Source organism: Solirubrobacter phytolaccae (assembly GCF_027587195.1).
Lineage (GTDB): Bacteria > Actinomycetota > Thermoleophilia > Solirubrobacterales > Solirubrobacteraceae > Solirubrobacter > Solirubrobacter phytolaccae.
This window is the reverse complement of sequence record NZ_JAPDDP010000011.1, coordinates 1-55,077: the sequence shown is the minus strand read 5'-3', so window position 1 is coordinate 55,077 and position 55,077 is coordinate 1. Positions and strand designations below refer to the sequence as shown.

The following is a 55,077-nucleotide window of genomic DNA, read 5'->3' as shown; positions in this document are numbered from 1 at the left end:
CGCGGCGCCGGCAACCCCGCGCCCAAGCAGGTCGCGATCACCAACCTCGGTGACGGCTCGCTGGCCTACAGCGCGACCGAGAACGGCAGCTGGCTGACGATCGCCGGCGCCACGGGCAACACGCCCGGCACGATCACCGCCTCGATCAACACGACCGGCCTCGCCGCCGGCACCTACAACGCCACGATCACGGTCACCGCGCCGGGCGCCGACCCGCGCGCGATCCCGGTCACGCTCACGATCAACGACAAGCCCGCGACCAACAACCTCGTCGGCGCGTGGGCGTTCGAGGAGAACAGCGGCGACACCGTGCTCGACGCGAGCCCGCAGAAGAACTCCGGCGCCATCCAGGGCGCGACGCGCACGAGCAGCGGCCGCTACGGCCGTGGCGTGAGCTTCGACGGCCAGGACGACTGGATCACCGTCGCCGACGACTCCTCGCTCGATCTCACCAACGGCATGACGCTCGAGGCGTGGGTCAAGCCGGACACGCTCGCCAACTCCTGGCGCACGATCCTGATCAAGGAGCAGACGCAGAACCTCGCGTACGCGATGTACGCGGGCACGGACGCCGGCCTGCCGAGCGGTCACGTGTACACGGACTCCGACAAGGGCCTCTCGGGCCCGACCGCGCTGCCGCTGAACCAGTGGTCGCACGTCGCCACGACGTTCGACGGCTCGACGCTGCGGCTGTACGTCGACGGCGCCCAGGTCTCCACGATGGCCGTCACGGGGCCGGTCACGGTCTCCAACGGCGCGCTGCGGATGGGCGGCAACGCCGTCTGGGCCGAGTGGTTCGACGGCACGCTCGACGAGGTCCGCGTCTACAACCGCGCGCTCTCGGCGAACGAGATCCTGGCCGACCGCGACACGCCGATCGCCAACGGCTCCGGCAGCGAGCTCTCGCCGCTCGAGAAGCTCAAGGCGCTGCTGCTCAAGCTCCTCGCGAAGTGGAAGAAGCACTTCGGCGAGTGGACCTGGCACGGCCACCGCGGGTACTTCCACGGCGGACGGTAGTTGCTCCATCCAGATTCATAGTTATGATCCCGGCCGGCTCCTAGGAGTCGGCCGGTTTCGTCTTAGGAGGGCGGACCCCGGTCCAGTGGCGCTTGGTCGGCGTTGACAGAGGGGATTCGTGGGTCGCAGTCTGCGGACAACCGCATACGTGCTCGTAGCCATGGCTGGGTTCGCCCCGGCCGCGCCGGCGCAGGTACCGGCACCGACACCGGTGCCCACCCCGGCGGCGCAGTCCGCGCCCGCCACCACCGTGATGGCTTCCTCCCCGGCCGCCGTCGCCAAGGTCGACTGCGTCCAGGCCTGCGGCATCGCCGGCGCCTCTCGCACCGGGTCCCTGCTGCGGGTGCGCGGCAAGGCGCTCACGCAGGCCGACGAGGTCGTGTTCATGGGCGGCGTCGGTGACGCCGACGACGTCATCGCCGAGGCGCTCGTGCGCCGGAAGACGTCCACGGACGTGCGGGTGCCGATGGGCGCCGTGTCCGGCCCGGTCGCGGTCGTGGACCGCTCGGGCGCGCTCACCGCGCCGTCCGTCGTCCCGCTGACGGTCGAGGCGGCGCCCCCGACGGGCATCGTCGAGTTCGGCCTGCGCGCCCCCACGTTCTTCTACGACGCCGCCAAGCCCGCGACGCTCGGCTACGTCGTGCACGGGGCCGCTCCGGTGCCGATCACGGTCGATCTCGCCCGGGTGAGCGACGGCGTGGTCATCGCGCACTGGGACCTCGGCGCGGTCGCGCCCGAGGTGCCGCAGCAGCTCACCTGGAACGGGCTCGCGAACAACAAGGTGCAGTCCACGGGGCGCTACGAGTTCCGCGTGGTCGCGGGCGGCGTCGCGCAGCCGCCGGTGGCCTTCGCCTTCGCGCGGGACCGGTTCCCGATCCTCGGCAAGTTCACGTTCGGGACGGGCGCCGCGGCGTTCGGCGGCGGCCGTGGGCACGAGGGCCAGGACGTCTTCGCCAGCTGCGGCACGCCGCTGGTGGCCGCGCACGGTGGCGTCGTCAAGTTCGCCGGCTGGCACGCTCGCGGCGGCAACTACCTCGTGATCGACAACGAGGGCACGGGCACCGACTACGTGTACATGCACCTGCGCGACGTCCCGCTCGTGGCCAAGGGCGCGCGCGTGTTCACCGGCCAGCCGATCGGCTTCGTGGGCGCTACGGGCCGCGCCAACGGCTGCCACCTGCACTTCGAGTCGTGGACGGCGCCGGGCTGGTACTCCGGCGGGGCGCCGGTCGACCCGCTCGCGACGCTCAAGTCCTGGGCGGCGACGAGCTAGTGTCGCGAGTCGGAAGTTCGGGCGCAGATAGCGGGCCCGATCGTCGTGGCTGGGCCCGCCGGTGATTCCAGCGCATACCGGGTGTACGTGCGGGATCGCCGGCGGCCGCCAGGCGCGGCGAGACGCCCGGTAGCGGCTCGCGAACTTCTGAATCGGGACATTAGTAGCCGCGTGGGTGCGCCTGGTGCCAGCGCCAGGCGTCGCCGACCATGTCCTCGAGTGAGCGTTCGGGCGTCCAGCCCAGGCCGCCGTGGGCCTTGCCCGTCGCGGCCACGAGGCGCGGTGGATCGCCCGGGCGGCGCGCGGCCTCCTGGACGGGGATGTCCACGCCGGTGACCGTCCGCGCCGCCTCGATCACCTGACGGACCGAGAAGCCGGTCCCGCTGCCGAGGTTGAAGATCTCGTGGCCGCCCGGCTCGGTCTGGTCGAGCGCGAGCAGGTGGGCGCGCGCGAGGTCCTCGACGTGCACGTAGTCGCGGACCGCGGTCCCGTCCTTGGTCGGATAGTCGGTGCCGTAGACCGAGACGTGCGGGGTGCGACCGGCGGCGGCGCGGAGCACCAGCGGGATCAGGTGCGTCTCCGGCTCGTGGTCCTCGCCGAGCGGGCCGCTCGCGCCCGCGACGTTGAAGTAGCGCAGGGAGATCGCGCCGAGGCCGTGCGCGCGGCACTCGTCGGCGATCATCCGGTCCACCGCGAGCTTGGAGTTGCCGTACGCGTTCACGGGCGACGGCGGCTCGTCCTCGGAGATCGGCACGTGCTCGGGCTCGCCGTAGGTCGCGCACGTCGACGAGCACACGAGCCGCTGGACGCCGGCGGCGCGCATCGCGTCGAGCAGGTTCATCGAGGCGACCACGTTGCCGCGGTAGTACCACTCGGGGCGGGCGACGGACTCACCGACCAGGGCGAGGGCGGCGAAGTGCAGGACGCCGTCGAAGCCCTGCTCGAGCACGCGCCGGGTCGCATCCGAATCGAGCAGGTCGACGTGCTCGAACGTCGCGCCCTCCGGGACGGCCTGGCGATGGCCACGGTAGAGCGAGTCGAGCACGGTCACGTCGTCCCCGCGGGCCAGCAGCCGGCGAGCGACGATGGACCCGATGTATCCGGCTCCGCCGGTGACGAGGAGCCGCATGAAGAGGGGGCGATCGTAGCGACGTGGCAAGCTCTCTCGGTGCGCGTATTGACAGTCGTGGGCAACCGCCCGCAGTTCGTGAAGGCGGCGGCGGTGTCCTCGCGGCTGCGGGCCGTCGGTGAGGAGGTGCTGGTCCACACGGGCCAGCACTACGACGACGCGCTCTCGCGCGTGTTCTTCGACGAGCTCGCCCTGCCGCGCCCGGAGCATCGCTTCGAGCTGGGCGGCGGGTCCAACACCGAGCAGACCGCGCGGATGCTGTCGGCGATCGCGCCGCTGCTCGAGGGCGTGGACGTGGTGCTGGTCTACGGAGACACGAACTCGACGCTGGCCGGCGCGCTGGCCGCGGCCCAGGCGGGCGTGCCGGTCGCGCACGTCGAGGCCGGGATGCGCTCGTACGACCGCTCGATGCCGGAAGAGCTCAACCGCGTGCTCACCGACCATGCCTCCTCCCTGCTGCTGTGCTCGTCGGCGGCCGCCGCGGACACGCTGCGGGCCGAGCAGGTGGTCGGCGCGGTCGAGGTGGTCGGCGACGTGATGGTCGACGTGTTCGAGCTGCTCGCGCCGCGGGCCGATCCGGCGGTGCTGGAGAACCTCGGCGTGACGTCGGGCGAGTACCTGCTCGCGACGGCGCACCGCGCGGGCAACGTCGACGACCCGGCGCGGCTGCGCGCGCTGGTCGACGTCTTGACCGGGATGCCGCTGCCGGTCGTGCTGCCGCTGCATCCCCGCACGCGCGCGCGCCTGGACGAGGCCGGGTTGCTCTCGGCGCTGGACGGTGTGATCGTCGCCCCGCCGCTCGGCTACCTGGAGTTCACGGCGCTCGTGCTGGGTGCGAAGGCCGTGCTGACCGACAGCGGCGGCGTGCAGAAGGAGGCGTACCTCGCCGGCGTGCCGTGCATCACGCTGCGCTCGACGACCGAGTGGCGCGAGACGATCGACGCCGGCTGGAACGTGCTCGTGGACCTGGACGCCGATGCGGCGCGGCTCGCGTTGTCCCGGGACGTGCCGAGCGAGCGGCCGCCGCTCTACGGCGACGGTCACGCGGGCGCGCGTGTCGTCGACGCGCTCGTCAGGATGGTGGGCGCATGATCGACTCCACCGCCGTCATCGCCGACGACGTCGTCCTGGGCGAGGACGTCCGCGTCGGCGCGTTCGTCGTCATCAAGCCCGGCACGGTGATCGGCGCCGGCGTCGAGATCCAGGACGGCGCCGTCCTCGGAAAGTCGCCGTCGCTTGCGCGTTCCTCCACCGCGCCGCGGGCGGCCCTGGACGGGCTCGTGATCGGCGACGGCGCCGTGATCTGCTGCGGCGCGATCGTCTTCGCAGGCGCCTCGATCGGAGCCGGCGCGATCGTCGGCGACCAGGCCTACGTCCGCGAGCGCGCCGTGATCGGCGAGCGCACCGTGATCGGCCGCGGCTCCTGCGTCGACAACGACGTCCGCGTGGGCGCGCGCGTGAAGGTCCAGACCGACGTCTACTTGACCGCGTACTCGGTCGTCGAGGACGACGTCTTCGTCGGCCCGGGCGTGTGCACGACGAACGACGACACGATGTCGCGCCACGATCGTGAGTACCAGCTGCGCGGAGCGGTCATCCGGCGTGCCGCCCGCGTGGGCGGGGGCTCCGTGCTCACGCCGGGCGTCGAGGTCGGCGAGGAGGCGTTCGTCGCGGCGGGCGCGGTGGTCACGAAGGACGTGCCACCACGCACGGTCGTGATGGGCGTGCCGGCCCGCGTCGTGCGTGAAGTACCCGACGCGGACCTGCTCGAGAACTGGCGCTAGGCCGGAGCCAACGCGGCGGCCGCGGCGACGACTTCGTCCGCCTCGGCACGGCTGAGCACCGGGCTCACCGGGATCGCCAGGTTCGTCCGCGCCGCCTCGTCGGTGCCGGGCAGTGTGAGCCCCGCGCCCCACTCGTGCATCGCGGGCTGCAGGTGTGCCGGGGTGCGGTAGTAGGCCCGGGCGCCGATGCCGGCGTCGTTCAAGACCGTGCGCAGCTCGTCCGCGCGCTCGGACCGCACGACGTACAGGTGCCACGCGGGCCGCGAGCCCGAAGCCGCGACCGGCAGCGAGACGAGCTCGCCGAGCCCCGCCTCCTCGTAGTGGCGACCGGCGGCGCGGCGGCCGTCCGCCCAGGTGTCCAGGTGCGGCAGCTGCACGCGCAGGATGCCGGCCTGCAGCTCGTCCAGGCGCGAGTTGTGGCCGACCATCTCGAAGGTCTGCTTGTCGCGCGAGCCGTGGAAGCGAAGCGTGCGGACGGTCTCGGCGAGGATGTCGTCGTTCGTGGTGATCGCGCCACCGTCGCCGAACGCGCCGAGGTTCTTGGAGGGGTAGAACGACCAGGTCGCGATCGTGCCGAGCGCGCCCGGGCGGCGACCGTCCTCCAGCACGGTGCCGGCGGCCTGGGCGGCGTCCTCGAGCACCGGGACGCCGAGCGCCTCGATCTCCTCGACGGGCGCGACGTTGCCGAACAGGTGCACGGCGATCACGGCCTTGGTGTTCGCCGTCATGACGGCCTTCACCGTGTCCGGCGTGATCAGCATCGTCTCCGGGTCCACGTCGCAGAAGACGGGGCGCGCGCCCGTGTGCGGGATCGCCTCCGCCGACGCGTAGAACGTGAACGACGGCACGATCACCTCATCACCGGGGCCGACGCCGAGCGCGCGCAGCGCGAGCACCAGCGCGTCGGTGCCGTTGGCCACGCCGACCGCGTGATCCGTGCCGGTGTACGCGGCGAACTCGGACTCGAACGCCCGCACCTCGGGGCCGAGCACGTAGACGCCGGCGTCGAGGATCGCGGAGACCTTCGCGCGGATCTCGGAGTCGATGGCAGCGAGCGGCGCGGACGTGTTGAAGAGCGAGACGGCCATGCGTCTCACCCTAGCGAGGCCTACTTCCGGTGCTTGCGGCGCACGGGCGGCGGCACGTTCTTCTGCGCGCGCAGCTTCCTCCGGCGACGCTCGTCGACCTCCTTGAGCAGCAGGAAGACGACGGCACCGCCGAGCACGCCGCTGAGGACCCCCGGAACCCAACCGGTCCGGGGGCCGAACGTGCTGATGTACAGCGCGGCGAAGATCGCGCCCATGAGCAGGCGCGAGCGGAACCCGAGGAGGTGCTCCTCGATGCTCCGCTCCTTGTCTTCCTGTTCCTCTACTCCCACTCGATGGTGCCGGGAGGCTTGCTCGTGATGTCGAGCACGACGCGGTTGACCTCGCGGATCTCGTTGATCATCCGCGACGCGATCTGCTCGAGCAGGTCGTACGGGAGCCGTGCCCAGTCGGCCGTCATCGCGTCGTCCGACGTCACCGCGCGGATCGCCACGACGTAGCCGTAGGTGCGCTCGTCGCCCTGCACGCCGACCGTCCGGATGTCCGGCAGCACGCAGAACGACTGCCACAGCTCGCGGTACAGGCCGGCCTTGCGGATCTCGTCCTGGAGGATGAAGTCCGCCGCGCGCAGCGTGTCCAAGCGCTCCTTGGTGGCCTCGCCGCCGACGATGCGGATCGCGAGCCCAGGCCCCGGGAACGGCTGACGCCAGACGAACTTCTCCGGCAGGCCGAGCTCCGCGCCGACGGCGCGCACCTCGTCCTTGAACAGCGCCCGGAGCGGCTCGACGAGCGCGAACTCCATGTCCTCCGGCAGCCCGCCCACGTTGTGGTGCGACTTGATCGTCGCCGCGCCGGTGCCGCCGCCGGACTCGATCACGTCCGAGTACAGCGTGCCCTGGACGAGGAACTTGGCGTCGCCGAGCTTGGCGGCCTCCTCCTCGAAGACGCGGATGAACTCGGCGCCGATCGCCTTGCGCTTGGCCTCGGGCTCCGACACGCCCTTCAGCCGATCCAGGAAGCGCTTCTCCGCGTCCACGGCCACGAGCGGCACGTGGAACTGGTCGCGGAACGCGGCGATGACCTGCTCGCCCTCGTCCTGGCGCATCATCCCGTGGTCCACGAACACGCACGTCAGCTGATCGCCGACCGCCTTGTGGACCAGCAGCGCCGCGACACTCGAGTCCACGCCGCCGGAGAGCCCGCAGATGACCTTGCCGTCACCGACCTGCTTGCGGATCGCCTCGACCTGCTCGTCGATGATGTTCGCCGCCGACCACGTGCGCGACGCGCCCGCGATGTCCTCGAGGAACGTCGTCAGCACCTGCTGCCCGTAGGGCGTGTGCACGACCTCCGGGTGGAACTGGATGCCGTACAGCCCGCGCTCGACATCCTCCAGCGCCGCGACCGGCGACTCCGTCGAGGACGCGAGCGGCGTGAAGCCCTCAGGCGCCTCGTACACGGTGTCGCGGTGCGACATCCAGCACTGCTGGGAATCCGGCGTGCCCGCGAGCAGGCGGCCGTGCTCGGCCACCGTCAGCTGCGAGCGGCCGAACTCACCGACCTCCGCGCCCTCGACCTTGCCGCCGAGCGTGAGGACCAGCGCCTGCATGCCGTAGCAAATGCCGAGCACGGGGATCCCGAGCTCGAGCAGCTCCGGGTCCAGCTTCGGCGCGCCCGGCGCGTACACCGACGCGGGCCCGCCGCTGAGGATCAGGCCCTTCGGCTTGCGCCGGCGCACCTCGTCCACACCCACGTGATGCGGGAGCAGCTCGGAGAACACGCCGAGCTCACGCACGCGACGCGCGATCAGCTGGGAGTACTGTCCGCCGTAGTCGAGGACGACGACTTCATCGGTGGCCACCTCGCGCTCGAGCGCCAGCTCCTCGACCGGCTGATCAGCCGGAAGCGAGGAGCCGTGCCCGAGCGACGTGGCCTCAGTCGGCGACAAGCGCGACCGCTCCGCCGCGGGCGCCCATGCCGATGGCCTGGTCGCGCTGAAGGAGCTTGCCCTCGGTCTGCAGCGCGGGGGCGACCATCAGCTCGGCCCGGTTGAACTCGGCGATGTCCTGGTAGCCGCAGGTCGCCATCGAGGTGCGCAGGCCGCCCATGATGTTGAACGTGCCGTCGTTCTCACGCGCGGGGCCCTGGATGATCTCCTCCAGCGAGCCGTTCTGCGTCGTCTTCACGCGCGCGCCACGGGGGAGCGTCGGGTGGAACGTCGCCATGCCCCAGTGGAAGCCGTGGCCCGGCGCCTCGTAGGCGCGGGCGAGCGGCGAGCCGATCATCACGGCGTCGGCGCCGCAGGCGACGGCCTTCGCGACGTCGCCACCGGTGCGCATGCCGCCGTCGGCGATCACGCGGCAGTACTCGCCGGTCTCCAGCATGTGCTGGGAGCGGGCGGCGGCCACGTCGGCGATCGCCGTGGCCTGCGGGACGCCGATGCCGAGCACGCCGCGCGTGGTGCAGGCGGCGCCCGGGCCGACGCCGACGAGCACGCCCGCCGCGCCGGTGCGCATGAGGTGCAGGCCGGTCGAGTAGGAGGCGCAGCCGCCGAGGACGACCGGGATCGGCACCTCGCGGACGAACTCCTTCAGGTTCAGGGCGTGGCCCTGCGAGGAGACGTGCTCGGCCGAGATGACCGTGCCCTGGACGACCAGGATGTCCAGGCCGGCGTCAAGACACAGCTCGTAGTACTGCTCGACGCGCTGAGGAGTGAGCGAAGCGGCGGCGACGACGCCGTGCTCCTTGATCGCCTTGATGGAGCGGACGATCAGCTCTTCCTTGATCGGCTCCTGGTAGATCTCCTGCATCTCGCGCGTGGCTTCGTCCTTCGGAAGCCCGGCGATGCGCTCCAGGATGTCGTCGGCGTCCTCGTAGCGGGCCCAGATGCCCTCGAGGTTCAGGACGGCGAGACCGCCGAGCTTGCCGATGATGCCGGCGCTGTCGGGCGATACGACGCCGTCCATCGCGGACGCGAGCAGAGGAAGCTCGAAGCGGTACGGACCCAGCGTCCACGTGATGTCCACGTCGTCGGGGTCACGCGTCCTACGCGAAGGGACAATGGCGACGTCATCGAAGCCGTAGGCGCGACGCGCCTTCTTGCCTCGGCCGATCTCGATTTCCATGGCGAAATCCTAGGGTGGGGAGCGGACGTAGACCCCGGGCGGGTGCTCTTACGTTAGAGCGTCGTTATGAGTCGCCGACATCCGCTCTACGTCCACCTCTCCGAGGAGCCGCTGGACGCGGTCCGGATCCACGAGGCCGGCTCCCAGATGCTGGGTCGATTCGGCACCGCAGGCGACCGCGAAGGCGAGGGCCTCGTCGACCGGCTTGCTCTGGTAGCGGGCGGCCACGTAGCCGGCCAGGAAGGCGTCGCCGGAGCCGACGGTGGCGCGCGGCTCGATCGCTCCCCCACGCACGCGGACGCGGTAGATCTGCGGCTCGGCCTCGTGTGGCGGGTGCATGCGCGCGAAGCAGCCGTCCGGCAGCGTCATGAGCGCCTCACGGGCGCCCATGTCGCACACCTCCTTGACGGCGTACGTGCGGTCCTCGTCGTCGTTGAACTCGTGGCCGACGAGCTCCTCCGCCTCGAGCATGTTCGGCGAGACGACGTCCGGCTCGGCGCGCACGGCGCGGCGCAGCGGGTCGCCGTCGGTGTCGACCACGGTCGTGACGTTGAGCTTGCGCAGCTCGCGGATCAGGAAGGCGTAGATGTCCGTGTCGACCTCGCGCGGGAGCGAGCCGGCGAACACGCACAGGCTCGCGCCCTTGGCCAGGTACAGGAGCTTGTCGACGAACAGCTCGACCTCCTGCGGCGTGACCTTCGGGCCCTTCTCGTTGATCTCGGTCTGCTCGCCGGTCGTCGGGTCGATCACGGCGGTGTTCGTGCGCGACTCCTCGCCGATGCGGACGAAGTCGCTGAGCACGGACAGCTGCGTGAGCTGGTCGACGATGCGCGTGCCGGTCGCGCCGCCCGCGAGCCCCGTGGCGATCACGGGCGCGCCGAGGGTCTTGAGCACGCGGGCGACGTTGACGCCCTTGCCGCCCGGCATCGTGGTCTGCTCGACCGTCCGGTGGCGGCGGCCGAGCCGAAAGTTGGGCACCGACAGGGTCTTGTCGATGGCCGTGTTGAGCGTGACGGTGACGATCATGATGCGGCGCGGGCCTCGCGGCGAGACGGTCGCCGGCGGCTGGTTCGGGCGCGGCGGGTCACAAGCAGGACCGTAGCGACTAGGGCCGCTCCGATGCCGCCGATCACCCACGGGCGCGCCGCCCAGGTTTTGGCCTTTTGCGCTGGAGTGGGCGCGGGGACCGCGGATTTGGCCACCAGGGCGACCGTCGCCACGAGCGTGCCGTCCTGTCGCACCTCGACCCGACCAAGCCGTTGGCCGCTGCGGATCGGGCCCTCGACGACGTCCGGGGCGTCCACCGTCACCTTGACCTCGTCGCGCTTGCCACGCTCGATGATCCGGCGGACGGTGCGGTCGGGCGCGAGGTTGAGCGTCGCGCCCGGACGGTCGCGGATGTCCGCGGTGGCCAGCGTCTTGCCCTCGACCACCGCGCGGATGCGCTGGAACTTCGGGATCGCCCAGTTCAGCAGTGCCATCGTGTCGCTGTCGCGGGCCGCCTCGCTGGAGGTGCCGAGGACCGCGGAGATGAGCTGGATGCCGTTGCGGCTGCCCGAGCCGACGAGCACGTAGCCCGCGCCGCGCGTGTGGCCCGTCTTGACGCCGTTGACCCACGCGTAGCGGCTCACGAGCCGGTTGCGGTTGCGGAACGTGCGCGGGTGGCTGCCGGTCTTGAGCGTGCCGGACGGCGAGTCCACGATCTTGCTGAAGAACTTGTTCTCGCGCAGGACCGCCGCGAGCTTGACGAGGTCGTGGGCCGACGAGTAGTTGTTCTCGTCGTCGAGCCCGATCGGGTTCGCGAAGCGCGTGTTCTCGAGGTCCAACTGGCGTGCGCGGCGGTTCATCTGGCGCACGAACGCCTTCCGTGAGCCCGAGACGCCCTCGGCGAGCGTGACCGCGGCGTCGTTGCCCGACTCGAGCAGCAGGCCGCGCATGAGGTCTGAGACCTTCATCCGCTCGCCGGGCTGGAGCCCGATCTGCGACTCGATCGGCAGCGGGCGGTAGTCCGAGGCGGTGAACGTGTCGGAGAGCTTCGCGTTCTCGAGCGTGACGAGCGCGGTCATCAGCTTCGTCGTCGAGCCGATCGCGAGCCGCTTGTCCGCCTGGCGCTCGCAGGCGACGATGCCGGTCGAGACCTCGATCACGATCGCGGCCTGCGCGCCGACGCTGTCCGGGCAGGCACGGGCCTGCGCCTGGTTCGGGGTGAGGAGGAGCGTCGCTGCCGCAGCGAGCGCCGCCGCAGCGGGCCACTTCACTCTTCGAGCCTGATCTTCTGACCCGGCGAGAGCGCCCCCAGATCGAGGTCCTGGTTGAGCTCCGCCAGCGTCTCGAGGTCGATGCCGTTCGCCTCCGCGATGCCGGACGCGGTGTCGCCCGACTTGACCGTGTAGGTCTTGCGCTTCTTGGAGGTGGACGCCTCTTCCTTCTCCGGCGTCTCGGTCGCCGTCGGCGTCGCCTCCTGGCTCGTGCGGTTGCCCGAGTCCTCGCCCGCCGGCGGGTTCTCGCCGCTGAGGACGGAGTAGAGCGCGAAGGCGAACGCGATCAGCGCGATGGGCGCCAGAAAGCGCGCGGGGTTGCGGCCGACCATCGAGGTTCAGTCTAGAGGGACCACGCCTGCTCACGGAGGCGCTCCGCTTCGGCACGGGCCGCTTCCGCGGGGCTGCGGTTGCCGGTCTCGTGCGCATTGGCGATCGAGCGTGAGGCCGTCACGAGCCCTCCCGCCTTGCCGGGCGCGAAGGCGGGCGCGATCGCCGCGACGTCGCCGCCCTGAGCGCCGATGCCGGGCAGCAGGAACGGTGTGTTCGGCATGAGCTCTCGCAGCCGCGCCAGGTGCTCGGGTTCGGTCGCCCCGGTGACGGCGCCGATGTCCTTCAGGCCCGCCGGACCGGCCTGGCCGAGATCGTCGACGAGCCGCGCGAGGTGCTCCCACAGGCGCTCGCCGTTGTGCATGCGGGCGTCGAGGATGTCCGCCGCGCCCGTGTTCGAGGTGCGGACGAGCACGAACACGCCCGCCTGGTGCTCGCGCGCGGTCTGCACGAGCGGCTCGAGGCTGTCGCGGCCGAGCAGCGGGTTGGCCGTGAAGGCGTCGGCGCCGAGGCCGGCGACCGTGCCGAACGGCGACGGCGTGCTGGCGACCAGCGCCTGGCCATAGGCGGCGGCGGTGACGGGGACGTCCCCGCGTTTGCCGTCCGCGAGCACGAGCAGGCCCTGCTCGTGCGCATAAGTGGTGACGTGCTCCAGCGCGAGCCACCCCGGAGCGCCGAGGCGCTCGAAGCAGGCGAGCTGGGGTTTGACGGCGATCACGGCGGGCGCGACCGCGTCGATGAGCGCGCGGCAGTGCGCGAGCACGGCCGCGGCGGTCTCGAGGCGCGCGACGACGCCCGCGCTTGGCGGGGATTCGCCGGCTGCCTCTTCCGCGTCCGAGAAGGTGAGCGCGAGCCGAGCTCGCGCCTCACTCGCCCGGTCGATCGCGGCCGGCCACAACTTCGCCGGATCCGGATCGATGCCGAGCACGATCTGGGACTCACGTTCGGCGACGGCCTGAGACAGCCGGTCGCCGAACGTCGGACTGGGGCTCGGCCGGCCGTTACCCGAATGAGAAACGGTCATGGCAGATCAGGGCCCAGCCGGGCGCCGGCGTTAGCTCCGGCGCCCCTCGTGGTCGCGACTTACTTGACGGCCTTCTTGAGGCCCGAGCCGGCCGTGAAGCGCGGCACCCGGCTGGCGGAGATGGTCATCGTCTCGCCGGTGCGGGGGTTGCGACCTTCGCGCGCGCCGCGTTCAGCGACATGGAACTTGCCGAAGCCGGTGAAGTTGACTTCTTCGCCCGAACCGAGAGCGCTCTCGATGGAGCGAAGCACGGAATCGACCGCTGCGCCGGCGTCCTTCTTGCTCAGACCGGTGTCGGCCGCGACACGGTCGACGAACTCGTTCTTCGTCATGCGTCCTCCTGTAATTCCCCTGTGAGGGCTGGTGGAGGCCCGAAGCTAACAGTGCCTTCGGACGGGGTCGGCGCACCATAGCGAAAAAACCCGCAATTTGCGAAGATCCGACGGGGTTATTCGGACCGTGAAACGGCTCTGTGACGCCGAAAAGCGTCAGCGGACGCTGTCACGACCGCCTTCACAAGTGCCCCTTCCGGACGTTCGAACGGCGTTTCTTGAGCCTGCGCGCCGCCCAATCCGGAAAGCGCGGTCCGGATATCCCGGCGCATCACGGCGGGCAGCGCATGCGGTCCCGTGACGACCACGATCGCGTGCGTCGCGGTCCGCGCCGCGAACACCTCACCCGCCCGCAGCTCGCACGCGCGCGCGTGCGCCTCGAGCAAGGCCCGGGCCGGCGCGGCCAGCTCCAGGTCTCCCGCGAGCGGCTCGAGCGCCTCGTCGAGCACGATCCCGGCCCGAAAATCGGTGGACAGCTCACGGACGAACGCGAGCGCGATCGCGGGCGGAAGGCATGACGTCATCGGCGTCCGCGACAATAGGGCCTCGTGCCTCAGCTCAACCGCCTCGCCTGGATCGTCACCGTCGGCATCTGCGTGATCACCGCACTGATCATGCTCATCTCGGGATACACCGGCTACGCCGGCGTCACGCTCGCCGTCGCGGTCGCGGCGGTCATCAACTTGTTCTGAGCGCCACGCGCGAACGGCGCCGGCCGGAACGAGCTCTGGCCTCCGGCCTTTGGAACGCCATGCGTTCCCCCGTTCGCACGGCTCGGGCCGGCTTCGCGAGGGGGTGCCGCAACCGACCTCCGAGGGGTGGCGCCGGATTGCGGCACCCCCCGAATCCGTGTCACCGGCAGGGGGTGACGCATTCTCGTCACACCTGTCGTGACGAGAATGCCGCACCCCTCCCCCGCCCGACGCGCCGCGGGACCCGTCCCGACGGCGCGGCTCGTCCCGGCCGCGCGGCCCGTCCCGGCCGCGCGGCCCGTCCCGACGGCGCGGCCCCGCCCTTGCCCAGGCCGGCCGGGAGGGGTGCCGCGCGCAAGTTCCGCTCAGCGAAAGCTCAGAGCGGCGCCCCCTCGTCCATGCCGCCCAGGGGATGCCGCCGAACGAACGCGCTCGATCCCTCGTAGTCGCGAGCGGTGAACGCACGAGCGTTCACGCAGTCCGGGAACCGGACCTCACTGGCCCAAGAGCGCACCGGCCGCGCCGGGTCAAGAAATTCGTGACGACGGCCGCACAACTCGCCATCGCCGGCGCACGAGTTTCTTGACGCGGCGCCAGACGGGGTGCTCGCCGTTCGCGCGACTTCAGCCCTGCACGCGGCTCGGCCGTGCGCGCCGCCCCCGACAGCGCGCCCCAGGCCCGACCCGCGCCCGCTACGCCAGGCTCGCGAGCCAGGCCGACAACTCGCGCGCGGCCTTGCCCCGGTGCGAGATCTCGTCCTTCTGGTCGTCCGTGAGCTCGGCCATCGTGCGGTCCGGGAACTCGACCGGCACGAACAGCGGGTCGTAGCCGAACCCGCCGCCGCCCGCGGGCTCGTCGGCCAGCGTGCCCTCGCAACGGCCTTCGAAGAGCTGCTCGTCGCCTTCGGGCGTGACGTGCGCGATTACGCACACGTATCGCGCGCGGCTGCCGGCCGGCGCCTCGCGGTGGAGCTTCGCCAGGTTCTCACCGTCGCTCGCGTCGGGGCCGGCGAAGCGGGCGGTGTAGACGCCCGGACGCCAGTCGAGTGCCTCGGCCTCGATCCCGGAGTCGTCGGCGAACGCCGCCTTGCCCGTCGCCTGGGCCGCGCTGCGGGCCTTGATCAGCGCGTTCTCGGCGTAGGTCGTGCCGGTCTCCTCGGGCGTCGGCGCGCTGGCGGGCAGCGGCTCGATCGTCAGGCCGGGCAGCAGGCGCTCGAACTCGCGGACCTTGTGGTCGTTGCGGGTCGCCAGGACAAGGCTCATCGCAGCACGGCCTCCTGCGCCTCGCGCAGACCCTGGATGCCGGCCTCCGCGAGCGCCAGCAGCTCGTCCAGGTGCGCGCGGCTGAGCGGCGTGCGCTCGGCCGTGGCCTGCACCTCGACGAGGCCACCTTCGCCCGTCATGACCACGTTGGCGTCGACCTCCGCCGTGCTGTCCTCGGGGTAGTCCAGGTCCAGCATCGGCACGCCGTCCACCACGCCGCAGGACACCGCGGCGATCGTGCCGGTGAGCGGGGACTTCGTCAGCAGCCCTTCGGCCTGCAGCCGCTGGCACGCGAGCGCCAGGGCCACGAAGCCACCCGTGATCGACGCGCAACGCGTGCCGCCGTCGGCCTCGAGGACGTCGCAGTCCACGTAGATCGTGCGCTCGCCGAGCGCCTCGAGGTCCGCGACCCCGCGCAGGCTGCGACCGATCAGCCGCTGGATCTCCACGGTGCGTCCGTCGGCACGGCCCTTCGTGATGTCGCGCTGCTTGCGGTCGCCCGTCGACGCCGGGAGCATCCCGTACTCGGCCGTCATCCAGCCCCGGCCCTTGCCCACGAGCCAGCGCGGCACGGACTCCTGCACCGACGCCGTGCAGATCACGCGCGTCCCCCCGCAGGAGATGAGCGCGCTGCCCGTCGCCGTCCGCACGAAGCCGGGTTCGATGGTCACGGGACGGAGCTCGTTCGGCGCGCGGCCGCCACTTCTCTCGCGGGACATTCGTGCGCCTCCTCAGGTGCGGTTCAGGGCGCCGCGCTCGCGCGCGGACGTGGGGAACGGGACCACGCGGCCAGTCTGGCACGGCCCCCACCCGGATCTCCGTTCCCCGTGCCGCCACGACTAGCTGCCCGTCTTCGGTGCGTCCCCGACGCCGCCGATCGCGTCCTTGAGCTCGTTGACGATCGTGCTGGGGATATTGCCGGTGAGGCCCTTGCCGCCCGCCACGACCGCCGCCATGATCCCCGCAAGCAGCAGGATCAGCCCGACGTACTCGACCGTCCCCTGCCCGCGTTCCTGCGCCAGCCACGCGTGTGCGCGGCCCATCCACTCGTACATCTCACGACCTCCAAAAGGCTCTCCGGCCCGCCCTGTGCGGACCGTGCCGGAAGTCTCGGGGCGACCCCTGTGACGCCTCTACGCGCAATTGCAACGTTTCTGTGCCGTCTTCGTGAAAAAAGACGCGCCGATAGCGTTGCGGGCCGTGCGCGCCCTGATCGTGTCCAACATGTACCCCACCGCACAGCGTCCGGCGCTCGGTCCGTTCGTGCGCGATCAGGTCGAGGCGCTGCGCCGACGCGTCGACGTCGAGATCGAGCTGTTCGCGTTTGGCCCAGGCCCGCGCGCCCTCGTGAACGCGGCCCGGACGCTGCGCTCGCGCTACCGCGGGCAGCGCTTCGACATCGTGCACGCGCACTTCGGGCTCACGGCCTGGCCGGCGGTGCTCGCGCGGCTCGGCCCGGTGGTCGTGACGCTGCACGGCAACGACCTGCTGGTGCGCCGCTCGTATCTCGCCACGCGGGCGATCCTGCCGTTCACCGCGCTCACCGCCGCGGTGTCGCGTGACTTCAGCGCCAACCTGCCCGGCGCGGGCACGAAGCGCCGGGTCGCGGTGCTGCCCGTGGGCATCGACGTGCACCGCTTCCGCCCGATCCCGCGCGCGCAGGCCCGCGCGCGCTTGGGCCTTGCCCCGGATGGGCCGTACCTGCTGTTCCCGCACGACCCGTCGCGCCCACTCAAGCGCTACGACCGCGCGGTCGAGGCCGCGGGTGACGTGCCGCTGCTCACGCTCGGCGGCGTCCCGCCGGACGAGGTCCCGTACTGGATCAACGCCGCCAACGCCGTGCTGGTGCCGTCGCAGACCGAGGGGTTCGGGCTCGCGGTGATCGAGGCGCTCGCGTGCGGCGTGCCCGCGCTCGGAACGCCCGTGGGCATCCATCCGGTCGTGCTCGAGGGCATCGACGGCGCGTACTGCGGGCCGTGGGATCCGGATGCCTGGCGCGCCGCGCTCGCCCCGCACCTGGCCGCGGCGGACCCGCGGGTCGACGGCCGGGCGCGCGCCGAGCTCTTCTCCGCCGACGCGATGGCCGCGCGCGTGGTCGAGGCGTGGCGTGACCTGCTGGCGGAGCACAAGGCCTGAGCAATGCTTACGTTGAACTTAGTCGTGGCGGCGGACCTCGACCCTATACTCGACCGCTCGGAGTCCCCCGCGGCTCCCGACGACCCATGAGCGGCCTATTTCGACGCTTGTCCAGCCGACGCCCCGAGGGTCCCGAAGGCACCGATCCACAGACGGCCGCCGAACCGGGAACCGTGGACGCGCAGGCCACCACGCCCGCCGATGAGCAGGGCCGTCCGTCCCTGCTCACGGACCCCGCCGCCCAACCGGGTGCCGACGATCCGCCCACGGGCTACCTCCCCGAGGGAAGCGGCGCCGCGTCCGAGGGACAGCCCGCGCAGACGCCACATACCGCTGGACCGGCGGACGCGACCCAGGTGATCCCCGGATCGGGCGGCCTCGTCTCCGGGGACCCGCTGTCGTCGCCCGCGCCGAGCGCCGCGGCCACGCCGCAGCAGCACGGTGCCCCGCAGGACCACGCCAGCGCGCCCGAGTACGGCGCCGGGCAGCCGCAGCCGCAGCCGGACGCCCCGCACGGCCACCCCGTCCCCGCACAGCCGCAGCCGCAGCCGGACGGCTACCCCGGCCCCGAGCACGGCGCCGCACAGCCGCAGCCGGACGGCTACCCCGGCACCGAGTACGGCGCCGCACAGCCGCAGCCAGACGCCCACGGCTACCCCGGCCCCGAATACGGCGCCGGGCAGCCCCAGCCGGGCGCGCCGTACGGCTACCCCGGGCCCGAGTACGGTGCTGGGCAGCCCCAGCCGGGCGCTCCGTATGGCTACCCCGGCCCCGACCAGGGCGCCGCGCCGCACCAAGCGCAAGCCCCATACGGGTATCCCGGTCCCGCGCCCGAGTACGGCGCCGCGCAGCACCAGCCGGAAGCGCCGTACGGGTATCCCGGGTACGGCGCCCCGCAGCCGCAGCCCGGCGCTCCGTACGGGTATCCCGGGCCCGCCCCCGACTACGCCGCCGGACCGCACCAGCCGGGCTACGCCGGCTACGACCCGCAGGCCCAGCCGGACGCCCCGTACGGCTATCCCGCGCCTGGCATGCCGCAGGGCGTCGCTCCTGGCTACGCCGCGCCGGCCCCCGGATATCAGCCGCCCCCGCCGATCGCGGACCTCCCCGCGGGGTTGGACCCGGACGAGCTCAACGCGTCGATGCCGACGAGTGCCCGTCGCGGCAAGCTCCGCCGTCGCGCCGCGTTCCTGCGCGCCGCGCGCGAGGTACTGCTGCGCGACCTCGGCGGCTTCGTCTACGAGCTGCACCGAACTGCGCACGACATGGAGCACGAGGCGCACCGTCGCCTCCGGGAGACCAAGCTCATCCGCCTCGCACGCGTCGACGCCGAGCTGCACGAGATCGAGGTGCGCCTGGACGACGTCCGCCGCCAGGTGCTCGTGCGCGAACCCGGCATCGGCGGCGATTGCCCCCAGTGCGGCGAGCTCTTCAGCAGCTGGGCCGAGTTCTGCTCCCACTGCGGTCTTCCGCTCACGGAAGCCGCCCGCCGAACCGCCGCCCGCGCCGCGGAGCCGCAGCCGGCCCCTGTCGCCCCGGACCCCGTGGTCGGGCCCGCGATCCCCATCGTGTCGCCGATCGAGCAGCCCACCCAGGAGCTCTCACCGCTGGACCCGGACCACCCGTCCGCCGGCGGCGCCGACTTCCAGTGGCCGAGCCGCACAACTGACGCCGTCGCGACGTCGCACGCCGACACCGCACCGGGCGAGACCCCGGCGAACGGCGTCGCGCAGCCCGACGCGCCGGCGGAGACCGCTCACACCGACGCCGTAGGCAACGAGGCACCCGCGCCCGACGCCCGGGCCGACTCCGCGCACGCCGACGCGCCGAGCAGCGAGACCGACGCGGCCGGTGAGCCGGGACTCCCCGACGCCCCGAGCGGCGAGGTCGCGGCCGAGCCCGCGCACGCCGAGGCGCCGAGCGGCGAGGCGCCCGCGGAGTACGCGCATGGCGATGCGCCGAGCGGCGAGGTGCCCGCGCCCGACGCACAGGCCGAGCCCGGGGACGCCCCGAGTGGCGAGGCGGCCGCGGACGCCCCTGCGGAGTTCGCGCACACCGACGCCCCGAGCAGCGAGGCGCCGATCGAGCCCGTGCACGCGGACGAGACCTCCGCGGCCGACGCGCCGGACGCCGAAGTGCCGACCGACGCCGACGTCACCGCGGGGCCCGCCGACGAGACGACGCCGGGGGCTGACGAGGCCGCCCCGGCCACGCCCGGCGACGCCACCGCCCGGCCCGCCGACGAGACGACGCCAGAAGCTGACGAGGCCGCCGCGGCCACGCCCGGCGACGCCACCGCCGGGCCCGCCGACGAGACGACGCCAGAAGCTGACGAGGCCGCCGCGGCCACGCCCGGCGACGTCACCGACGGGCCTGCCGTCACGAGCGCCGACGAGACGACATCGGTCGCTGCGGGCGACGCGGACACGGCGCCGGGCGAGGACGGTCCGGCCGACGAGCGCGTCGCGAACGTGAGCGAAGCTTCGGAGGGCGAGGCCGCCGGGAACGAGTCGGGCGAAGCCGCCGGCGAGCCTGCCGCGGACGCCGGGGAGCCGGGCGACGCACCTACCGGTGCCGACGGCACGTCCGCGCAGACGGATGCGCAAAGCTCCGATGACGACGATTCGACGCGCAATGGATCTATCTTCAGTCCTGTGGAGCGACGCCCGTGAGCACGATGGAGACCCCGCCGCCACCTGACGCGATGGTCCCCCCGCCCGGTCCGCCCGACCGGCGGTGTCCGCGCTGCGGGAGCACGCTCGCGCCCGATCAGGAGTGGTGCCTGGCGTGCGGTGCCGCGGCCGGGACCGAAGTGGTCGAAGCGCGGGGTTGGCGGGTGCCGATCTATCTGGGCGGTGGCCTGGTCGCGCTCGCGATTCTCGGCGTGATCCTGGCGATCGCCGCGATGTCGGACCGTGAGGAGACGGCGGCGACGCCGACGCCCACGCCTTCGGCCGGTGTGCCGCCGCAGGAGACGCCGTCCGCGTTGCCGACGATCACGGCGGTGCCCACGGAGACCGTCGACCCGAGCCTGACGCCGACGCCCGACCCGGCTGACCCGAACGCGACGACCACGCCCGAGGAACCGACCGCCGAGCCGACCGCGGAACCGACGGCCGAGGCGACCGAAGACCCGACGACGACGGGTGGCTTCAGCGGCAACGACGGCGACTGGACGATCATCCTCGCGTCGGAGGACTCCCAGTCGGCCGCGGACAAGGTCGCCGAGGAGGCCGCGGGCAAGAGCATCACGGCCGAAGTGCTCAACTCCGACGACTACAGCACGCTCAACGGCGGCTTCTGGGTCGTCTACTCAGGTGCGTACGCCACCAAGAAGGAAGCGCAGGACGCGTTGGGCGCGGTCAAGGCCGAGTACTCGGACGCGTACGTCAAGAAGATCCAGGCCTAAGCCCCGGCCACCACGGGGCGAGGCGAACCGCACCCTCCCGCGCGAGCGGATGCACGGCGACCTCGCCCACGTCCGGAGCGACGCCGTCGACCAGCACCGGCATCACCGCCGCCATCGAGCGCGACAACGCGCCCAGGTCGTAGCCGCCCTCGAGCACCACGCCCAGCGGCGCACCCACGCCGTCGGCAGCGGCACGCAAGGAAGCGGCCATCCCCGCGAAGCCCGCCTCGGTCACGCGGCAGGTCGCGAGCGGATCGTCGCGGTGCGCGTCGAACCCAGCTGAGATCAGCACGAGCTGCGGCTCCCACTGCCGGATCAACCCGCACGCCACGTGCTCGACCAGTGAGCGGTACGCCGCGTCGCCGCTCCCGCTCGGCACCGGCAGGTTCACGGTGAAGCCCTCCCCCGCGCCGGACCCGAGATCCGACGCCGGACCCGTCCCGGGATACAGCGGCCACTCGTGCACGGACACGAACAGGACGTCGGAATCCGCGTGGAAGATGTCGTTGGTGCCGTTGCCGTGGTGGACGTCCCAGTCGACGATCATCACCCGCTCGAGCCCGTGCGCGTCCGTCGCCCGGCGCGCCGCGACCGCGACGTTGCCGAAGAAGCAGAACCCCATCGCGCGCGCCGCCTCCGCGTGATGCCCAGGCGGACGCAGCGCGCTCACGCCGACGTCCGCCTCGCCACCCAACAGGGCGTCGACGAGCTGCACCGCGCCACCCGCGGCCCGCAGCGCCGCCCCGAACGTGCCCGGCACCGCGTAGGTGTCGTGGTCGATCGGCCCGCCGCCGCCGGAGCACAGCGCCTCGATCAACGCCACGTGCTCCTCCGGGTGCACCGCGTGCAGCGACGCGCGCGAGGCCTCCACCGCCTGGACACGCGCCGCCCCGAACCAGCCGTGCGCGCTCATCTCGGCCTCCAGTGCGCGAATTCGCGCCGGCCGCTCGGGGTGGCGCGGCACGTCGTGGGCCATGAAGTCGTCGTCGCGCACCCAGATCGCGCGCCGGGAAGTCTCCTCCATCGCCCACACCGTAATAGGCTGCTGCCGCGTGCGATCCGACCTCGTCGTCGTCGGCGCCGGCGCGGCCGGGCTGTTCGCGGCCCTGACCGCGGCCCGCGCGGGCGCTCGCGTGACCCTCGTCAGCGCCCGCCCACTCGCGGAGACCGCCTCCTACTGGGCGCAGGGCGGCGCGGCCGCGGCGCTCGCCGTGGACGACTCACCCGCCATCCACCTCGAGGACACGCTCGAAGCCGGCCGCGGCCTCACCAAGCGCTCCGCCGCCGAGGTGCTCACGAACGAAGCCGCCGCGCGCGTGCGCGAGCTGCAGGACCTGGGCTGCCAGTTCGACGCCGACCGCCACGGTGACCTCGCGCTCGGCCTGGAAGGCGGCCACCGTCGCCGGCGCATCATCCACGCCGGCGGCAGCGCGACCGGCCGACGGATCCTGCGCACGCTGTCCGCCGCGGCCGCCGAGCACCGCAACATCACGATCCTCGAAGGCGAACGGGTCGCCGGCCTGCTCGAAGGCGGCGGCGTGCTCCTCCGCGACGACCACCGCCAGATCCAGGCCCGCGCGACCATCCTCGCCACCGGCGGCGCCGCCGCGCTGTGGTCACGGACCACGAACCCGCCCGGCTCGTTCGGCTCGGGCCTCATCCTCGGCCGGGCCGCGGGCGCGCAGCTCGCCGACCTGGAGTTCACGCAGTTCCATCCCACCGCGGTGGTCGGCCTGCCCGGCCGCGAGGGCTTCCTGATCTCCGAGGCCGTCCGCGGGGAGGGCGCCACGCTCCACGACGCCGACGGCGAGCGCTTCGTGGACGAGCTCAAGCCACGCGATCACGTCGCCCGCTCGATCTTCAACCTGCCCGGTCAGAAGGCCGAGCTGGACATGACGATGGTCGATCCGAAGCGCTTCCCGAACATCGTCGAGGCGCTTCAGCAGGCCGGACTGGACCCGACGCGGCAGCGCATCCCCGTCGCCCCCGCGAGCCACTACGTGATGGGCGGCATCGTCACCGACCTCGACGGCCGCGCGACCGGCGCCCCGCGCCTGTACGCCGTCGGCGAGTGCGCCTGCACCGGCCTGCACGGCGCGAACCGGCTCGCGTCGAACTCGCTCAGCGAGTGCTTCGTCTTCGGCCGCCGCGCCGCGCTGGCCGCGCTCGACGATCCCGAGCCCACCGACGGCCCGACGATCACCGCGGACGTCAGCGCCCCCAGCCGCGAGACCCGCACCAACGTCTGGCTCCTGGCCGGGCTGGAGCGCACGCAGGCCAACCTCGAGCGCCTGAACGAGGACCCGTACCCGCTCGCCCGGCTCGTCGCCGCGAGCGCGCTGCACCGCCACGAGACGCGCGGGGCGCACGGCCGCGCCGAGTACCCGGACACGGACCCGGCGCTCGACGATCACCACACGATCATCGACCCGGACACGGAGACCCCGCGCCTGGAGGCATGGACGGCCTCCTGATCGACTGGGGCGGCGTGCTGACGACGAGCGTGCTGGCCGCGTTCGACGCCTTCAGCGTCCGCCAGGGCTGGCCCGAGCACGCGCTCCGCAGCGCGTTCCGCGACGGCCCGGCGCGCACGCATCTCGTCGAGCTCGAGGAAGGAACGATCGAGCTGCCCGAGTTCGAGCGCCGCCTCGCCACGACCCTGGACCTCGCCCCCGAAGGTCTCGCGCAGCGCCTGCTCGCGGACGTCCGACCGGACACGGAGATGCGCGCCGCGGTCCGGCGCTACCACGACGCCGGCATCCGCACCGCGCTCGTCTCGAACTCGTGGAACGCCGACGACTACGACGCCGAGCTGCGCGCGATGTTCGACGCCGTGATCCTCTCGCAGACCCTCGGAACGCGGAAACCGGCGCGTTCGATCTACGAATGTGCCCTGGACCGGCTGGGCCTCCCTGCGGCCCGATGCGTGTTCGTCGACGATCTAGGCGGGAACTTGAAGCCCGCCAAGCAGCTCGGAATGACCACGATCAAACACGAGCGAACAGCGGACACGATCCGAGCATTGGACGAAGTTCTGCTCCCCGGACGCTCTTAACGCGAAGTCAACAAAGTCGACGTTTGGAGTCTTCGTATCAGCGGCAAACACCCATCCACCGGGCCACGGAGGGGACCGCCGCCGCAAGGGCAGTCCCGGGGAGACAGCGATGTACCACTTCAGCCGTTCCATCTATCGAGAGCTTGCTTCCGACATCGTCGAGGAGCACGACGGCGACACGACGAATCATGAGCGCGTGCTGCGCTCGTGTGAGACGTGCGTCGAACGCCTTGCCACGGACTGGCATTACTTCGCCAAGCCGACCAAGACGCTCTTCAACGACATCCGGATCTACTTCCCGATGTCCGCGCAGCTGCGCGTCTACAAGGTCTGCGACCGCTACATGTGCTTCGCACGCGAGTACTTCGCGTCGAACCCGGTCGCCGAGCGGCTCGAATGCCGCGCCACCACGCGCCGCGGGACCCCGTGCCAGCGCACGCCGCTGCCGCACAACGGGTACTGCCCGTCGCACCAGCACCTCGCCGAGACCGAGGACGTCGCCCTCCAGGCCGCATAGCCGCGGCCTCCGGCGCTAGCGTCCACGCCCGATGCTCCTGGGCGTGGACGTGGGCGGGACCTTCACCGACGCCGTCTTGGCGGTCGACGGCCGACTGTGGACGGCCAAGGCGCCGACCACGCCCGAGGACCAGTCCGAGGGCGTGCTCAACGCCGTCCGGGCGGTGCTGGAACGAGCGAACGAGGACGCGCAAGGCGTCCAGGAGTTCGCCCACGGCACCACGGCGGCGACGAACGCGCTGCTCGAGGGCGAGGGCGCGAAGACTGTGTTCGTGGCGACGAAGGGCTTCGAGGACATCATCGAGCTCGCGCGCCAGGCCCGAGCCGACCTGTACCGCCTCTGCAAGGCCCGTCCGGCCCCGCTGGTGCCACCGGAGCTCCGGGTCGGCGCCACGGAGCGGATGACGCCCGACGGCCCGGAGACGGCGCTGGACGTCGACGCCGCCGTCCAGGCGATCCTCGCCCTCGAGCCTGAGTCGGTCGCGGTCTGCCTCCTGCACGCCTATCGGCACCCCGAGCACGAGCAGCAGCTCGGAGCGGCGCTCGAAGCCCACGACGTCCACGTCTCTCTGAGCCACCAGGTCGTCGGCACCTTCCGCGAGTACGAGCGCGCGGCGACGACCGAGCTCGACGCGGCGCTCTCCCCTCTGCTCGCCGCCTACCTGCGCAACCTCACCACGCGGGCGCAGGAGGCCGGGCTGCCGGAGCCGAGCGTGATGCAGTCCAGCGGCGGCCTCGCCAGCCTCGAGCAGGCCGCCGACCACGCGGTGCTGACCGTGCTCTCCGGGCCGGCCGGCGGCGCGGCGGGGGCAGCGTGGGCCGCGCAGGCCGCGGGCGAGCCCGACACGCTGTGCTTCGACATGGGCGGCACGAGCTGCGACGTCTGCGTCGTGCTCGACGGCGAGGTCCGCGAGGCGAGCGGGCGCGAGGTCGGCGGGCGGCCGGTCGCGCTGCCGATGCTGGACATCCACACCGTCGGCGCCGGCGGCGGCTCGATCGCCTGGCGGGACGCGGGTGGAGCGCTCCGGGTCGGCCCGCGCAGCGCCGGCGCGCGCCCTGGCCCCGCCGCGTACGGGCACGGCGGCGAGGAGCCCACCGTCACCGATGCGAACCTGCTGCTCGGGCTGCTCGGCGGGATCGCGGGCGGCATCGAGCTGGATCGCGAAGCGGCCGAGCGCGCCGTCGACACGCTTGCCGAGCAGCTCGACCTCAGCCGGCAGGAGACCGCCGAAGGGATCATCAAGGTCGCCAACGCCGAGATGGTCCGCGCCCTGCGGGTGATGACGGTCGAGCGCGGCGTCGATCCGCGCTCGCTCGCGCTGATGGCCTTCGGCGGAGCGGGAGGCCTGCACGCGGCCGCGATCGCCGAGGAGCTCGGCATCACGAAGATCCTCTGCCCGCGCGCGTCGGGCGTGCTCGCCGCGCTCGGCCTCGTCGTCTCCGAGCGCCGCCGGGACGCCCAGCGCTCCGTGCTGCTCAAAGCCGGCGAGCTGACGACCGAGGCGGACGAGCTCACAGAGCGCGCACGTGCCGAGCTGGGCGATCCCGAGGCCGACGTGCGCGTCGTCGCCGAGCTGCGCTACCGCGGTCAGGCGTTCGAGCTCAGCGTGCCGCTCTCCGACCATCTGGAGGAGGATTTCCACGCCGCCCACGAGGACGCGTACGGCTACCGTGACCCTGAAGCTGAGGTTGAGCTCGTGACGTTGCGGGCCACTGCGACGACGCCCGGGCCGGAGATCGACCCCGACGCGGTCGGTCGCGCCGCGGAAGGCGCGGAACGCGGCACGCGCACCACGCTCTACGGCGAGACGACGATCATCAAGGGCGAGCCGGAGCCGGGCGAGCGCATCGAAGGGCCGGCCGTGATCGAGCTGCGCGAGTCCACGCTCGCCGTTCCCCCCGGCTGGTCCGGCGAGGTCCTGCCCAGCGGCACCGTGAGGATCGAATGGACCCGGTGACGCTGCGCGTCGCGTCCGGTGCCCTCCGCGCCACCTGCGAGGAGATGGGCGCCGTGCTCATCCGCGCGAGCCACAGCGCGAACATCAAGGAGCGCCGCGACGCCTCGTGCGCGCTGTTCGACCCGTACGGCGAGCTCGTGATGCAGGCCGAGCACATCCCGGTGCACCTGGGCGCGATGCCCGCCGCCGTCGCCGCCGTCGCGGAGCACGACCACGAGCCAAGCGTGAGCTGGGTCCTCAACGACCCCTACTCCGGCGGTACGCACCTGCCGGACATCACGGTGATCACGCCGGCGTTCGCCGACGGCACCCTCATCGGGTTCGCCGCCAACCGCGCGCACCACGCCGACGTCGGCGGCCCCACCCCCGGCTCGATGCCCGCCGACTCGAAGACGCTCGCCGACGAGGGCGTGGTGATCGAGCCGCAGCGCCTGGACGAGGACGCGATCGAGCGGCTCGCCTCCCAGATGCGCCAGCCCGCGCAACGCCGGGCCGACCTGCGCGCGCAGCTCGCCGCGAACCGCACGGGGGTCGCGCGCCTGGAGGAGCTGCACGACCGGATGCCGCTGGCCGAGGCGATGGCGGCGACGATCGACTACGCGGAGCGACGCACCCGCGCGGCGATCGAGGCCCTCGACGACGGCGAGTACACGGCCACCGACGTGCTAGAAGCGGCCGACGAGGATCTCCAGCTCCAGCTCAAGGCGACGATCGCCGGCGACGCGCTGCACCTGGACTTCACCGGCTCCGCCGACCAGCACGAGGGCAACCTCAACTGCCCGCTGGCGGTCACGGTCTCCGCCTGCTGGTTCGCGGTGCGCGTGCTCACCGACCCCGACATCCCGCCCTCCAGCGGCGCGATGCGGCCCGTGACGGTCACCGCACCGAAGGGCAGCCTCCTCAACGCCAACCCGCCCGCGGCCGTCGTCGCCGGCAACGTGGAGACGTCCTCGCGGGTCGCAGACCTGGTCCTGAAGGCGTTCGGGTACGCCCTCGGCCAGGGCACGATGAACAACCTCACGCTCGGCAACGACGACTTCACCTACTACGAGACGCTCGGCGGCGGCCAGGGCGCGTGCGCGGACGCCGACGGCCCGAGCGGCGTGCACGTGGCGATGTCGAACACGCTGAACACGCCGGTCGAGGCGCTGGAGCTGGAGTTCCCGCTCAAGGTCGTCGAGTACGCGATCCGTCGCGACTCCGGCGGTAAGGGAGCGCACCGTGGCGGCGACGGGATCGTGCGCGAGGTCGAGGCGCTCGCGGCGATGGACTACTCGCTGCTGACCGAGCGCCGCCGGCACGCGCCGCCGGGCGCCAATGGTGGTGAGCCGGGCGCGAAGGGCAGGAACCTGATCGACGGCGAGGAGCAGCCGGCCAAGGCGCGCGGCACGCTCCAGCCGGGACAACGACTACGGATCGAGACACCGGGAGGAGGCGGCTATGGCTGAGAAGGTGGGGTTCATCGGGCTCGGGATCATGGGCTCGCTGCAGGCCATGAACCTGGCCAAGGCGGGCGTCGAGCTGACCGTGTTCAACCGCACGCGGGAGAAGGCGGAGGCGTGGGCGGCCGAGCACGGCGGGACCGTGGTCGACTCGCCCAAGGCGGTCGCGGAGGTCTCCGACGTCGTGATCACGATGGTCGTCGACGGCGACCAGGTCACGGACATGATCGATCAGGCGCTCGAGGGCGCCAAGCCGGGCACGCTGTTCGTCGATATGTCGACGATCGCGCCGGGCACGGCGCGTGAGCTGGCCGAGCGCTGCCACGCCGAGGGCCACGCGTTCGTCGACGCGCCGGTCACGGGCTCATCCCCCAAGGCCCGCACGGGCACGCTGACGATCATGGTCGGGGGTGCGCCGGACGACATCGAGCGCGCCCGCCCACTGTTCGAGATCATGGGCGAGAAGATCGTCCTGTGCGGGGAGGCCGGGCAGGGCCAGGCCGTGAAGGTGATCACCCAGGCGATCACCGCGGTCAACTGCGCGACGCTCGCCCAAGGCCTCGTGCTGGCGCGTCAGGCGGGGGTGAACGTCGACGCGCTGCTGGAGACGATGGACGGCGGTTCGAGCGATTCGACGATGCGCGCGCTGAAAGGCAAGCCGATGCTCGAGCACGACTTCACGCCGCTGTTCAAGCTCGCGCACATGCTCAAAGACGTGCAGCTGTGCCTCGCCGAGGCCCGCACCGCCGGTGGCGCGTTCCCGTTCGCGGGGCTCGCCGCGGAGCTCTACGGCGCCGGCATCGGGAAGGGTCTGGGCGACCAGGACTTCGCCGCCGTGCTCGAGGTGATCGAAGGCCTCACCGGTGCACGTTTGTAACAACTTGGCGCGTTCGCGCTCTATGCCAGAAAATGGACATTTCCGCGAAAAACTGTGAATTTGCAGCGAGGTTTTGAGATTTCGTGGCCTTGTGCATAGTATGTGACGCCTTACGGGAGGTTTCCCCGTCACAGCTTCGGGCAGGGTCGTGGCGCACGCTCGCTGTGCAGGGAACCCGTAGGTCTTACAACCCTCTTTTCAACCAGGTTTATGCCGATCGCTTTCAAGGAATGGGCCGTCACCGTGCGCGCTCTCGCCGAGGGTGAGCAACTGCTCACCTTGCGCAAGGGCGGCATTCGCGAGGCGGGCAAGCACTTTGCCCTCGAGCACGACCGGTTCTTCCTGTACCCGACGTTCGATCACCAGCGCAACGATCTGGTGCGTGAGTCCCATCAGCCCGAGTTGCGACGCGCCCTGGAAGAGGGCGTGTGGCCCGAGGGCGAGCCGCCCGCCCGGGCGCTGACGATGGACGGTGGCATCCCCCAGCCCGACCGCGTGCGGATCAGGGCCTGGGCCGAGGTCGCCGGGGCGTGGACGGTCACCGACCGCCGCGCGCTGGACGGTCTGACGCCGTTCCACGTCTGGACGTCCGACTACGCCGAGAAGCGCCTGGCGTGGAAGCGCCGCCATCCGCTCCATGTCCTGCTGCTGCGCACGTACCGCATTCCGCGGCCCGTCACCGTGCGCGTCCGCGACGACTACGGCGGATGCCGCTCGTGGCTGGAGATCACGCGTGACCTCCCGTTCGAGGGCACGCCCGTGCTCTCCGACGAGGAGTTCGACCGGGTCTCGCAGGAGATCGCGGGCATCGCCGAGGCCAACGGCGCCCCGGCGTACGCGTAGGACTTCTGCGCCTGATCTGACCGTAGGACGGGCATGCGCCGCATGCTCGTCCTTGTCGCCGTGGCCCTGGCGGGCTGCGGCGAAGTCGCGGCGGAGCCACCGCCCGCCGCGCCCTCCGGGTTGCTCTTCCTCGCCGGGCGTGACCCTGGCACGCTGACCCGCGTCGACGCCGCCACCCGCACGGTCACCACGCGCCGGAAGCTGCGCCAACTCGGGGGCGGTGATCCGCCGAACTTCGTGCACTTCACCGGTCGGCGGCTCGTGACGTTCGCGCTCGGGCGCGCGACCTCGTTCGCGCCCGACCTGAGCGACCCGCGCGACCTTGGCGAGTCCTGGTTCTTCGTGCCGTCGGCCACGCCCGGACGGGTCTGGAACCTCCTCCTGCGCCGTGGCGGCCCCGCGACCCAGGTGTACTTCCGCGGCGTGCGCGAGGTCGGCGTGGACGGCACGCCGACGTTCGCCCGGCGCTGGAACGTGCCCGGCTGGCCGGTCGGCGCCGTCGACGACGGCCTCGTGCTCTCGCGCCATCGCCTCGAGGTGTGGGACCCGGGGACCCGGCGGCGCGTGCGGCGGCTTCCGGGGCGGTTCCTGGTCGGCCTGCACCGCTCGGTCGTCGCGTCGTGCAATGAGCCCTGCGAGCGGTTGTACCTGGACGAGCGCGCCGTCCCTGGACGGTTCGCGCCGCGGCGCGGCGCCTTCTCCCCGGCGGGCACGCTCCTCGCGCTGCCGACGCCGGGACGCCGGATCGCCGTGGTCGACGTCGTGACAGGCGTCACGCACCACGTCCCCGGAGCGCGCGTGGACGCCGGCTATCCGCTGCTGGCGTGGGCCTCGAGCGGCTGGCTGTTCTGGAACGCCGGGCACGGCCGGCTCGGCGCCTGGCGCCCCGGCGAGCCCGCTCGTGACCTCGGCGTGGAGGTCGGCGCGTTCGTGGACATCACGGCGAGCTAGCGTCTATGCCCAGATGGCCTGGGTGGATACGCCCTCCGAGACGTTCGTGGCGCGCCACGACGCGCGCGACACGGCGGACGCGGAGCGCGTCCTGTCGCAGCTCGAGCACGCCCGCACGCGGCTCGAGGACCGCTTCCAGACCGGCCTGGGCGAGCTGGAGGTCGTGCTGCACTCCTCGATCGCCCAGCTCGACGCCGCGCAGCCCTGGATCCCGCTCGCCCGGCGGCTGACCGCGCCGGCCGCGCGCCGCTACGTCGTCGGCTGGGCGGGAACGCGCGAGCTGCACGTGCTCGCCCCGCGGCTGCTCGCCCACCGCGCGTCCAACGTCGAGGGCTCGCTCGAGATGCTGATGCTCTCCCCGTCGGCCCTGCTCGCGCGCCGCTACGTCGCCGCCAACCACCCGAAGCTGCCGCCGCCGGCCACGCCGGGCCGGATCGCGCGCTGGTCACGCTGGGCGTGGCTCGTGGAAGGCGCGGCGCAGTGGCTGAGCGGCCAGACGCGCCACGTGCGACCCGCGGTCGCGCGGCGGCTGCGCGAAGGCCCGAGCCCGAGCTTCCCGCCCGCCCGCACCGACGCGATGCTGCTCGGCGGCACGATCTTCGACCTGCTCTCGCGCGAGGAGGGCGACCGCGCGTGCGTCACGCTCGCCCGCGGCCCGCACCCGGACGGTCCGGTGCGGGCGCTGGAGGTCGCGTTCCCGCGTTCGCTGCGCCACACCGAGGAGGCGTGGCGGTCGCACTTGGGTCGTCTACGTGAAGGGGAGCAGGACGCTGCTCGCGAAGGCGGCGAGCGCGCACACCGACATCGTCACCGCTAGCGCGCGCACCCACGCCGGGTGGCGCTGGGGCGGCAGCGGCTGATGGTCCTCGCGGCGGTCGCCGAGGATCTGGCGCGCGGCCTCTTCCGCCGACGCGGCGACGGCGATGTCGCGCGGGCCGGCGGCGAGGAAGTCGGGCACGTCGAAGCCGCCGGTGCGGCGCACGAGCGACGGGACGCCTTCCTCGAGCAGCAGGTTCTGGATCATCTCCGCCTCCGCCTGGTGGCGGGCGGTGGCGACGCGCACCAGCGGGCCGTCGGTGTAGCCCGGCCGGATCTTGCGGGCGCGGCGCTCGAACTCGGACATCTGGTGGTTGACGAAGGTGAGGGGCACGCCGCAGTCGGCGCAGAAGCGCTCGTGCGGCTCGTGCGCGGCATCGCACACGGGGCACACGAGCAGCCAGATCACTCGGTCACCAGGAGCCCGACCTGCTGGACGTCGTTGCCGACGATCGACCACAGGCGCAGATCGTCCTCGTCGCTCTTGACGCCGACGATCAGGTAGAGGGTGCCCGGGAACGCGGGCTGGTCGCTGTCGCCCAGGCGGGCGAGGTTGATGTCCGTCTGGGACGGGACCGGGTCCGAGCGGGTGTGCGAGTGGTAGATCGCGCCGAGGTCCAGGCCCGCGTCGTCGATCGCCTCCTGGAGCTTGTACTGCTCCATCGGGTCCATCACGTACTTCAACGCGCTGTTGGCGGCGTTGCGCGCGCGGTGGACGGACACGACCTCGCCGTCGCGCGTGGCGATGAGCCCGCAGCATTCCTTCGGCGCTTCCGCGCGCGCGTGCTCGACGATGTCGTCGAGGAGCTGTCGCGAGATGCGCAGAGCTACTTCGCCCGGGTCAGGGGCGTTTCGAACTCGTCGTCGTCCTCGTCGCGCCGGGTGGCGCCGCTGATCGAGTCGCGGAACTCCTTCATCCCACGGCCGAGCGCACGACCGGCGTCGGGCAGACGCTTCGGCCCGAGCACGATGAGCGCGATCACGAGGACGATGGCGATCTCGCCGATCCCGATGTTTCCTGCGAACGGCATACGCCTAGGTTACCTGGGCGGCGCGGTCCAAGATGAAAAAGTGCTGTGCGTGGGACGCCAGGATCGTCGCGGCGGTCATGGCGATCTTCGCGTCCGGCAGCGCGAGCAGCGCGCCCTTGTAGACGTCGACCATGTCCTGCTCGACCAGGGCCGCGTTCGCGAGCGCGTCCGCGGGGCGCGAGGTGGCGAGGCGATGGGCGCCGACGTCGAGGTCGTCCGGCGTCCACGGCGGCTTGGGCGTGCCGAGCCCGACCGCCGCCAGCTCGGTGGCGATCGCGGCCGCGTGGTCGCCGGCGTGCCGGCGTGCCGGGCCGAACAGCTCCGGGTTGGTGTGGACCTGCTGCCCGTAGGCCAGCGCGAGGCCCATCTCGCGCCGCCACAGCCCGAGCAGGAGCCCGCCCTCGTCGGACTCGGCCCGCGCGGGAGCGGCGGCGGTCAGGGTGAGCGCGGCGGCCGCGCCGCCGGCCAGGAGCTGGCGGCGGTTCACGGGCGGTTCCTCTGGCCGGGGAAGGCGTCGACGATCGGCGGCTCGTCCAGCTCGGCGCGCAGGGCGGAGACGGCCTCGGCGGTGCCGGCGATCAGCGTGCCGAGCAGCTCACGCGACGCGCGGTCCTCGAGCACGCCGACGGCGGCGACGTGCGCCTGGAGCGCGCGGCGTTCGCCGTCGAGCGCGGACTCGAGCTGGCGCTTGCGCTGCTCCTCGCGCGTCTGTCCAGGGGCCTGGGGTGGAACGAAGACGCTGGCGGCGATCGCACCGCCCGCCGCGGCCTCCAGCTGGCGCACGCGGTCGCGCGCGGCGCTGCGCAGCGCGATCTCCGGGTACGCGACCTCCGCGCGCATCGACGCGAGCAGCTGATCGCGCCAGACGTTCGCGGCATTGACCTCAGGCTCGTCGGGCGGCCCGCACCCCACGAGGAGCAGAGCGCCGGCGCCGAGCAGCGCGCGGCGACTTACCACCAGACCGTGGTGTCCAAGTTCTCGAGCTCTTCGACGGGCGTGGTGTACAGGCCCGACGACAGGTACTTCGAGCCGTCGTCGCAGACGATGAAGACGATGTTGCCCTCGTCCATCTCGTTGGCGATGCGGACGGCGATCGACGCGATCGCGCCGGTGGAGACGCCCGCGAAGATGCCCTCCTCGTCGAGGAGCTTCTTCGTCCACACGATCGCGTCGTGGTTGGTGACGAAGATCTTCCGGTCCAGGATCGAGAGGTCGATGATCGGCGGGATGAAGCCGTCATCGAGCGAGCGCAGGCCCTGGACGGGCTCGCCCTGCATCGGCTCGGCGGCGACGATCTTCACGGCGTCCCCGAGCTCTTCGCGCAGCCGGCGGCCGACGCCCATCAGCGTCCCGCCCGTGCCGAGGCCGGCGACGAACGCGGACACGTCGTTGTCCAGCTCGTCGAGGATCTCGACCGCGGTGCCGTGGTAGTGCGCGCCCGGGTTGGCCGGGTTGCCGTACTGGTACGGCATGTAGTACGAGGAGTCCTCGGACGCCATCTTCAGCGCGAGCTCGACCGCGCCGTTGGAGCCCAGGTGGCCCGGGGAGTAGACGATCTCCGCGCCGTACATCCGCAGCAGCTGCGTGCGCTCGGGCGTCACGTTGTCCGGCATGACGACCTTGAGCTTGTAGCCCTTGCGCGAGCAGATCATCGCGAGCGAGATGCCGGTGTTGCCCGAGGTCGGCTCCAGGATCGTCTGGCCCGGGCGGATCGCGCCCTTCTCCTCGGCGTCCTCGATGAGCGCGCGTGCGACCCGATCCTTCACCGACCCCGTCGGGTTGGCAGACTCGAGCTTTGCCCAGAGGCGCACGCCCGGCTTCGGTGAGAGTCGCTTCAGCTCGACGAGCGGCGTGTTGCCGATCGACTGGACGATGTCGCCGTAGCGGCCACCGCAGGGACGGTTGCGCAGTTCCTGGGCCATGACTTCAGGAAGTGTAGTGCTCTTGACCGATCAGCTCATCGCCCTTCGGACCTCGCTCGCCGAGCAGCTCTCCGCCCTGCGCGGCGTGGCTGTGGAGGCGCTTCCACCGGCACTCCTGGACATCGCCGTGCGGCGTGTCGGACAGGCGTATTACGTGTGCCCGTCGAGCTGGGAGCAGCTGCGCCACGAGGAGGGCGGCGCCGGCCAGCCGGTTCCGTACTGGGCGCGGCCGTGGCCGTCAGGTGTCGGACTGGCGGGGGCGTTGTACGACGATCCGCCCGCGGCCGGGACGACGGTGCTCGAGCTGGGTTGCGGGCTGGCGTTGCCGAGCGTGATGGCCGCGCGTGCCGGCGCGCTGGTGCTGGCGACGGACGGCGCGACCGACGCGGTGGCGTTCGCCGCGCACGTGCTGGCGCTGAACGAGGTGGTCGGCGAGGTCGCGCACGTGGACTGGTCAACGCACGGTGACGCGCTCGTCGCGCGCGGTCCGTTCGACCTCGTGCTGGCCGCCGACGTGCTCTACACCAAGGCCAACGCGGACGCCGCGCGGGAGTTGTTCCCGCGCCTGGTCGCGCCCGGCGGGCGGCTCGTGATCGCCGACCCCAACCGCGCCGGAGCGCTGCATTTCCTCGCCGAGTTCGAGCACGAGACCGAGCCGGGACCGGACGTCTCCATCCACACCCTGCGGTTTGACCGCGAGGTCCCTGGGCATACATAAAGTTAGGCGGGGGCCTCCGGCGTTGCTAACGGAACGTCGCACTCTCTCATTGCGAAAACGGGCCGCCCGCACCAAATCCTCGTGCGTGCATTGGCTCATGTCCTTGAGCGGCCACGCCGTGTGCGCCTACTCGCGTTCATCGGCTTCGCCGCGATCCTCACCTTCCTCCTCGCCCCGCGGATGTTCACCGCGGTGGCCGGCCCCACCGACCACCGCTGGCCGGGCGGCGTCGTGAACGTCTACGACTCGAGCGGCATGACCGACACGATGCTCGTCGCCGCCGACCGCTGGACGCAGTCGGGCGCCGACGTCGACATCCGCGTCGTCCTCGACCAGAAGGCGGCCGACGTCATCGTCCGCCGTGACGACGCCCGCCTGATGGACCTCTGCGGCCGCGACTGCCTCGGCTACAGCACCTCGATCGGCCGCCCCGGCGACGGCCGCAGCGAGATCATCATGCGCTCCACCCTCGGCGGCGACCCCCGTCCCCTCTCCGTGTGGGTCGCGGCCCACGAGCTCGGCCACGTCCTCGGCCTCCAGCACCGCGACGGCCACGACTGCTCGGTGATGTCCCCCCGCGCCTTCGACACGCGCTGCGCCCCGTCGCTCGCGGCCACCATCCCGACCAAGGCGGAGCTGGCCTGCGTGCCCGCGCCGTCGGACGTGGACGTGGCCGCCTCGCTGTACGGCGGCGCCGCGGCGCTGCGCGATCCGCGCTGCCGCTGACACGGCCTAACGGCTGACCACACCCGCAGGCGCCGCGTCAAGCAATTCATGCCCCGGCGGCTGAGGTGGCCGGGCGGTCGTCAGGAATTGCTTGACCCGTCGCGGCGGGCGCGGTGTGTGCGGGTGAGCCGGGTTCCCCGGACTGTGGAACGCGCAGCGTTCCCCGTTTGATGGCGCAGGCCGGTCTCGCGGGGTGGGGAACCAAAGTCGCGGTATGCGGGAGTTTGGTTCCCCACCCCCTCATGCCACTAACCTCGGAATCGCGTGCGCCTGCTCGTCCTCTTCGTCGTCGCCGCGGCCCTCGCTATCGGCGTCGGCTCGCTCGCCCTGGGCGACGACAAGCCGCCCGATCCGCGCTGGCCCGGCGGTGAGGTGAACGTGTTCGCGCCCACGCAGGGCACGATCGACACGGTGATCTTCGCCGCCGAGCGGTGGACGGGTTCGGGCGCGCACGTGAAGGTCCGCGTGGTCAAGTACGAGCGGGACGCCGACGTGGTCGTGCGGCTCGACGACCGGCGGCTCGGGCGGCTCTGCGGGCCGCGGTGCTTCGGGTTCACGACCGCGCTGGGGCGGCCGAAGGCGGGCAAGAGCGAGCTGTTCCTCAGAGAGAGCCTCGGCAAGCCGACGTCGCTGTCGGTGTGGGTGGCGGCGCACGAGCTCGGCCACGTGCTCGGGCTGAGGCACGTGGCGAACTCACCGACGTGCACGATCATGTCGCCGACGTGGTTCGACACGCGCTGCGCGCCCACGCTCTCGGAAGACGTGCCGCGCTACCGGGAGCTGTGGTGCGTGCCGACGCCCGCCGACGTCACGGCCGCCGCGAAGCTGTACGGCGGCGGCGTGCGATCGAAATCAGATCGCTGCGTATAGCGTTCCGGCCGTGATCGCTTCACGTCTCGCCGGGTTCGGCACCACGATCTTCACGGAGATGTCCGCGCTCGCCGAGAAGACGGGCGCGATCAACCTCGGGCAGGGCTTCCCGGACGAGGACGGGCCGGCCGCGGTGATCGAGGCCGCGCAGGCCGCGATGCGCGACGGGCGCAACCAGTACGCGCCGCTGCCGGGCGTGCCCACGCTGAGGCACGCGATCGCCGAGCACCAGCAGCGCTTCTACGGGATCGAGCTCGACCCGGCTTCGCAGGTGCAGGTGACGATGGGCGCGACCGAGGCGATCGCCGCCGCGATCCTCGCCCTGGCCGAACCCGGCGACGACGTGCTCGCGTTCGACCCGAGCTACGACTCGTACTCCGCCGCGACGAAGATGACCGGCGCGAACTTCGTGCCGATCCCGCTGAACCCGCCGGACTTCACGTTCGACGAGCTCAAGGCCACGCCGAAGGCGCGCATCCTCCTTGTCAACTCGCCGCACAACCCGACGGGCCGGGTGTTCACGCGCGAGGAGCTGCAGCGGATCGCGGACTTCGTGATCGCGAACGACCTGATCGCGATCACCGACGAGGTCTACGAGCACCTCGTGTTCGACGGCCTCGAGCACATCCCGCTCTCGACGCTGCCGGGCATGGCCGAGCGCACGCTGACGATCTCCTCCCTCGGCAAGACGTTCAGCGTCACGGGCTGGAAGGTCGGGTGGGCGACGGGGCCGGCGCCGCTCGTCGCCGCGGTGCGGACCGCCAAGCAGTTCCTGACGTTCGCCGGCGCGACCCCGTTCCAGCACGCCGGCGCCGCCGCGCTGCGCCTCCCCACGCACTTCTACACCGACTTCGCGGCCGAGCTGCAGGCCAAGCGCGACCACCTGTGCGACGCCTTCAGCCAGTTCACGGTCGCGCGGCCGCAGGGCACGTACTTCGCCAACGTCGACGTCGGCACGGACGCGACGGAGTTCGCGCGCGAGCTGCCGCACAAGGCAGGTGTCGTCGCCATCCCGACCGCGGTCTTCAGCACCGACAAGGAGCGCCTGAAGCCGTATCTGCGCTTCGCGTTCTGCAAGCGGCTCCCCGTCATCGACGAGGCCGCGCGCAGGCTTCACTCCCTCGAGTCGTAGTTCCAGAACTTCGGCAACGCCGCGGCCAGCGCGAAGCACCCCGCGACCACCACCACGCCGCCCGCCACGACCGACGGCCCGAGCCCGAGCCACGACGCGCCGAAGCCGGCCCGCGCGTTGCCCAGCAGCGGCCCCGAGGACCACGAGATCATCTCCATCCCCGCGAGCCGCCCGCGCAGCCGGTCCGGGATCGTCTCGTTCCACAGCGCGCCGCGGAAGATGCCGCTGATGGCGTCCGAAGCGCCCGCCAAAGCGAGTGCCACCAGCGCCAGCCAGAGCGAGTCGGCGAACCCGAACAGCGCGATGAACGCGCCCCAGCCCGCGGCGGCGAACACGATCGCGCGGCCGTTGTGATGGATGCGCACGCTCCAGCCGCTGGTGAGCATCGCGACGATCGCGCCGACCGCCGGCGCGGCCCACAGGAGCCCCACCACCTCGGTCCCGCCGTAGCGCTCCGCCATCGCCGGGAACAACGCGAAGGGAATGCCGAAGAACATCGCGTGCATGTCGATCACGTAGGAGCCGAGGATCTCCTGGCGTGACCCCGCGTACTTGACGCCCTCGAGCACGCCCCGCAGCGACGGCGGCTCCGCGTCCGGCGGCGGTGGCGGCGTGCGCATCAGCGCGAACGCGGTCAAAGACCCGACGAAGGACACGACGTCGATCGCGTACGCGGTCTCGACCCCGCCGGCGGCGATCACGAGCCCCGCCAGTGCCGGCCCGACGATCCCCGAGATGCTCATGAGCGACCAGCTGATCGCGCTCGCGGCCTTGAGCTCGTCCCGCTCCACCAGCCGGGGCAGCAGCGCGTCCAAGGGTGGGCGCAAGACCGCGGTGGCGGCCGCGAACAAGGTCGAGGCGACGTACAGCAGCCACAGCTGCGGCTCCGGCAGCAGCGCGTTCACCAGCAGCGCCGCGGACACGAACGCCGAGGCCAGCTCCGCGCCGAAGATCAGCTTGCGCCGGTCGAACGCGTCCGCGAGCGCGCCGCCGATCAGCGCCAGCGCGATGATCGGGATGAACTGGGCGACGCCGAGCAGGCCGACCGCCACCGTCGAGTCGGTGAGGTCGAACACCTGGACCGTCAGCGCGACCTGCGTGAACGCGGCGCCGATCAACGACACGGTGGAGCCGCCGACGAGCAGCCGCAAGTCGCGCCGGCGGCGCAGCAGTCCCAGATCGGGGAGGATCACGCCGACAGCTTGGCGAGCGTGTGGCGGGTGAGCTCGAGGATGCGCTCGACGTCGTAGCCCTCGAGCGTCAGCCGCGCCGCCTCGTCGGCGTAGGCGCGCAACATGTGCGCGGACAGCTCCGGGTCCGGCAGCCCGGCCCCCGGCCCGACCGCGGCCGCCAAGCGCGAGACCACCGCCGCCCGCCCCGCCGCGATCCGCTCGCCCAGCAGCCGCGGCGCGCCCTCCTGCGGCATCAGCACGAGCCGCCACGTCCCGGGGTCCGAGCGCACCGCGTGCAGGTACGCGGTCAGCGCGCCAAGTAGGTCGTCGTAGGTCTCCGGGAGCTGGCGCAGCGCCCGCAGCGCCTCACGGTCGACGAGCGCCTCCAGCAACCCGCGCAGATCGTCGAAATGCCCGTAGACGATCGGCCGGGTGATCCCCGCGGCCCGTGCGACGGCCTCGATCGACACCGCGTGGAAGCCGTCCGCGAGCACGATCGCCTTCGTCGCGTCCAGGAGCTGCTCCCTGCGCTGCTCGGCCGTCATCCGCATGTGACCAATGTCAGGTTACAGTGACGTAAGTTACGGCAATGTAACCAGGTATGGACGTCCAGATCGCGATCATCGGCGCGGGCTTCGCCGGCCTCGGCATGGGGCTCCGCCTGCGCCAGGAGGGGATCGAGGACTTCGTCGTGCTCGAGCGCGGCGACGGCGTCGGCGGGACGTGGCACTACAACACGTATCCGGGCTGCGCCTGCGACGTCCCCTCGCACCTGTACTCGTTTTCGTTCGCGCCCAACCCGGACTGGACGCGGACCTACTCGCGCCAGCCGGAGATCCGCGCCTACCTGGAGCGCGTCGCCGAGCCGCTCCGGCCGAAGATCAGGCTCGACACCGAGGTGCGCGGCGCATCGTGGGACGGCACGCACTGGAACCTCGACACGACCGGTGGACCGGTGCGCGCACGCTACCTCGTCGCCGGCACCGGCCCGCTCGTCGAGCCCAAGCTCCCGGACTTCCCGGGGCTGGACACGTTCCAGGGCGTGAAGATGCACTCGGCGCGCTGGGACCACGACGTGGATCTGCGGGGCAAGCGCGTGGCGAGCGTCGGGACCGGCGCCTCCGCGATCCAGTACGTGCCGAAGATCGCGCCCGAGGTCTCCCAGCTCTACGTGCTCCAGCGCACGCCGCCGTGGGTGATGCCGCACAGCGCGCGGCCCATCAGCGCGTTCGAGCGACACCTCTACAAGCGCTTCCCGCCGCTGCAGCGCGCGCTGCGCCACGGCATCTACGCGGGCCGCGAGCTGCTCGTGCTCGGCATGGTCAAGCAGCCGCGGCTGATGAAGCTGCTCGAGCGCGCCGGGCGCAAGCACATGCAGCGCGCGCTCAAAGACCCCGAGGTGATCGCGCGCGCCACGCCCGACTACACGGTCGGCTGCAAGCGCATCCTGCCGTCCAACGCGTGGTATCCGGCCCTCGCGCGCGAGAACGTGGAGCTGGTGACCGACGGCGTGGCGGAGGTACGCGAGCGCTCGGTCGTGCTCACCGACGGGCGCGAGCTCGAGGTCGACGCGCTGATCTTCGGCACCGGGTTCCAGGTGCTCGACCTGCCGGTCGGCAAGCTCGTCCGGGGCCGGGACGGACGATCGCTCGCCGAGGTCTGGGACGGCTCGCCGCGCGCGCACCTGGGCATCACGGTGCCGGGCTTCCCGAACTGCTTCGTCCTGCTCGGCCCGAACACCGGACTCGGGCACACCTCGGTCGTGTACATGATCGAGGCGCAGATCGCCTACGTGCTCGACGCGCTGCGCACCGGCGGCACCGTCGAGGTCCGGCCCGAGGTCGAGGCCCGCTTCCACGCCGAGGTGCAGCGGCGCATGCGCGGCACGGTCTGGAGCACGGGCTGCGAGAGCTGGTATCAGGACGCGCAGGGCAACAACCCCACGCTGTGGCCCGACTGGACTTGGCGCTACCGGCGCCGGACCGCACGCTTCAAGGAAGAGGAGTACGTGATCGCATGAAGGCGACCAATTCCACTCTCGGCGAGGGCCGTCACCGCGGTCGCTTCGGGCTTCGCCCGCGGATTCTCATCACCGGCGCGGCCGGCGGGATCGGCAGCGCGACGGTCGAGCTGCTGCGCTCGCGCGGGTGCGCGGTCGTCGGCCTCGACCTGGGCGGCGCGGACCTCGAGTGCGACGTGCGCTCGCAGGCCTCCGTGGACGAAGCCGTCGCGCACGCCGTCGAGCAGCTCGGCGGCCTCGACGTGCTGATCAACAACGCCGGCCTCGGCACGCCCCAGAGCGCCGCCGCCGCGCCCGACGACGGCGCGCTCGCCGTGCTCGACGTCAACCTCGTCGGCCCGTGGCGCGTGACCAGCGCCGCGTTGCCCGCCCTGCGTGAGTCCCACGGCCGCGTCGTGAACGTCGCGAGCGGCCTCGCCCACGTCACCGTCCCGTTCTCGACCGCGTACACGATGTCCAAGCGCGGCGTCGTCGCCTACAGCGACCTGCTCCGGCTCGAAGAGGGCGACCGGGTCGACGTCACCACGGTCTACCCCGGCTACATCCGCACGCCCATCCACACCGAGTCCACCGCCGCCGGCGTCCCGCTGGAAGGCGCGGTGCCGGTGGAGGACGTGGCCGACGCCGCGCGCACGCTCGTCCGCGCCGCGCTCGGCGAACCCGCCCGCGACCTCGCCACCACGCGCGAGGGCACGATCACCTACGCGGTCGTGCGCCTGCTCCCTCGCCGCGTCGTCGACACCGTCACCCGCCGCCGCATGCAGCAACTGGCCAAGCGAGGCCACTTCGCCGAAAAAGGTCTCGCGGGCGCGTTCGCTCGCCGAATTTCGAGCTAGCCTCGCTCCTATGAGGAGAGCTTCATTGCTCGCCGGCGCCGCCGTGTGCGCCGGCTTCGCCATGCACGCCGCGCCCAGCGAGGCCAGCTGCATCGCCACGTTGAAGTGGCGCACCTATTCGTACATCGGCGTCGGGAACAACCTTCCCGGCGTGAAGATCGGTGCGGCGATGCCCGAGGTGGCCAAGCAGCCCGCCTGCAACGACGCGATCGTCAACGGCTACGTCCCGCCGCCCTCGTTCCATGACGTGCCCGTCGCCCAGCTCGAAGGCGTCTCCCCGGCGATCGCGATCGCCGCCGGCGCGTCGATGATCTACGTCAGCCAGTCCGCGTTCCCGGCCCTCCCGTCACATCCGCTGCACAAGGTGCTCAACCTCGGCCGCGGCCCGGAGGTCACGGGCGCGCCGTGCCAGGTCAAGGGCGTCGCGACGACCGACGCGATCGGCCTGTACGTCAACGGCGCGCGCATCATCGTCGACCCCGACACGAAGGTCGAGCTCCAGCGTCACGGCACCGGGTTCGTCGCCCCCGGGACCACGATCCGCGTCGGCGGCCGCGCGTGCGAGCGCAAGCCGTACGGGCAGATCTGGATCAAGGCGCGCCGGATCGCGCGCGGATGATCAGAGGCTGACGGCCGCGCCGCTCTCGGCGGCGCGGTACAGCGCGTCGATCGTGCGGGCCTGGCCGAGCGCGTCGGCGCGGCCGATCCGGGGCGCGTCGCCGCCTTCCACCGCGCGGCCGAACTCCTCGAGCTCGCGCGTATAGGGGTCGACGGACTCTGGCGTCAGCTCCTCCGGCTCACCGTCCCGGGTGAGGACGATGCGCGCGCCCAGCGGCGTCTGCCACGGGGAGGGAACGAAGATCGTGCCCTCGCTGCCGACGACCTCGAGCTGGTTGCGGCGGTGCACGTCCATGCCGCAGTCGAAGGTCGCGAGCACGTCGCCCGGGAACCGCAGCAGCCCGGTGAAGCGGGCGTCCACGCCACCGCCGCCGAGCACCTGCTCGCCGCTCACGCGCTCCGGCTGGGCGCCGGCGATGAGCCGCGCGGCGCTCACGCAGTAACAGCCGACGTCCATCAGCGCCCCGCCTTCCAGCGCGGGGTCCCAGCGGACGTTCTCCAGCCACGGGAGGTTGAAGCCAAACGCCGCGCGGATGACGCGCAGCTCGCCGATCGAGCCGTCACGCACGAGCCGCACGACCTCCTCGGTCTGCGGGTGGAAGCGCCACATGAACGCCTCCATCAAGAGCTTGCCGGTGCGGTCGGCGGCGTCGAACGCGCGCTCGACCTGCTCCGGGTCACGCGCGAGCGGCTTCTCGCTCAGCACGTGCTTGCCCGCTTCCAACGCCTGGATCGACCACTCGACGTGCATCGAGTTCGGCAGCGGGATGTAGATCGCGTCGACCTCGTCTGACGCGAGCAGCTCCTCGTAGGAGCCATACGCGTGCTCGATGCCGCGCTCGTCCGCCCAGGCGCGGGCCCGCGTGAGGTCACGCGAGCCCACCGCCGTGATCTGCGCATGCTCCGCGCCGCGCGCACCGTCGACGATTCTGTCCGCGATGCGCGCGGTGGAGAGGATGCCCCAGCGGATCATCTGCCGGTTGCCGCTGCCCTTCTACGGGAGATGGCGTCGACGCTGGCCGCGAGCAGGAGCACGAGGCCGTTGATGATGAACTGCACGCCGGACTTCTGCGTCACCAGCGGGAGACCGTTGGCGATGATCGCCACGACCAGACCGCCGGTGACCGCGTCCACGATCCGGCCACGTCCACCGAACAGCGAGGTGCCGCCGATGACCGCCGCGCCGACCGCGTACAGCAGGGTCTGCGCACCACCCGTGGTCGGGGAGACGCTGTTGTCACGCGACGCGAGCAGGATGCCCGCCACGATCGCCAGCGTCGACCCGAGGATGAAGCAGACCGTCTTGATGTTCGGGACGTTGATGCCCGCCCGGCGCGCCGCCTCGGCGTTGCCGCCGACCGCGTACACGTGCCGGCCGAAGCTGGTCCGCATGAGCAGGAACGTCAGCGCGACCACCAGGGCCACGACCAGCGGCACCACCCACGGCACGCCCTGGATGATGATCGGCGCGTTCGCGCGCTGGCGCTCCTGGTTGAGCAGGAACACCGCGATCAGCACGACGACCGCCAGCGCGACGACCTTCGCCGCCCACACCGACATCGCCGGCACCGGCAGCCCGGCGTTCTTGCGCGTGCGGATCGCCCAGAACGACGTGCCCGCGAAGCCCGCGATCACGATCAACGCCAGCAGCCAGCCCAGCGCCACCGACATGTTCTGGTTCATCACCTTCAGAACCGCTTCGTTGCGGATCGGGATCGTGCCGCCCTCGCCGATGATCAGCAGCATCGCGCCCTGCAAGCCCAAGAAGAAGGCCAGCGAGACGACGAACGACGGAATCCCCAGCCGCGCCACGAGCAACGCGATCGCGAAGCCGATGGCCACGCCCGTGAGCAGCGCCGCGAGGATCGCCAGCGGCCACGCCCAGTTGTGGTTGGTCAGCGTGACGCCGAGGATCGCGGCGCCGGTACCGGCCGTGAAGCCGGCCGACAGGTCGATCTCGCCCAACAGCAGGACGAAGACCAGACCCATCGCGAGCACCATGATCGCCGCGCCCTGGTTGAGCAGGTTCGCGAAGTTCTGCTCGGTCAGGAACGAGTCGGGCTCCATGATCCCGAACACGATCACCAGCACGACCGCGCCGATGACCGCCGGCAGGGCGCCGAGATCGCCGCCCTTGATGCGCTCCCAGTAGCCGCCCGCGGCCTCGCCGATGCCGCCCTGGCCGGGCGTCGTCTCCAGGTCGAACTGCGAGACCTGGCCCGTGGGCTCCTGCGTCGCGCTCATGCCACACCCGCTTCCGCGGCTTCGCGCGGCTTGAGGCCGAGCTCACCCGAACGGCCCGCGGTGATCAGCTCGATCACCTGCGTGTTGTTGACGTCCTTGGTGCGCACCTGCGCCGCCATCTGCCCCAGGAAGAGCGTGGCGATGCTGTCCGCGACCTGCATGACGTCGTTCATGTTGTGCGTGATGAGCACCACGCCGAGCCCGTTCTCCGCGAGCCGGCGCACCAGGTTGAGCACCTGCTCGGTCTGGGCGACGCCCAAGGCCGCGGTCGGCTCGTCCAGGATCACCAGCTTGGAGTTCCACAGCACCGCGCGAGCGATCGCCACCGTCTGGCGCTGACCGCCGGAGAGCGACGACACGTTCTGACGCAGCGAGCGGAGGGTGCGCACGGACAGCGACTTCAGCGTCTCGCCCGCGCGCTTCTCCATCTCGGTCTCGTTCAGCGTGATCCCCGAGTGCAGCTCGCGCCCGAGGAACATGTTGTGGACCACGTCGAGGTTGTCGCACAGGGCCAGGTCCTGGTAGACGATCTCGATCCCCAACGCGTTGGCGTCCTTGGGCCCGTGAATGGTCACGGGCTGGCCCTCGAAGAGAATCTCGCCGTCGTCGAAGGGATGGATCCCCGCGATGCACTTGATCAAAGTGCTCTTGCCGGCGCCGTTGTCCCCGACGAGCGCGGTCACCTCACCGGCTCGGACGTCGAGGTCCACGCCCCGCAGGACCTGTACCGCGCCGAAGCTCTTGTTGATCCCGCGCAGGGACAGCAGCGGGCCCCGCTGCTGTCCCTCGACGGCCTCGCTCATCCGCTGACGCCGTTCTCTTCGCAGGCCTTCTGCAGGGCCTCGCTCGTGCAGATCTTGTCCGCGGTGGTGAAGCCGTCGGCGACGACGTCCTTCACGTTCTCCTTGGTGATCTGCTGCGGCTCGAGCAGCACCGACTTGACCTGCTGCTTGGTCTCGGTGTCCTCCACCGAGCCCGTGGCCTGGCCGTCGGCGCCGGCCGTGTCGCCCTTGGCGAGCGCGATCGCCAGTGCGGCGGCCGCGTCGGCTTCCTTCTTGATGGCCTTGTAGACCGTCACGCACTGGGTGCCGAGCAGCACGCGCTGCAGGCCTTCGTCCGTGGCGTCCTGACCCGTGGTCGGGATCTCCTCGGCGCCTTCACGCTTCAGCACCGCGGCAACCGCGCCGCCGAGGCCGTCATTGGCGGCCGCGACGCCCACGAAGTCGCCCTTGGCCTTCGTGAACATCTGCTCGAAGATCGTGCCGGCCTTCGTGTTGTCCCAGTCCGGGACACTCTGGTCGGCCGCGACGGTGTAGCCGCCGTCGGTGATCGCCTTCTCGTAGCCCTGCTTGAACAGGGTCGCGTTGTTGTCGGTCGGCGAGCCGTTGAGCAGCGCCACCGGGCCGGACGACTTGCCGGCGTCCTGCATGCACTTCACGAGGCCCGAGCCGATCGCCGTACCGACGGCGACGTTGTCGAAGGACACGTAGTACTGCGCGCCACCGCCGAGCGTGAGGCGGTCATAGTCGATGACCGGCACGCCCTGCTGCTTGGCCTTGTTGATCACGGCCGCCGCGGACGGCGAATCCAGGTTGACGATCAGGAGCACGTTCGCGCCCGCGTTGAGCATCTGATCGGCGATCGTCGCGAACTTGGCCTTGTCGCCGTTCGCGTTCTGGATGTCCGACTCCACGCCGGCGGCGTCGAACGCCTCACCGAGGAACTTGCGGTCCGCCGTCTCCCAGCGGGCCGACGACGCGGCGTCCGGCAGGATCACGCCGACCTTGGCCTTCGTCGCTTCCTGCGTGGCTTCTCCGCCACCGCCACCACCGGACGTGGTCGGCTCGTCATCGCCGCACGCGGCGACGGAAAACGCAAGGGTCGCTGCGACGGCGACTGCCCCTAGGGCACGAAACTTCATATGGGTTCTCCCCTTCTCCAGACGGAACCGCAGACTGGCGACTATCTGCGAATTCGAAGTATTCCCCGCCAAATGTAGAGGTGTCAAGCCACGACGCGACCCAGAACGAGCGCGACGGCGCCCAACACCTCGGCCCGCTCGCCCAATTCCCCCTCCAAAACCTGGACGTCGTCGGCCGCCGAGCGGATCGCTCCGCGGCGCAGGGAATCCCGCAGCGGCTCGAGCAGCAGCTCGCCGGCGTGGCCCAGATCACCGCCGACCACGACGCGGCGCGGGTTGAAGAGGTTGCAGAGCGTCGCGACGGCCGTGCCGATCGCCGTGCCGGCGTCCGCGATCGCCCGCGCGCAGCCCGCGTCGCCACGCAGCGCGAGCTCGACCGCCTCGGGCAGCGTCAGGTCGTCGCCGTGAACATCTCTTAACGAGCCGAGCACCGCCGGGGCGCCCGCCAGCGTCTCCAGGCAGCCGCGGTTGCCGCAGCGGCAGATCGGCCCGCCGGGGTCGACGACCGTGTGGCCGAGCTCCCCCGCCGTCCCGCCCGCGCCCACGTACGGCTGCCCCGCGACGATGAAGCCCGCGCCGATGCCGGTCGCGGCCTTCACGTAGGCCATGTGGTCGACGCCGCGGCCCGAGCCCCACATCCACTCGCCGAGCGCGCCCAGGTTGGCGTCGTTCTCGACCTCGACCGGATGCCCGAGCGCCTCCGCGACCGCCTCGGCGGCATTGATGCCGACCCAGCCCGGCAGGATCGTCGAGTTCCCAAGCTGGCCCGAGGGACGGTGCACCGGGCCGGGCAGCCCCATGCCGATCCCGAGCAGCTCGCCCGAGTGCACCTGGGCCTCCTCGAGCGCGTCGCGGAACATCGCCTTGGCCAGCGCGATCGCCTCGCGGGCGGGCACGTCGTCGGCCAGCGCGCGGTGGCGCTCGGCGAGCAGCTGGTGGCTGAGATCCGAGATCGCCATCCGCAGGTGGCGCTTGCCGAAGTCGATCCCGGCGACGACGCCGGCCTTGCGGTGCAGCGCGATCAGCACCGGTGGGCGGCCCACCGTCTGGCGCTCCGGCGGGTGCACGGGGTCGGCGGGCTCGACGACGAGCCCCGCGGCCTGCAGGTCGCTCACCACCGCCGACACGGTGGACGGCGCGAGCGCCGCGCGGCGCGCGAGATCGGCGCGCGACACGGCCCCGGCCTCAGCCAGGACCCCGACGACGCGCGCACGTGCGTCGCGCTTGGAGGTCCTTTCCATCGGCTTCGGAACGGTACGGCGAAACTATCGCGACCGCAACGGTCGATTAGTTCGGAGCTGTTGTTATCCGGCGAGAGCGAGCCGCGTGGGCAGCACGCGGTCGGCTTCGGAGACCACCAGCGCGAGCGCGCCGAGCACGTGGGCGCGCTCCCCGAGCACGCCCGCTACGACCTGGGCGCCGCGCGAGGTCTCCGGGAGCGCGGCGCGCCCGATCGACTCGCGCATGCCGTCCAGCAGCAGGTCGCCCGCCGCGGCCAGGTGGCCGCCGACGATCAGCATCTCGGGGTTCAGGACGTTCAGGAGCGTCGCGGCGACCGTGCCGAGCGCGCGGCCCGCATCGTGGATGACGCGGACGCAGCCGGCGTCGCCTTCGCGGGCGGCCTCGAGGATGCGCTCGATCGTGATGTCGTCGCCGTGCGAGCGGCGCAGCAGGTCCACGAGCGCGCCGGTCGCGGCGACGGTCTCCAGGCAGCCGCGGTTGCCGCAGCGGCAGACGATGCCCTCCGGGTGCACGAGCACGTGGCCCAGCTCACCCGCCAGGCCGGCGCTGCCGCGGTACAGGCGGCCGTTGAGGATGAGGCCGGCGCCGATGCCGCTGGAGACCTTCAGGTAGACGAGGTCCGTGGCGTCGCGGCCGGCCCCGAAAGCGGCCTCGGCGAGCGCGCCGAGGTTGGCGTCGTTGTCGACCATCACCGGGATCTCGAGCCGCTTCTGCAGCTCCTCGGCGACCGTCATGCCGATCCAGCCGGGCAGGATCGCGGACGAGTGCACGGTGCCGTCGCCCTGGTCGACCGGGCCGGGCAGGCCCATGCCCGCGCCGATCACGAGCTCCTTCGCGACCCCCGCGTCGGCGAGCGTCTCGACCACGAGCTCGGCGGCCATCTCGAGGCCCTCGAACGCGTCGTGGTCGGTGTCCAGCGGGCGCGTGCGCTCGGCGAGGATGGTGCTCGCGAGGTCGGAGACGGCTACTCGCAGGTGGCTGTGGCCGAAGTCCACGCCGACCGCGGCGCCGGCGCTCGCGTCGAAGCTGAGCAGGATCGGCGGGCGGCCGCCGGAGGAGCCGTGCGCGAGGCCGGGCTCCGGACGCTCGACGACGAGCCCGTCCGACTGCAGGTCCGCGACCAGGCTGGAGACCGTGGAGCGGCTCAGGCCGGTGCGGCGGGCGATCTCGGCACGCGAGATCTGACCCTCGTCGCGCAGCGCGCGAATGACGCGCAGGCGATTGAGACGGCGAAGGGATTCGAGAGAACCGGCGCGACCAGGGGGCATGTAAGCGGTCCCATTAGAGCGGAGCCTGGACCGTGGATCAACTGTAGGGCGGCATGGACCCACCGACCGGTGGTGCTGTTGCACCGGATTTTGCGGCCGCGAGGTACTCGAGGAACTGCTCGTCGTGCAGCCCGGGGCGCACGCCGGGCACCATCGGGCGCAGCTTGGTCGCCAGCTCGGCGGCGAGCGCGGCGCGCGGTCCGGGGGCGAACGAGTGCCGCCGATCCAGGAACGTGCGCACGGCCATCAGCTCCGTCTCCCCGACCCCGGCGACGTCCCAGCTCTGGAACTGGGCGGGCGGGACCTGCACGCGCGGCGCCTCGTAGACCGGCGCCTTGACGTCGCGGACGACGAGCGTGCCGGCCGCGAGGTCCCCCAGCCGCTGGTTGTTCTTGGTGGCGAGGATCGAGATGATCGCCGGCACGTAGCTCAGCGCCGCGCCCTCGAGGATCCGCAGGATGTTGCGGATGAGGCTCGCGCGCAGGCCGACGGGCGCGCCGCTGTCCATCACGACGCGCAGCCCCGCCGCGCGGCGCCCGATCGTGCGGCCGCCGCCCACCACTTCGAAGACGACGTGGTAGCCGACGTAGAACACGAGGAACGAGGCGGCCGCGGCGATCGACGCGGCGACGTCGCCGCCGACGGCGAGCGCGAACAGGATCACGATCAGCGCGGCGACGCCACCGATCAGCAGGTCGACCAGCGTCGACAGGAAACGCGTGCCGATGTTGGCGAGCGGAAGCGCGAGTTGGACTCCTTCCGGGGTGGCGATGGTCCGCCGATCCTCATACTCCATGGCCACATGATGAGCCCTGAGCGCTTCGAAGCGGAGCGGTCGTCGAGTTGGGGCGAGCTCGACGCCCTCGTGCGCAAGGCCGGCAACAAGCCGGAGCGGCTCGGCGCGGCCGGTGTGCGGCGGCTCGGCGAGCTCTACCGCGCGGCCGCCGCGGACCTCGCGTTCGCGCGCCGGCGCTTCCCCGGCGACCCGCTGCTGACGCGGCTGGAGCCGCTCGTGCTGCGGGGCCGCGCCGCCGTCTACGGCCGTTCGGGCACGCGCCAGTCGCTGTGGCAGTTCGTGTCGCGCGGCTACTGGCGGCGGCTCGCGGAGCGGCCGTGGCTGATCTTCGCGGCGTGGGCGCTGCTGCTCGGGCCGGGGCTGCTCGGCGCGGTCTGGGGGCTGCTGGACGCGCCGACCGCGGCAGGCCTGATGCCGGCCGAGTTCCAGGGCGCGGCGGACCCGCCGGTCGAGGGCCGCGACTACGACGCCGCCGAGGCGAGCGCGTTCTCGGCCGCCGTGATGTTCAACAACATCCAGGTCACGTTGATCGCGTTCGCGGGCGGGATCGCGTTCGGCGCCTTCACGGTCTGGGCGCTCGTCTTCAACGGGCTCATCCTGGGCGTGATCGCGGGGCTGGCGATCGGCGCCGGGAACGGCACCGCGTTCCTGCGCCTGGTCTCCTCGCACGGGCCGCTGGAGTTCTCATGCATCATCGTCGGCGGGATCGCCGGGCTGCGGATGGGCTGGTCGCTGATCCGGCCGGGCACGCTGCGGCGGGTGACGTCTTTGCGGCGCGAGGCGCTGCCGGCCGTGGAGATGGCCGTGGGGACGGTGCCGTGGCTCGTCCTGTGTGGCGTGTTGGAAGGCTTTGCGACCGGGCCCGAGCTGCCGGTGTGGTTCCAGGCGGGGCTGGGGTTTGCCTTGGCCGCGCTGTTCTGGACGCTCGTCTACGTCAGAGGATCGCGCGGGACTTCGCGCGCAGGTACTGCGCGACGAGGGTCGCCGGCAGCTTCTCCGGTGGCGCTTCGATGACGCGCGCGCCGGCCGCGCGCACCTGAGCGGCGGCGCGGGCCCGCGCGGCGAGCACGTCGTTGGCGACGGTCGCGCGGGCGTGGCTGAGGCGGTCGGTCGGCGCCGCGCGGGCGATCGCCTCCAGCGCCGGGTCCGACGGGCTGGCGACCACGACGGCGTGCCTGCGGGTGAGCACGGGGACGGCTCTTACGAGCGGCCGGGTCGCGGCCTCCTCCAGCAGATCGCAGAGGACGACGACCAGCGCGCGCTTGGAGCCCTCTGCGCGTCTGAACGCCAGCTCGAAGTCGGAGTCCACCGGGCTGGCCTCGAGGTCGTAGAGCGCCCGCACGACGGCCTGGCCCCCCTTGCGCTGCGGCGGCAGCACCACGCGCACCTCGTCGTCGAACGCGACCGTGCCCGTGCGGTCGCCCAGCTCGTCCGCGACGAACGCCAGCGCCACGGCGGCGTCGAGCTCGGCGTCGAGGATCGTCGCGTCGGCCAGCGGTGCCGTGGAGAGGCGCCCGGCGTCGATCAGGAGGATCAGGTCGCGGTCCTGCTCGAGCCGGTAGTGGTTGCTCATCGGCCGGCCCAGCCGTGCCGTCGCGCGCCAGTTGACCTGGCGGATGTCGTCGTCGGGCTCGTAGTCGCGGATCAGCTCGAACTCGGTGCCGAGCCCGAGCGGGCCGCGCGCGGTGGCGCCCTGGTCGCGGAAGCGGCCGCGGGCGACGGCGAGCGCGAGCCGGCGCGCGGTGTGCAGGTCGGGGAAGACGCGCAGCGTGGTGGGCTCGGAGGCCTTGTGGTCCCAGCGGGCGAGCTTGAGCGGGCCGGTCGCGCGGGTGGCGACGGCGGGCAGGACGTGGCGCCCCCGCCGCCTGGCGACGACGGTGGCGTCGAGGCTCTCCCCCTCCCGCGGGGTGACCTCAACGCTCGCAGGGGCGCCTTGCCGCACGCGCACCGAGCCGCCCGCCGGCGCGGTGGCCGTGACCTTCAGCGGCGCGGGGACGCCGCGGCTGAGGACCTCGGGCGCGCGCCGCTGGACCTGCGGGGCGCGGCGTGCCGCACGCGCGTCGACGGCCACGGCACCGACGAGGGCCAGCGCGAGCAGGGCGACGATGCCGATCGGGATCAGCAGGGCGCTCAGAGCCAGCGCCGCGAGGATCGCGACCGCGCGCGGAGCTGGGCTCAACGCGGGACCGGGACGTCCTCGAGGGCCGCGCGGATCGCGCCCATCGGCGTCGCACGCTCCAGCTCGGCCTCCGGGGTGAGCACCAGGCGGTGGCGCAGGACCGGCGCGGCCATGCGCGCCACGTCGTCCGGCGTGACGTACCCGCGGCCGGACAGGCGCGCCGACGCCTTCGCGGCGCCCAGCAGGTGGACGGCGGCACGCGGGCTCGCGCCCAGCGACACGCTCGGCAGCTCGCGGGTGCGGCGGACGATCGCGACCACGTAGGCGACGACCTCGTCGTGGACCTCGGTGGCGTCGACCTCGGCGCGAGCGGCGCGCAGGTCCTCGGCCGAGGCGACGGGCTGGATGTCCTCGATGCCGGTCGGGGTGAGGCCGCGGCGGCCCATGCGGAGCATCGCGCGCTCCTGGTCGGCCTCCGGGTAGCCGAGGTTGACGTGCACGAGGAAGCGGTCGCGCTGGGCCTCGGGGAGCGGATAGGTGCCCTCGTACTCGACCGGGTTCTGCGTGGCGAGCACGAGGAACGGGTCGGGCAGCGGGTGCGACTCACCGTCGACCGTCACCTGGCGCTCCTGCATGGCCTCCAGCAGCGCGGCCTGGGTCTTGGGCGGCGTGCGGTTGATCTCGTCGGCGAGCACCACGCCCGCGAACACGGGGCCGGGCCGGAAGACGAGCTCGCCGGCACGCAGGGCCATCGTGCCCGTCACGTCGCTCGGGAGCATGTCGGGCGTGAACTGCAGGCGGCGGAAGTCCAGCGCGAGCGCGCGGGCGACGGCGCTGGCGAGCAGCGTCTTGGCCACGCCGGGCACGCCCTCGAGCAGCACGTGGCCGCCCAGGGCGAGCGCGGCGAGCATGTCCTCGAGGGCCTCGTCGTGGCCGACGACGACCTTGCGGACCTCCCCGGCGACGCGGGCGTGCAGCTCCTTCACGTGTGCTCCTTCTCGGGCTTGGCGCGGGCAAGGGAGCCCGCGAGGGCGTCGACGTACTCCACGCGCGGCGGCGGTGGCTCGGAATCCTCGTCCTCGGGCTCGCCGAAGCGCTTGCCGGCCGCCCACAGGGCGACGAGCGACGTGAGCGCGAGGCCGAGCAGCGCCCACTTGATCGAGCTCGGCAACCCGCCGAAGCCGCGCGAGACACCGTAGCCGTGCACGGTCTCCAGGAACGCGACGGGCGCGTCACCGGTGAGCGCGAGGGAGAAGGCGGCGTTGTCGGCGCGGGCGAGGCCGCGGTTCGTGAGCGGCGAGGTGTCGGCGAGCAGGACCACCTGGCCGGCGCCGAGCGTCGCGGACGCCGCCAGCGGTGACCCGGCCGGGCCGAGCATCGGCAGCGCGGCGCCGAGCTCCTCGAACCCCGTGCCGTCGAGGCTGACGACGGTGCGCACGCCCGGGAGCGGGACGAGCGGCTCGTGCTCGTCGCTGGCGGCGCTCGTCCACCGCGGCGGCTCGTCCAGCAGCTGCTCGATCCAGGCCACCTCGCTGCTCGCGCCGAGCACGAGCCGGCCGCCGCCCTCGACCCAGGCGCGGATCGCCTCGGCCTCCTCGGGCTCCATCACGTCCGGGTCGAGGATCACGAGCGTCTCGCCTTCGCGGGGCTCGCGCTCGGCGATCGGCGTGCGGACCTGGCGGACGGTGACGCCGGCGCGGTCGAGCAGCGCCGCGTACGCGGCGACGCCGAGCGGCGTGGTCGCGTACGAGGACGACGGCGGGCCCTCGGGCGCGGGCGAGAGCCGGTCGATCACGACGAGCACGACGAGGAAGCCGGCGAGCAGGCCGACCAGCAGGAAGATGGTGCCGCGCCGGGAGCTCACTCGTGCTCCCGCGCGGAGGAGACGACCTGCGGCCAGCGCTCACGCGCCTGCGCGACGTCCTCCGTGTGCGGCTCGCGGCCGCCGTAGACGACGTCGTCGAACGTGGTCGCGAGCTCGTCGAAGTCGTCGGAGTGCAGCGTGTGGCGGACCTCGTGCGTGGAGATCGACGGCCGGAACGCGATCGCGCCGCGCTGGTCCAGGCGCAGCAGCCCGGCCCGGAAGCGCAGGCGCAGCGCGGCCTCGAAGTCGCCGGCGGCCTCGGCTTCGGCGGCGCGCCGCTCGAGCGCCTTGGGATCGTCCGTAGCCGGCGCGTACGCCTGGGCGGCGGCCTCCGAGAGCGCGATCCGGCGCGTCAGGAAGAAGTGCGCGAGCAGGAAGCCGATGACGAACAGCACCAGGCCCAACGCGATCCAGACGACGGCGCGGCCGCCGGGCAGGAAGTCGTCGATCCGGTTGATCAGGTCGCGCGGCGCGAGGTCGCCGAGCCAGTCGACGAAGCCGCGGAACGGCCCGGGCGCGTCACCGCCGTGGAAGCGCTCCTCCTGGAGGATGTCGCGCGCCTGCGCGGTCGGGTCGTCGACGGACGACGTGCCGGCGGGTGGCAGCGCGGCGAGCGATTCGAGTCGCTGCTCGAGCTCCTCGCCCTCGGCGCCGTCGAGCGCGGCCGCGAGATCGACGGGCTGCCCGTCGACCGACGTGACCTGCTCGAGCTCGCGCACGTCACCCTCGGTCACCAGCGCCCGGAACTCCGAGCCGCTGATCTCGGTGGCGTGCGCGGCGGCCGGCGCCAGGCAGGCCGCGACGAGGACCACGACGCCCGCGATGCGGGCGCGCGTCACAGCCCGCCCGGCCCGCGCGGCTCTTCGGGCGGCTGCCAGTCCGCCCGGTCCTTGTCCTTCTTGTCCTTGTCGCCGGACTTGTCCTCCCAGGGGGACTCACCGAAGGGCGAAGACGCGCCCCAGCGGGACTCCCACGCGGGTGGCTCGTCGGCCGCGGGCTCGTCCGGCGCGGGCGGCAACGGCTCGGTCGGCGCGGGCTCGTCCGGCGCGGGCGGCAGTGCCTCGGTCGGCGTGGGCTCGTCCGACAGCGGATCGCCGGAGGTCAGCCCGCCGGCCGGCGACGATCCGCCCGGCCCGCTCGGCGGCGCCGACGACTCGCTCGGACGCCCCCACCGCGCCTCGTCGGCCGCGTCCGGCGAAGACTCGCCCGGTCCGGCCGGCGGCGCGCCCGGCTCGCCCGACGGCGGCCCACTCGGCCGCCCCCAGCGCGCTTCCTCGGCCGCGCCCGGCGGCTCGCTCGGAAG

At 72.3% G+C, this 55,077-nt stretch carries 59 protein-coding genes and 1 pseudogene (1 of these 60 only partly in view); 25 read left to right on the top strand and 35 right to left on the bottom strand.

Annotated features, from left to right (window positions below):
* Positions 1 to 1,017: the 3' portion of a LamG-like jellyroll fold domain-containing protein gene (locus OJ997_RS08280; RefSeq protein ID WP_270024602.1), read on the top strand. Its footprint begins 567 nt before the window's first position; only the last 1,017 of its 1,584 coding nucleotides appear in the window; its start codon lies off the left edge, out of view; the stop codon is at positions 1,015 to 1,017.
* A gap of 160 nt (positions 1,018 to 1,177) precedes the next feature.
* Positions 1,178 to 2,290: a M23 family metallopeptidase gene (locus OJ997_RS08275; protein ID WP_270024601.1), complete on the top strand. Its 1,113-nt coding sequence runs from the start codon at positions 1,178 to 1,180 to the stop codon at positions 2,288 to 2,290.
* Positions 2,291 to 2,450: 160 nt separating this feature from the next.
* Here OJ997_RS08275 and galE read toward each other — a convergent pair whose 3' ends face one another.
* Positions 2,451 to 3,419, bottom strand: coding sequence for a UDP-glucose 4-epimerase GalE (gene galE / locus OJ997_RS08270; RefSeq protein ID WP_270024600.1), 969 nt, complete (start codon positions 3,417 to 3,419; stop codon positions 2,451 to 2,453).
* Between the two features lie 39 nt (positions 3,420 to 3,458).
* Between galE and wecB the strand changes: the two genes are divergently transcribed.
* Positions 3,459 to 4,511 carry a non-hydrolyzing UDP-N-acetylglucosamine 2-epimerase gene (gene wecB, locus OJ997_RS08265; protein WP_270024599.1) on the top strand — a complete coding sequence of 351 codons (1,053 nt, stop codon included), beginning with the start codon at positions 3,459 to 3,461 and terminating at the stop codon, positions 4,509 to 4,511.
* Positions 4,508 to 5,203 (top strand): DapH/DapD/GlmU-related protein, encoded by a 696-nt coding sequence (locus tag OJ997_RS08260; RefSeq protein WP_270024598.1) that lies wholly within the window; start codon positions 4,508 to 4,510, stop codon positions 5,201 to 5,203. The genes wecB and OJ997_RS08260 overlap by 4 nt, the downstream gene beginning before the upstream one ends.
* Here OJ997_RS08260 and OJ997_RS08255 read toward each other — a convergent pair.
* The 10 genes from OJ997_RS08255 to OJ997_RS08210 form a co-directional block, all read right to left on the bottom strand.
* Complete coding sequence (locus tag OJ997_RS08255) at positions 5,200 to 6,291, bottom strand: DegT/DnrJ/EryC1/StrS family aminotransferase (RefSeq protein WP_270024597.1); 1,092 nt, start codon at positions 6,289 to 6,291, stop codon at positions 5,200 to 5,202. The genes OJ997_RS08260 and OJ997_RS08255 overlap by 4 nt on opposite strands.
* A 20-nt stretch (positions 6,292 to 6,311) precedes the next feature.
* Positions 6,312 to 6,581, bottom strand: coding sequence for a hypothetical protein (locus tag OJ997_RS08250; protein WP_270024596.1), 270 nt, complete (start codon positions 6,579 to 6,581; stop codon positions 6,312 to 6,314).
* On the bottom strand, positions 6,572 to 8,110 hold the full coding sequence (gene guaA / locus OJ997_RS08245) for a glutamine-hydrolyzing GMP synthase (RefSeq protein ID WP_372517882.1): 1,539 nt from the start codon (positions 8,108 to 8,110) through the stop codon (positions 6,572 to 6,574). Before guaA ends, OJ997_RS08250 begins: the two co-directional genes overlap by 10 nt.
* A gap of 73 nt (positions 8,111 to 8,183) precedes the next feature.
* The gene (locus tag OJ997_RS08240; protein ID WP_270024594.1) at positions 8,184 to 9,374 is read right to left on the bottom strand and encodes a GuaB3 family IMP dehydrogenase-related protein; all 1,191 of its coding nucleotides are present in this window, start codon (positions 9,372 to 9,374) and stop codon (positions 8,184 to 8,186) included.
* Between the two features lie 48 nt (positions 9,375 to 9,422).
* Positions 9,423 to 10,400, bottom strand: coding sequence for a 1-phosphofructokinase family hexose kinase (locus OJ997_RS08235; RefSeq protein WP_270024593.1), 978 nt, complete (start codon positions 10,398 to 10,400; stop codon positions 9,423 to 9,425).
* Complete coding sequence (locus tag OJ997_RS37435) at positions 10,397 to 11,632, bottom strand: D-alanyl-D-alanine carboxypeptidase family protein (protein WP_270024592.1); 1,236 nt, start codon at positions 11,630 to 11,632, stop codon at positions 10,397 to 10,399. The genes OJ997_RS08235 and OJ997_RS37435 overlap by 4 nt, the downstream gene beginning before the upstream one ends.
* Positions 11,629 to 11,964: a LysM peptidoglycan-binding domain-containing protein gene (locus OJ997_RS08225; RefSeq protein WP_270024591.1), complete on the bottom strand. Its 336-nt coding sequence runs from the start codon at positions 11,962 to 11,964 to the stop codon at positions 11,629 to 11,631. Before OJ997_RS08225 ends, OJ997_RS37435 begins: the two co-directional genes overlap by 4 nt.
* A gap of 11 nt (positions 11,965 to 11,975) precedes the next feature.
* Entirely contained in the window at positions 11,976 to 12,986 is a 1,011-nt protein-coding gene (gene pyrF / locus OJ997_RS08220; protein WP_270024590.1) for an orotidine-5'-phosphate decarboxylase, read from the bottom strand.
* A 59-nt stretch (positions 12,987 to 13,045) separates the two neighbouring features.
* Complete coding sequence (locus OJ997_RS08215) at positions 13,046 to 13,318, bottom strand: HU family DNA-binding protein (protein WP_121252744.1); 273 nt, start codon at positions 13,316 to 13,318, stop codon at positions 13,046 to 13,048.
* Positions 13,319 to 13,434: 116 nt separating this feature from the next.
* On the bottom strand, positions 13,435 to 13,842 hold the full coding sequence (locus OJ997_RS08210) for a hypothetical protein (RefSeq protein WP_270024589.1): 408 nt from the start codon (positions 13,840 to 13,842) through the stop codon (positions 13,435 to 13,437).
* A 24-nt stretch (positions 13,843 to 13,866) separates the two neighbouring features.
* Here OJ997_RS08210 and OJ997_RS08205 point away from each other — a divergent pair, with 24 nt between their 5' ends.
* Positions 13,867 to 14,010, top strand: a complete 144-nt coding sequence (locus OJ997_RS08205; RefSeq protein WP_270024588.1) for a hypothetical protein — start codon at positions 13,867 to 13,869, stop codon at positions 14,008 to 14,010.
* Positions 14,011 to 14,702: 692 nt separating this feature from the next.
* Here OJ997_RS08205 and rdgB read toward each other — a convergent pair.
* The 3 genes from rdgB to OJ997_RS08190 form a co-directional block, all read right to left on the bottom strand.
* Positions 14,703 to 15,272 carry an RdgB/HAM1 family non-canonical purine NTP pyrophosphatase gene (rdgB, locus tag OJ997_RS08200; RefSeq protein WP_270024587.1) on the bottom strand — a complete coding sequence of 190 codons (570 nt, stop codon included), beginning with the start codon at positions 15,270 to 15,272 and terminating at the stop codon, positions 14,703 to 14,705.
* A complete protein-coding gene (gene rph / locus OJ997_RS08195) occupies positions 15,269 to 15,991 on the bottom strand; it encodes a ribonuclease PH (protein WP_272599505.1) in 723 nt (240 codons plus the stop codon). Before rph ends, rdgB begins: the two co-directional genes overlap by 4 nt.
* A gap of 120 nt (positions 15,992 to 16,111) precedes the next feature.
* Entirely contained in the window at positions 16,112 to 16,327 is a 216-nt protein-coding gene (locus OJ997_RS08190) for a Flp family type IVb pilin (protein WP_270024585.1), read from the bottom strand.
* Between the two features lie 145 nt (positions 16,328 to 16,472).
* Here OJ997_RS08190 and OJ997_RS08185 point away from each other — a divergent pair, with 145 nt between their 5' ends.
* From OJ997_RS08185 to OJ997_RS08175, 3 genes are all read left to right on the top strand, one after another.
* A complete protein-coding gene (locus tag OJ997_RS08185; RefSeq protein WP_270024584.1) occupies positions 16,473 to 17,408 on the top strand; it encodes a glycosyltransferase in 936 nt (311 codons plus the stop codon).
* Positions 17,409 to 17,581: 173 nt separating this feature from the next.
* A complete protein-coding gene (locus OJ997_RS08180) occupies positions 17,582 to 20,080 on the top strand; it encodes a hypothetical protein (protein ID WP_270024583.1) in 2,499 nt (832 codons plus the stop codon).
* 164 nt (positions 20,081 to 20,244) lie between these two features.
* Positions 20,245 to 20,817 (top strand): SPOR domain-containing protein, encoded by a 573-nt coding sequence (locus tag OJ997_RS08175; RefSeq protein WP_270024582.1) that lies wholly within the window; start codon positions 20,245 to 20,247, stop codon positions 20,815 to 20,817.
* Here OJ997_RS08175 and OJ997_RS08170 read toward each other — a convergent pair.
* Positions 20,798 to 21,841: a histone deacetylase family protein gene (locus OJ997_RS08170; RefSeq protein ID WP_270024581.1), complete on the bottom strand. Its 1,044-nt coding sequence runs from the start codon at positions 21,839 to 21,841 to the stop codon at positions 20,798 to 20,800. The two genes, OJ997_RS08175 and OJ997_RS08170, sit on opposite strands and share 20 nt — an antisense overlap.
* A 28-nt stretch (positions 21,842 to 21,869) precedes the next feature.
* On the opposite strand from OJ997_RS08170, the gene OJ997_RS08165 reads away from it, so the two are divergent.
* The 9 genes from OJ997_RS08165 (at position 21,870) to OJ997_RS08125 (ending at position 31,276) form a co-directional block, all read left to right on the top strand.
* A complete protein-coding gene (locus tag OJ997_RS08165) occupies positions 21,870 to 23,291 on the top strand; it encodes an L-aspartate oxidase (RefSeq protein ID WP_270024580.1) in 1,422 nt (473 codons plus the stop codon).
* On the top strand, positions 23,276 to 23,872 hold the full coding sequence (locus OJ997_RS08160) for an HAD family hydrolase (protein WP_270024579.1): 597 nt from the start codon (positions 23,276 to 23,278) through the stop codon (positions 23,870 to 23,872). Before OJ997_RS08165 ends, OJ997_RS08160 begins: the two co-directional genes overlap by 16 nt.
* Before the next feature lie 109 nt (positions 23,873 to 23,981).
* On the top strand, positions 23,982 to 24,389 hold the full coding sequence (locus OJ997_RS08155) for a hypothetical protein (RefSeq protein WP_270024578.1): 408 nt from the start codon (positions 23,982 to 23,984) through the stop codon (positions 24,387 to 24,389).
* Between the two features lie 31 nt (positions 24,390 to 24,420).
* Positions 24,421 to 26,346, top strand: coding sequence for a hydantoinase/oxoprolinase family protein (locus OJ997_RS08150; RefSeq protein WP_270024577.1), 1,926 nt, complete (start codon positions 24,421 to 24,423; stop codon positions 26,344 to 26,346).
* Positions 26,334 to 27,794, top strand: a complete 1,461-nt coding sequence (locus OJ997_RS08145) for a hydantoinase B/oxoprolinase family protein (protein WP_270024575.1) — start codon at positions 26,334 to 26,336, stop codon at positions 27,792 to 27,794. The genes OJ997_RS08150 and OJ997_RS08145 overlap by 13 nt, the downstream gene beginning before the upstream one ends.
* A complete protein-coding gene (locus OJ997_RS08140; protein WP_270024574.1) occupies positions 27,787 to 28,665 on the top strand; it encodes an NAD(P)-dependent oxidoreductase in 879 nt (292 codons plus the stop codon). Before OJ997_RS08145 ends, OJ997_RS08140 begins: the two co-directional genes overlap by 8 nt.
* A gap of 210 nt (positions 28,666 to 28,875) precedes the next feature.
* Positions 28,876 to 29,508 carry a DUF1802 family protein gene (locus OJ997_RS08135; RefSeq protein ID WP_270024573.1) on the top strand — a complete coding sequence of 211 codons (633 nt, stop codon included), beginning with the start codon at positions 28,876 to 28,878 and terminating at the stop codon, positions 29,506 to 29,508.
* A gap of 33 nt (positions 29,509 to 29,541) precedes the next feature.
* The gene (locus OJ997_RS08130) at positions 29,542 to 30,459 is read left to right on the top strand and encodes a hypothetical protein (protein WP_270024572.1); all 918 of its coding nucleotides are present in this window, start codon (positions 29,542 to 29,544) and stop codon (positions 30,457 to 30,459) included.
* Between the two features lie 13 nt (positions 30,460 to 30,472).
* Positions 30,473 to 31,276: a hypothetical protein gene (locus tag OJ997_RS08125; RefSeq protein ID WP_270024571.1), complete on the top strand. Its 804-nt coding sequence runs from the start codon at positions 30,473 to 30,475 to the stop codon at positions 31,274 to 31,276.
* Here the strand turns inward: OJ997_RS08125 and OJ997_RS08120 are convergent.
* From OJ997_RS08120 to OJ997_RS08095, 6 genes are read right to left on the bottom strand one after another with little or no spacing between them, the layout of a single operon-like run.
* Positions 31,208 to 31,684, bottom strand: coding sequence for a putative signal transducing protein (locus OJ997_RS08120; protein ID WP_270024570.1), 477 nt, complete (start codon positions 31,682 to 31,684; stop codon positions 31,208 to 31,210). The genes OJ997_RS08125 and OJ997_RS08120 overlap by 69 nt on opposite strands.
* Entirely contained in the window at positions 31,681 to 32,094 is a 414-nt protein-coding gene (locus OJ997_RS08115) for a M67 family metallopeptidase (protein WP_270024653.1), read from the bottom strand. Before OJ997_RS08115 ends, OJ997_RS08120 begins: the two co-directional genes overlap by 4 nt.
* An 8-nt stretch (positions 32,095 to 32,102) precedes the next feature.
* On the bottom strand, positions 32,103 to 32,306 hold the full coding sequence (locus OJ997_RS08110) for a Sec-independent protein translocase subunit TatA/TatB (RefSeq protein ID WP_270024569.1): 204 nt from the start codon (positions 32,304 to 32,306) through the stop codon (positions 32,103 to 32,105).
* A 4-nt stretch (positions 32,307 to 32,310) separates the two neighbouring features.
* Positions 32,311 to 32,793 (bottom strand): ferritin-like domain-containing protein, encoded by a 483-nt coding sequence (locus OJ997_RS08105; protein ID WP_270024568.1) that lies wholly within the window; start codon positions 32,791 to 32,793, stop codon positions 32,311 to 32,313.
* The gene (locus OJ997_RS08100) at positions 32,790 to 33,263 is read right to left on the bottom strand and encodes a hypothetical protein (protein WP_270024567.1); all 474 of its coding nucleotides are present in this window, start codon (positions 33,261 to 33,263) and stop codon (positions 32,790 to 32,792) included. The genes OJ997_RS08105 and OJ997_RS08100 overlap by 4 nt, the downstream gene beginning before the upstream one ends.
* Complete coding sequence (locus OJ997_RS08095; RefSeq protein WP_270024566.1) at positions 33,257 to 34,228, bottom strand: PLP-dependent cysteine synthase family protein; 972 nt, start codon at positions 34,226 to 34,228, stop codon at positions 33,257 to 33,259. The genes OJ997_RS08100 and OJ997_RS08095 overlap by 7 nt, the downstream gene beginning before the upstream one ends.
* Positions 34,229 to 34,250: 22 nt before the next feature.
* Between OJ997_RS08095 and OJ997_RS08090 the strand changes: the two genes are divergently transcribed.
* The 4 genes from OJ997_RS08090 to OJ997_RS08075 all read left to right on the top strand — a co-directional run bounded on the left by OJ997_RS08090 (position 34,251) and on the right by OJ997_RS08075 (position 37,674).
* Entirely contained in the window at positions 34,251 to 34,946 is a 696-nt protein-coding gene (locus OJ997_RS08090; protein WP_270024565.1) for a class I SAM-dependent methyltransferase, read from the top strand.
* 120 nt (positions 34,947 to 35,066) lie between these two features.
* Positions 35,067 to 35,672: a matrixin family metalloprotease gene (locus tag OJ997_RS08085; protein WP_270024564.1), complete on the top strand. Its 606-nt coding sequence runs from the start codon at positions 35,067 to 35,069 to the stop codon at positions 35,670 to 35,672.
* 264 nt (positions 35,673 to 35,936) lie between these two features.
* The gene (locus tag OJ997_RS08080; RefSeq protein ID WP_270024563.1) at positions 35,937 to 36,542 is read left to right on the top strand and encodes a matrixin family metalloprotease; all 606 of its coding nucleotides are present in this window, start codon (positions 35,937 to 35,939) and stop codon (positions 36,540 to 36,542) included.
* A gap of 58 nt (positions 36,543 to 36,600) precedes the next feature.
* A complete protein-coding gene (locus tag OJ997_RS08075; RefSeq protein ID WP_272599511.1) occupies positions 36,601 to 37,674 on the top strand; it encodes an aminotransferase class I/II-fold pyridoxal phosphate-dependent enzyme in 1,074 nt (357 codons plus the stop codon).
* On the opposite strand, the gene OJ997_RS08070 is transcribed toward OJ997_RS08075, so the two are convergent.
* Both OJ997_RS08070 and OJ997_RS08065 read right to left on the bottom strand, forming a co-directional pair.
* The gene (locus OJ997_RS08070) at positions 37,656 to 38,867 is read right to left on the bottom strand and encodes an MFS transporter (protein ID WP_270024561.1); all 1,212 of its coding nucleotides are present in this window, start codon (positions 38,865 to 38,867) and stop codon (positions 37,656 to 37,658) included. The genes OJ997_RS08075 and OJ997_RS08070 overlap by 19 nt on opposite strands.
* A complete protein-coding gene (locus tag OJ997_RS08065) occupies positions 38,864 to 39,397 on the bottom strand; it encodes a TetR/AcrR family transcriptional regulator (protein ID WP_270024560.1) in 534 nt (177 codons plus the stop codon). The genes OJ997_RS08070 and OJ997_RS08065 overlap by 4 nt, the downstream gene beginning before the upstream one ends.
* Before the next feature lie 50 nt (positions 39,398 to 39,447).
* On the opposite strand from OJ997_RS08065, the gene OJ997_RS08060 reads away from it, so the two are divergent.
* From OJ997_RS08060 to OJ997_RS08050, 3 genes are read left to right on the top strand one after another with little or no spacing between them, the layout of a single operon-like run.
* Positions 39,448 to 40,866: a flavin-containing monooxygenase gene (locus tag OJ997_RS08060; protein ID WP_270024559.1), complete on the top strand. Its 1,419-nt coding sequence runs from the start codon at positions 39,448 to 39,450 to the stop codon at positions 40,864 to 40,866.
* Positions 40,863 to 41,702 (top strand): SDR family NAD(P)-dependent oxidoreductase, encoded by an 840-nt coding sequence (locus OJ997_RS08055; protein ID WP_270024558.1) that lies wholly within the window; start codon positions 40,863 to 40,865, stop codon positions 41,700 to 41,702. Before OJ997_RS08060 ends, OJ997_RS08055 begins: the two co-directional genes overlap by 4 nt.
* 10 nt (positions 41,703 to 41,712) lie before the next feature.
* A complete protein-coding gene (locus OJ997_RS08050) occupies positions 41,713 to 42,321 on the top strand; it encodes a DUF6281 family protein (RefSeq protein ID WP_270024557.1) in 609 nt (202 codons plus the stop codon).
* Here the strand turns inward: OJ997_RS08050 and OJ997_RS08045 are convergent, their stop codons facing one another.
* The 7 genes from OJ997_RS08045 to OJ997_RS08015 form a co-directional block, all read right to left on the bottom strand.
* Complete coding sequence (locus OJ997_RS08045; protein ID WP_270024556.1) at positions 42,322 to 43,293, bottom strand: Gfo/Idh/MocA family protein; 972 nt, start codon at positions 43,291 to 43,293, stop codon at positions 42,322 to 42,324.
* Positions 43,290 to 44,564 carry a sugar ABC transporter permease gene (locus OJ997_RS08040; RefSeq protein ID WP_270024555.1) on the bottom strand — a complete coding sequence of 425 codons (1,275 nt, stop codon included), beginning with the start codon at positions 44,562 to 44,564 and terminating at the stop codon, positions 43,290 to 43,292. The genes OJ997_RS08045 and OJ997_RS08040 overlap by 4 nt, the downstream gene beginning before the upstream one ends.
* The gene (locus OJ997_RS08035) at positions 44,561 to 45,367 is read right to left on the bottom strand and encodes an ATP-binding cassette domain-containing protein (protein WP_270024554.1); all 807 of its coding nucleotides are present in this window, start codon (positions 45,365 to 45,367) and stop codon (positions 44,561 to 44,563) included. Before OJ997_RS08035 ends, OJ997_RS08040 begins: the two co-directional genes overlap by 4 nt.
* Complete coding sequence (locus tag OJ997_RS08030; protein ID WP_270024553.1) at positions 45,364 to 46,485, bottom strand: sugar ABC transporter substrate-binding protein; 1,122 nt, start codon at positions 46,483 to 46,485, stop codon at positions 45,364 to 45,366. The genes OJ997_RS08035 and OJ997_RS08030 overlap by 4 nt, the downstream gene beginning before the upstream one ends.
* Before the next feature lie 83 nt (positions 46,486 to 46,568).
* On the bottom strand, positions 46,569 to 47,726 hold the full coding sequence (locus tag OJ997_RS08025; RefSeq protein WP_270024552.1) for an ROK family protein: 1,158 nt from the start codon (positions 47,724 to 47,726) through the stop codon (positions 46,569 to 46,571).
* A 63-nt stretch (positions 47,727 to 47,789) separates the two neighbouring features.
* Positions 47,790 to 48,995 (bottom strand): ROK family transcriptional regulator, encoded by a 1,206-nt coding sequence (locus tag OJ997_RS08020; RefSeq protein WP_270024551.1) that lies wholly within the window; start codon positions 48,993 to 48,995, stop codon positions 47,790 to 47,792.
* A gap of 37 nt (positions 48,996 to 49,032) precedes the next feature.
* A complete protein-coding gene (locus tag OJ997_RS08015) occupies positions 49,033 to 49,791 on the bottom strand; it encodes an RDD family protein (RefSeq protein ID WP_270024550.1) in 759 nt (252 codons plus the stop codon).
* A gap of 6 nt (positions 49,792 to 49,797) precedes the next feature.
* Here OJ997_RS08015 and OJ997_RS08010 point away from each other — a divergent pair, with 6 nt between their 5' ends.
* Positions 49,798 to 50,805 (top strand): stage II sporulation protein M, encoded by a 1,008-nt coding sequence (locus tag OJ997_RS08010; protein ID WP_270024549.1) that lies wholly within the window; start codon positions 49,798 to 49,800, stop codon positions 50,803 to 50,805.
* On the opposite strand, the gene OJ997_RS08005 is transcribed toward OJ997_RS08010, so the two are convergent.
* The 5 genes and pseudogenes from OJ997_RS08005 to OJ997_RS07985 all read right to left on the bottom strand — a co-directional run.
* A complete protein-coding gene (locus tag OJ997_RS08005) occupies positions 50,726 to 51,970 on the bottom strand; it encodes a DUF58 domain-containing protein (protein ID WP_270024548.1) in 1,245 nt (414 codons plus the stop codon). The two genes, OJ997_RS08010 and OJ997_RS08005, sit on opposite strands and share 80 nt — an antisense overlap.
* Positions 51,967 to 52,896, bottom strand: a complete 930-nt coding sequence (locus tag OJ997_RS08000; RefSeq protein WP_270024547.1) for an AAA family ATPase — start codon at positions 52,894 to 52,896, stop codon at positions 51,967 to 51,969. Before OJ997_RS08000 ends, OJ997_RS08005 begins: the two co-directional genes overlap by 4 nt.
* On the bottom strand, positions 52,893 to 53,774 hold the full coding sequence (locus tag OJ997_RS07995; RefSeq protein ID WP_270024546.1) for a DUF4350 domain-containing protein: 882 nt from the start codon (positions 53,772 to 53,774) through the stop codon (positions 52,893 to 52,895). The genes OJ997_RS08000 and OJ997_RS07995 overlap by 4 nt, the downstream gene beginning before the upstream one ends.
* Positions 53,771 to 54,613, bottom strand: a complete 843-nt coding sequence (locus OJ997_RS37430; RefSeq protein WP_270024545.1) for a DUF4129 domain-containing protein — start codon at positions 54,611 to 54,613, stop codon at positions 53,771 to 53,773. The genes OJ997_RS07995 and OJ997_RS37430 overlap by 4 nt, the downstream gene beginning before the upstream one ends.
* A pseudogene (locus OJ997_RS07985) lies at positions 54,610 to 55,077 on the bottom strand (hypothetical protein); the annotation flags it as partial. The pseudogene OJ997_RS07985 and the gene OJ997_RS37430, both read right to left, overlap by 4 nt.

Bases quoted from the DNA above. Each gene is read 5' to 3' on its own strand.
- OJ997_RS08275 (WP_270024601.1), top strand. From the start codon at position 1,178: ATGGCTGGGTTCGCCCCGGCCGCGCCGGCGCAGGTACCGGCACCGACA.
- galE (WP_270024600.1), bottom strand. From the start codon at position 3,419: ATGCGGCTCCTCGTCACCGGCGGAGCCGGATACATCGGGTCCATCGTC.
- OJ997_RS08260 (WP_270024598.1), top strand. From the start codon at position 4,508: ATGATCGACTCCACCGCCGTCATCGCCGACGACGTCGTCCTGGGCGAG.
- OJ997_RS08255 (WP_270024597.1), bottom strand. From the start codon at position 6,291: ATGGCCGTCTCGCTCTTCAACACGTCCGCGCCGCTCGCTGCCATCGAC.
- OJ997_RS08240 (WP_270024594.1), bottom strand. From the start codon at position 9,374: ATGGAAATCGAGATCGGCCGAGGCAAGAAGGCGCGTCGCGCCTACGGC.
- OJ997_RS08235 (WP_270024593.1), bottom strand. From the start codon at position 10,400: ATGATCGTCACCGTCACGCTCAACACGGCCATCGACAAGACCCTGTCG.
- OJ997_RS08225 (WP_270024591.1), bottom strand. From the start codon at position 11,964: ATGGTCGGCCGCAACCCCGCGCGCTTTCTGGCGCCCATCGCGCTGATC.
- pyrF (WP_270024590.1), bottom strand. From the start codon at position 12,986: ATGACCGTTTCTCATTCGGGTAACGGCCGGCCGAGCCCCAGTCCGACG.
- OJ997_RS08215 (WP_121252744.1), bottom strand. From the start codon at position 13,318: ATGACGAAGAACGAGTTCGTCGACCGTGTCGCGGCCGACACCGGTCTG.
- OJ997_RS08210 (WP_270024589.1), bottom strand. From the start codon at position 13,842: ATGACGTCATGCCTTCCGCCCGCGATCGCGCTCGCGTTCGTCCGTGAG.
- rdgB (WP_270024587.1), bottom strand. From the start codon at position 15,272: ATGAGCCTTGTCCTGGCGACCCGCAACGACCACAAGGTCCGCGAGTTC.
- rph (WP_272599505.1), bottom strand. From the start codon at position 15,991: ATGTCCCGCGAGAGAAGTGGCGGCCGCGCGCCGAACGAGCTCCGTCCC.
- OJ997_RS08190 (WP_270024585.1), bottom strand. From the start codon at position 16,327: ATGTACGAGTGGATGGGCCGCGCACACGCGTGGCTGGCGCAGGAACGC.
- OJ997_RS08170 (WP_270024581.1), bottom strand. From the start codon at position 21,841: ATGGAGGAGACTTCCCGGCGCGCGATCTGGGTGCGCGACGACGACTTC.
- OJ997_RS08160 (WP_270024579.1), top strand. From the start codon at position 23,276: ATGGACGGCCTCCTGATCGACTGGGGCGGCGTGCTGACGACGAGCGTG.
- OJ997_RS08155 (WP_270024578.1), top strand. From the start codon at position 23,982: ATGTACCACTTCAGCCGTTCCATCTATCGAGAGCTTGCTTCCGACATC.
- OJ997_RS08150 (WP_270024577.1), top strand. From the start codon at position 24,421: ATGCTCCTGGGCGTGGACGTGGGCGGGACCTTCACCGACGCCGTCTTG.
- OJ997_RS08145 (WP_270024575.1), top strand. From the start codon at position 26,334: ATGGACCCGGTGACGCTGCGCGTCGCGTCCGGTGCCCTCCGCGCCACC.
- OJ997_RS08140 (WP_270024574.1), top strand. From the start codon at position 27,787: ATGGCTGAGAAGGTGGGGTTCATCGGGCTCGGGATCATGGGCTCGCTG.
- OJ997_RS08135 (WP_270024573.1), top strand. From the start codon at position 28,876: ATGCCGATCGCTTTCAAGGAATGGGCCGTCACCGTGCGCGCTCTCGCC.
- OJ997_RS08130 (WP_270024572.1), top strand. From the start codon at position 29,542: ATGCGCCGCATGCTCGTCCTTGTCGCCGTGGCCCTGGCGGGCTGCGGC.
- OJ997_RS08125 (WP_270024571.1), top strand. From the start codon at position 30,473: ATGGCCTGGGTGGATACGCCCTCCGAGACGTTCGTGGCGCGCCACGAC.
- OJ997_RS08110 (WP_270024569.1), bottom strand. From the start codon at position 32,306: ATGCCGTTCGCAGGAAACATCGGGATCGGCGAGATCGCCATCGTCCTC.
- OJ997_RS08095 (WP_270024566.1), bottom strand. From the start codon at position 34,228: ATGGCCCAGGAACTGCGCAACCGTCCCTGCGGTGGCCGCTACGGCGAC.
- OJ997_RS08075 (WP_272599511.1), top strand. From the start codon at position 36,601: ATGTCCGCGCTCGCCGAGAAGACGGGCGCGATCAACCTCGGGCAGGGC.
- OJ997_RS08065 (WP_270024560.1), bottom strand. From the start codon at position 39,397: ATGCGGATGACGGCCGAGCAGCGCAGGGAGCAGCTCCTGGACGCGACG.
- OJ997_RS08060 (WP_270024559.1), top strand. From the start codon at position 39,448: ATGGACGTCCAGATCGCGATCATCGGCGCGGGCTTCGCCGGCCTCGGC.
- OJ997_RS08055 (WP_270024558.1), top strand. From the start codon at position 40,863: ATGAAGGCGACCAATTCCACTCTCGGCGAGGGCCGTCACCGCGGTCGC.
- OJ997_RS08050 (WP_270024557.1), top strand. From the start codon at position 41,713: ATGAGGAGAGCTTCATTGCTCGCCGGCGCCGCCGTGTGCGCCGGCTTC.
- OJ997_RS08045 (WP_270024556.1), bottom strand. From the start codon at position 43,293: ATGATCCGCTGGGGCATCCTCTCCACCGCGCGCATCGCGGACAGAATC.
- OJ997_RS08040 (WP_270024555.1), bottom strand. From the start codon at position 44,564: ATGAGCGCGACGCAGGAGCCCACGGGCCAGGTCTCGCAGTTCGACCTG.
- OJ997_RS08035 (WP_270024554.1), bottom strand. From the start codon at position 45,367: ATGAGCGAGGCCGTCGAGGGACAGCAGCGGGGCCCGCTGCTGTCCCTG.
- OJ997_RS08030 (WP_270024553.1), bottom strand. From the start codon at position 46,485: ATGAAGTTTCGTGCCCTAGGGGCAGTCGCCGTCGCAGCGACCCTTGCG.
- OJ997_RS08025 (WP_270024552.1), bottom strand. From the start codon at position 47,726: ATGGAAAGGACCTCCAAGCGCGACGCACGTGCGCGCGTCGTCGGGGTC.
- OJ997_RS08020 (WP_270024551.1), bottom strand. From the start codon at position 48,995: ATGCCCCCTGGTCGCGCCGGTTCTCTCGAATCCCTTCGCCGTCTCAAT.
- OJ997_RS08015 (WP_270024550.1), bottom strand. From the start codon at position 49,791: ATGGAGTATGAGGATCGGCGGACCATCGCCACCCCGGAAGGAGTCCAA.
- OJ997_RS08010 (WP_270024549.1), top strand. From the start codon at position 49,798: ATGATGAGCCCTGAGCGCTTCGAAGCGGAGCGGTCGTCGAGTTGGGGC.